This is a genomic window from Micromonospora lacuserhaii, assembly GCF_036902735.1.
GTDB lineage: Bacteria > Actinomycetota > Actinomycetes > Mycobacteriales > Micromonosporaceae > Micromonospora.
On record NZ_JBAKHO010000025.1, the window covers coordinates 1 to 57,212 of the forward strand.

Here is a 57,212-nt window from a genome sequence, read left to right on the forward strand (position 1 = left end):
CGGCGCGGTGGCCTCGCGGCCGGGCTGTCCAGGGGCCGGCGCGCCGGCGCGGGGCCGCTGCGCGGGCGGCGCGGGGTCGGCCGGTGGGGTCGGCCGGTCGTTCGCCTCCGGCAGCGGCACGAACTCCACCCGGAGCCGGGCGGCCGGGGGTCCGGACACCGGCGTGGCCTCGTCGGGCGCGGCGTGCCCGTCCTGGCGGGCGGCCATGCCGCCGGAGGTCGGTGGCACCGGCCCTCTCGTGGCCGGCGGGGCCGGCGGCCGGTCGGAATCCTGCTGCCGCGCGCCGCGCCGGAAGGCATCGGGCTCGCGACCGCCGGACGTCGGCGCACCGGAGGTCGGCACGCCCGACACCGGGGAGCCGGAGACGGGGGCCCCGGACACCGGTCGACCCGACACCGGGGCTCCGGAGATGGGCGCGCCGGAGACCGGGGAGCCGGAGATCGGGGAGCCGGAGACGGGCGCGCCGGGGAACGGGACCGGCGGCGTCGGCACGCCGGACACCGGAGGACCCGAGACCGGTCCACCGGAGACCGGACGACCCGACGCCGGACCGCCGGAGACGGGGGCGCCGGAGACCGGCTGGGAGGTCGCCGCCCGGGCGGCGGGTCGCTCCTCGTGCCAGGACGGCCGGGGATCCGGCCGATGCGGCGGTACCGGCTCGGCCTGGCGGTGCCGCTCCGCACGCCGGCCGTCGTGGCCGGGCTCCGGCCGTTCCGGGCCGGGCGCCGGCCAGCGGGACCCGTCGCGGTCCGCGTCGGGCCGGTCCCACGGTCCGCGGTACGCCTCGGCGGGCCGGACCTCCTCGCGCGAGCGGCGATCCGGGTACGCCTCCGCGCGGGCGGCCGCCTCGCGCGGTTCCGGCCGGCGCTCGTCGTGACCACGGCGCTCACCCTGACCAGGGCGCTCGTCGTGACCACGGCGCTCACCCTGACTCTGGCGCTCGTCGTGAAGACGGCGCTCGTCGCGGCCGGGACGGTCGTCGCGGTCCCGCCGCTCGTGCTCGCGACGGACATCGCCGCCGGTCCGCCCGTCGTGGGCCGGCCGCCCGTCCTGGGCCGGCCGCCCGTTGTGGGCCGGCCGCCCGTCGTGGGCCGACGATCCGCCGGGGACCTGCCACCGGTCGGGCGCGGGCCGCCCGTCCCCGTTGGGCCGCCCGTCCCCGTTGGGTCGCCCGTCCCCGTTGGGTCGCCCGTCACCATTGGGTCGCCCGTCCACGGCGGCGCGCCCGTCCACGGCGGCGCGCCCGTTGACGGCGGGTCGTGCGTCGTAGCGGCCGTCCTGGTCGCGGCGCTCGTCGTACCCGGGGCGTTCGTCGTGGCGGCGCTCGTCGTAGCCGCGCTGGAGCGTCCCGCGGTCCTCGGGGCGATGGGGGGCGGAACGTCGGCCGTCGTCGAGGTCGTACCCGTGGGCGGCCGGGCGCTCGTCGTGGTCGCGGCGGGGCTGCCAGCGCGGCTCGTCGTCGCGGTAGCGCCCCGGGGCGTCCCGCTCGGCCCGGTATCGGGCGGCCGGCTGCTGCTCGTACGGATCGGCGCGGCCCCGGCCGTCGTCGGCGGGTCGGCGGCCGTACCCGGAGTGCTCGGGCGCGGCGGATCGGCGGTGCGGAACGGCCTCGTCGGGCTCGGGCATCCAGCCGGGTTCGGCGGCCCGGCCGACGTCGGCGCGGGCCGGCTCGGGGCGGGGGCCCGGCGAGACCGGTGCGACACCCGGGGTGGCGGTGCGCTCGGGGCGGGACGGGCGGGTGTCGTACCGGTCGGCGCGGTCGCGCTGCCAGGCCGCCTCCCGGTACTCCTCGGCGGGCTTGGGTCGCGGTTCGGACCAGCCGGGTCGCTCGTCGTGCCGGTCGGGCTCGGGGCGGCGTCGCTCCCGCTGCCAGACGGGCCCGTCGGCCGGCCGGCGGTACGGCTCGTCGGCGGGGCGCCGCTCGTCGGCGGGGCGGCTGTCCCGGCGCGGCGGCGCCTCGTCCTCGTCGGCCCAGGACCGCCCGAGGTACGTGCCGTCAGGCCGGGTGGGGGCGAGCGGGGGCACCTCGGCGGGGGCGACCACGGCGGCCCGTCCGCGCGGGACGGGCGGGGCCGGGTGCCGGGCGCCGATGTCGCCGGGGTAGCGCTGGCCGGGGAACTGGGGGTGCCACTCGCTGGTCGGTTCGACCACCCAGGAGGGTTCCCCCGGGTCGCGCCAGCGATCGCGGTAACCGCCCGTCATCGGGGGACTCCGTCGCCGCTCGTGCGGCGCGCCCCGATGGCCGGCTCGCGTCGCTCGCTCACGGCGGTGTCACCTCGTTGCAAATTGTCGTGCCGGGCGCCCCCGGTGCCGGTAGAGTCCCCCGCTCCGACACGGCTTGGCTGCGGATGGAGGGTAACGGCGTGGGCTCGTTCACCGCCACTGTGGCACCGCCCACGGACTCAAACGTTATCCGATGGTTCCGGACATTCGGGGCGATATCCGGTTCCGGCTTCAGACGATACGCCACCTACCGGCAGGCGGCCCTGGCTGGTGTCGTCACCAACTCCGTCTTCGGGTTCCTGCGCTGCTCCGTCCTGCTCGCCGTGGTCGGCAGCGCGGGCGGCGTGGCCGGCTACGACCGGGCGCAGCTCGCCACGTTCGTCTGGGCGGGGCAGGGCATGATCGCGGTCATCCTGCTCTGGGGCTGGACCGAGCTGGCCGACCGGATCCGTACCGGCGACATCGCCAGCGACCTGCTCCGGCCGGTCCACCCGGTGAACCGTGCCGCTGTTCCTGCTCTCCGCGGTCACCGCGGTGGTGCTCTGCTTCGGCTGCCGGTTCCTGGTCAACGCCAGCGCGTACTGGTTGCAGGACGTCCGCGGCCCGATGATCCTCTGGACGCTCGGCTCCGGGGTGCTGGCCGGGCTCTACTTCCCGTTGCGCTTCCTGCCCGAGTGGTTGCAGTGGGTGCTCTGGGTCGGCACCCCGTTCCCGAGCCTGCTGCAGACCCCGCTCGACGTGCTGGTCGAACGGGTCCCACCGGCCACCCAGCTCGGCCTGGTGGTCCTCCAGCTGGTCTGGACCGTCGCGATCCTGGCCCTGTGCCGGCTGGTGCAGCGCCGCGCCGAGCGGCGCCTGGTGGTGCAGGGTGGCTGAGACGCCCGGCACCCTGGCGGCCTACCGGGCCCTGTTGGGCGCACAGGCCCGGTCCCAGGCGGCCTACCGGACGTCCTTCGTGGTCGACCTGGTGGGCAACGTCGGGGCCACCGTCTTCGACGTGGTCGCCATCCTGGTGCTCTACCGGGTGACCCGCGCGCTGGGCGGCTTCAGCCTGCACGAGACGCTGGTCATGGTGGGCCTCTCCGCCGCCGCGTTCGCCACCGCCGACCTGCTGGTCGGCAACATCGAGCGGCTGCCCCGCTATGTGCGCACCGGGCTGTTCGACGCGGTGCTGGTCCGGCCGCTCGGCGCGCTGCCGCAGCTGCTGCTGATGGACCTGCCGGTGCGCAAGATCTCCCGGGCGCTGTTCGGCCTGGCCGTGCTGGTGGTGGCGCTGGCCACCGCCGGGATCGACTGGACGCCCGCCCGGCTGGCGCTCGCCGTCGTCGCCCCGCTGGCCGGGGTGGTCTTCTTCGGTTCGATCTTCGTGGCCACCGCCACGGTGTCGTTCCTCTGGGTGGAGTCGGGAGAGCTGGGCGCCTCCGTCACCTACGGCGGGAAGGAGTTCACCACGTACCCCGTCACCGTCTTCGAGGGCTGGTTCCGCGCGACCTTCGCGTACGGGCTGGGGTTCGCCTTCGTCAGCTACCAGCCGGCGCTGGCGCTGCTCGGCCGGCCCGATCCGCTGGGCCTGCCGGCCTGGGCGGGGTGGGCCGCGCCGGGGGTCGCGCTGGTCGCCGCCACCGGCGCGGCCGCCGCCTGGCGCGCCGGGGTCCGCCACTACCGGAGTACGGGATCATGAGCGTCATCGAGCTGCACGGGCTGCGCAAGGAGTTCACGGTACGGGTGAAGGCCGGCCGGCTGCGCCGCGAGAAGCGGACGGTCACCGCGGTCGACGGCATCGACCTGCGGGTCGAGCGGGGCGAGATGCTCGGCTACATCGGCCCGAACGGCGCGGGCAAGTCCACCACCCTGAAGATGCTCACCGGCGTGCTGACCCCCTCGGCCGGTGAGGCGCGGGTGTGCGGGCTGCGCCCGGTGCCGGAGCGCACCCGGCTGGCGTTGCGGATCGGGGTGGTCTTCGGCCAGCGTTCCCAGCTCTGGTGGGACCTGCCGCTGCGGGACTCGTTCGACCTGCTGCGGCACGTCTACCGGGTGCCCGCCGGCGACCACGCCGTCCGGCTGCGCCGCTGCCGGGAGCTGCTCGACCTGGACGCGTTCCTGGACACCCCGGTCCGGCAGCTCTCGCTCGGGCAGCGGATGCGTGGCGAGCTGAGCGCCGCCCTGCTGCACGGCCCGGAGGTGCTCTTCCTCGACGAGCCGACCATCGGGCTGGACGTGGTCAGCAAGCATGCGGTCCGGGACTTCCTCGCCGAGCTGGGCCGGGCCGGCGACACCACCCTGGTGTTGACCACCCACGACCTGGCCGACATCGAGCGGCTCTGCCGGCGGCTGGTGGTGATCGACCACGGTCGGGTGATGCACGACGGGTCGATCGCCGACCTGCACGCCCGGTACGGCTCGCGCCGTCTGGTCGTCGCCGAGCTGGACGCCGCGCTGGCGGTGCCGCCGGAGCTGGTCGGCGCCCCGCTGCACCGGGTCGAGGCCGACGGCCGGCGGCTGGTCTACGCGCTGGAGTCGGCCGGGGTGGCCGAGGTGGTCGCGGGGCTGGCCGGGCTGGCCGCGCTGCGGGACATCTCGATCGTGGAGCCGGACATCGAGGCGGTGGTGGCCCGGCTCTACCGGGCCCCGGCGCCCGGCCCGCGCACCGGCGGCTGAGCCCGGAAACGGCGGAGCCCCGCCGTGGGCGGGGCTCCGGGGGACCTCAGATCGGGTCGCCGATGTTGACCTGCGGCGCCGGCGCGCGCATCCGGCGGAAGGTGATCGAGCGCATGATCGCGTAGAGGTAGAGCGAGCCCATCCGCTCGCCGCTGTTCGGGAACCGCTCCGCGACCAACTTCTTGATCTTGCGGGAGATCAGCACCGAGTCGACCACCACGCCGAGCGCGAGGGCGCCCCAGAGCAGGTTCGAGGCGAGCCGGATGGCCGGCGGCATCGCCGCGTTCGACCCGATCAGCACGATCAGCGCGCCACCGAAGAACCAGGTGCCGACCGTACGCCGGGAGTCGACCACGTTGCGGGCCAGCTGCCGCTCCGGGCCGCGGTCGCGGGGGCCGCCCTCGCGGCGGAACTCCGCCGCGGCCTCGGCGCGCGCCTTGCGGCGCTGCTCCCGGGCCTCTTCCTTGGTCAGCGGCTTGACCGGACCGGCCGGTCGGCGGCCGGCGACCGGGCGCTTCGGGGTCTCCCGGCCCAGTTCCTTCTTGCTCGGGGTGTAACCCCGGGCACGCGCGGCGGGCTGCTCCTCGGTCACCACGGTGGCGGAGGAGTCGGAGTCGGCGGACTTGCGGCGAAACAGCGAGGGCACGAGGTGAAGAGTAGCCAAACGACGGCGCCCGGTGCACATCACGGTGCACCGGGCGCTCGACGAGCTCAGGTGAGGTCTGTTACGGCCGCTCGACGTGCGCGCCGAGGCTGGCCAGCTTCGCCTCGAAGTCCTCGTAGCCGCGGTTGATCAGGTCGACGCCGTACACCCGGGAGGTGCCCTCGGCCGCGAGCGCCGCGATGAGGTGGCTGAACCCGGCGCGCAGGTCCGGGATGACCAGGTCGGCCGCGTGCAGCTTGCTCGGGCCGGCGATCACCGCGGAGTGCTTGAAGTTGCGCCGGCCGAAGCGGCACGGGGTGCCGCCGAGGCAGTCGCGGTAGACCTGGATGTTGGCGCCCATGGTGTTCAGCGCCTCGGTGTAGCCCAGCCGCTGCTCGTAGACCGTCTCGTGGACGATCGACAGGCCGCGGGCCTGGGTCAGCGCGACGACGAGGGGCTGCTGCCAGTCGGTCATGAAGCCGGGGTGCACGTCGGTCTCCAGCGCCACGGCGTTCAGCTCGCCGCCCGGGTGCCAGAACCGGATGCCGCCCTCCTGGCCCGGGTCGCCCAGCTTCGGCGGGCGGGCGTCGGTGACCTCGTACTCGCCGCCGACGGAGCGGAAGATGTTCAGGAAGGTCATCATGTCGGCCTGCTGCGCGCCGAGCACCTCGACGTGGCCGCGGGTGGCCAGCGCGGCCGCCGCCCAGCTCGCCGCCTCGATCCGGTCCGGGATCGGCCGGTGGGTGTAGCCGTGCAGCTTCTTCACACCCTGGATCTCGATCACCCGGTCGGTGTGGACCTTGATGATCGCGCCCATCTTCTGCAGGATGCAGATCAGGTCGATGATCTCCGGCTCGACGGCGGCGTTGCGCAGCTCGGTGACGCCCTCGGCCATCACCGCGGTGAGCAGCACCTGCTCGGTCGCGCCCACGCTCGGGTACGGCAGGGCGAACTTGGTGCCGTGCAGCCCGTTGGGCGCCGACAGGTGCAGCCCCTCCGGGGTCTTCTCCACGGTCGCGCCGAACTCGCGCAGCGCCTGGAGGTGGAAGTCGATCGGACGCGGCCCGATGTGGCAGCCGCCCAGGTCCGGGATGAACGCGTGGCCCAGCCGGTGCAGCAGCGGGCCGCAGAACAGGATCGGGATCCGGCTGGAGCCGGCGTGCACGTTGATCTGGTCGGTGCTGGCGCTCTCGACGTTCGACGGGTCGAAGACGAGCTCGCCGTCCTCCGCGCCGTCGGTCACCTTCACCCCGTGCAGGCCGAGCAGCCCACGGACCACCTCGACGTCACGGATCTTCGGCACGTCGAACAGCCGGCTGGGGGAGTCGCCCAGCAGGGCGGCGACCATCGCCTTCGAGACCAGGTTCTTCGCGCCGCGCACGCGGATCCGCCCTTCCAGCGGAGTACCTCCGTGTACGACCAGGACGTCGTCCGTCAACGCAACCTCCAGCGCGCGTCGGGTGGTGCATGTGAAAGTCGATGGTCGGGCAGGCAGTCGAGCTACCCGAGGGGGACCGGACCGAAACGGGATCCCCGTGTGTCGTCGCCCCGGCAGCATAGCCCTCGGTGACGAGAAGGGAATCGGTCACATCGCCAGCCACGGCACGAACCGGGGTTTCCGGCGCGTATCCGTACCAGCGATGTGACCGTCGGTGATCAGGCCGCCGCGGGTGGCGGGGTGTCGAGGCCCGGCAGGGCGAGCATCTGGTCCAGCGCCACCCGGGCGTGGTGCGCGGTGTCCGGGTCGACGGTGATCTGGTTGACCACCCGACCGGCGACCAGCTCCTCCAGCGCCCAGACCAGGTGCGGCAGGTCGATCCGGTTCATCGTCGAGCAGTAGCAGACCGCCTTGTCGAGGAACATGATCTGCTTGTCCGGGTGGGCCAGCGCCAGCCGGCGCACCAGGTTGAGCTCGGTGCCGACAGCCCAGGCCGAACCGGCCGGGGCCGCCTCGATGGTCTTGATGATGTATTCCGTGGACCCCACCTGGTCGGCGGCGGTGACCACCTCGTGCCGGCACTCCGGGTGCACCAGCACGTTGACCCCCGGCACCCGCTCCCGGACGTCGTTGACGCTGTCGAGGGTGAACCGGCCGTGCACCGAGCAGTGCCCGCGCCAGAGGATCATCTTCGCGTCGCGCAGCTGCTCCGCGGTGAGCCCGCCGTTCGGCTTGTGCGGGTCGTAGAGCACGCAGTCGTCCAGGGAGAGGCCCATCTCCAGCACCGCCGTGTTGCGGCCCAGGTGCTGGTCGGGGAAGAAGAAGACCTTCGACCCCTGGTCGTACGCCCACTCCAGGGCGCGTCGCGCGTTGGACGAGGTGCAGACCACGCCGCCGTTGCGCCCGACGAAGCCCTTGATGTCCGCCGAGGAGTTCATGTACGTCACCGGGACCGTGTCGCCGGCGATGCCCAGCTCGGTCAGCACGTCCCAGGCCGTCTCGACCTGCGACAGCACCGCCATGTCGGCCATCGAGCAACCGGCCGCCAGGTCGGGCAGGATCACCTTCTGCGCGTCCGAGGTGAGGATGTCGGCACTCTCGGCCATGAAGTGCACGCCGCAGAAGACGATGTACTCCGCGTCGGGGCGGGCCGCCGCCTCACGGGCCAGCTTGAACGAGTCGCCGGTCACGTCGGCGAACTGGATCACCTCGTCGCGCTGGTAGTGGTGGCCCAGCACGAACACCTTCGTGCCGAGCGCCGCCTTGGCCGCCGCGGCGCGGGCCACCAGGTCGGGGTCGCTCGGCGCCGGCAGGTCGCCCGGACACTCCACGCCACGCTCGGTGGCGGGGTCGCTGCCGCGGCCGAGGAGCAGCAGCGCAGTCGCGGTGTTGGAGGGTTCCACCCAGGTCGAAGTCACGCCGTCCATGGTCCCACAGCGCGCCGGCCGTACCGGCTCCGCCGGTGTGTGCTGCCACACTGCCCCCCGCCGATGTGGCCTGCCACACTGCGGGCATGCGCGTGCTGCTCTGTCCGGACAAGTTCGCGGGCACCCTCGGGGCCGGGGAGGTGGCCGCCGCGGTCGCCGCGGGCTGGCGGGAGGTGGCCGCCGCCGACGACCTGCTCATCCGCCCGCTGGCGGACGGCGGCCCCGGCTTCGTCGCGGTGCTCGCCGACGCGCTCGGCGGTCGGCGGATCGGGGTGCCGACGGTCGACCCGCTGGGCCGGCCGGCCGACGGTGAGATCCTGCTCACCGGCGACGGGACCGCCTACCTGGAGAGCGCCCAGGCGTGCGGGCTGCACCTGCTCAGCGCCGCCGAGCGGGATCCGAAGGCCACCACCTCGTACGGGCTGGGGGTGCTGGTCACCGCCGCCCTGGAGTACGGGGCCCGCACCGTGGTGATCGGGCTGGGCGGCTCCGGCACCAACGACGGGGGCGCCGGACTGCTCACCGCGCTCGGCGTCACCGGGCTCGACGCCGCCGGCCGGGCCCTGCCGTACGGCGGGGCGGCGCTGGCCGCCGTCGCGTCGCTCGACGGCGTTCCCCGGCTGCGCGGCGCCACCCTGGTGGCCGCCACCGACGTGGACAACCCGCTGCTCGGGCTGCACGGCGCCAGCAACGTCTTCGGCCCGCAGAAGGGCGCCGACCGGGCCGACGTGCTGCTGCTCGACGCCGCGTTGGAACGCTGGGCGGCGGTGCTCGAACGCGACCTGCCCGGCTGCCCACCAGGGCTCGGCGCGTTGCCCGGCGGCGGCGCGGCCGGCGGCCTCGGCGCGGCGATCCTCGCCCTCGGCGGTCGCTGCGAGTCCGGCATCGGCCTGGTCACCCGGGCGATCGGGCTGGACGCCGCTCTCGACACCGCCGATCTGGTGATCACCGGGGAGGGGTCGTTCGACCACCAGTCGCTGCGCGGCAAGGTCGTCGCCGGGGTGGCCGGCGCCGCCCGGGACCGCGGGGTGCCCTGCGTGGTGCTGGCGGGACGGGTGAGCACCGGTCGGCGGGAGGCCGCCTCCGCCGGGGTGACCGAGGCGTACAGCCTGGTGGAGCACTTCGGCGGCGAGGAGCGCGGCGGAATCGAGGCCGCCATGGGCCGCCCCGCCGAGGGGCTGCGGGCGCTGGGCGCCCGGCTGGCCCGCCAGTGGAGCCGGTGACCCCGCCCGTCGCGCGCCTGACCTTCCGGCCGTGGTCACGCCACCCGGGTGACCCCGGCCGCAGCGGCGTACGATCGGTTCTGGACCACACCGGGAATCACTGACCGACGGGCGACGTTGGCCAGTGCGTCCGGACCCATACCGCGCAGGGAGATTTCCACGTGACCACGCCAGCGCAGACCGAGTCGACCGAGGCCCAGGCCCCTACTTCCGTCGTCCTCACCGACGTCGCGGCGCAGAAGGTCAAGGCCCTGATCGAGCAGGAGGGCCGCGAAGACCTGCGGCTCCGGGTCGCGGTGCAGCCGGGTGGCTGCTCCGGCCTGCGGTACCAGCTCTTCTTTGACGAGCGCTCGCTCGACGGTGACGTCGTCAGCGACTTCGACGGTGTCGAGGTCGTCGTCGACCGGATGAGCGCTCCGTACCTGTCCGGCGCGACCATCGACTTCGCCGACCGGATCGACGCCCAGGGCTTCACCATCGACAACCCGAACGCGGGCAACTCCTGCGCCTGCGGCGACTCCTTCAGCTGAGTCGCAGCTCTTCGTACGACCGGGGCCGCCCCTGCCGGGGCGGCCCCGTCGTCGTTTCCGGCCCTGACCAGCGGGTGGCCGAGGGGCGGCCGGCGGGTGAGCGGGCCATGGCCGGACCGCGACCCGCGATCATGCCGGTACCGGTAGGCTGACCCGCGCCGTGCCCCCGACCCAGAGGGTTGACATGAAGATCGCCGTGACCGGTTCGATCGCGACCGACCACCTGATGAGTTTCCCCGGCCGTTTCGCCGACCAGCTCATCGCCGACCAGCTCGACAAGGTGTCGCTCTCCTTCCTGGTGGACGAGCTGGTCCTCCGTCGGGGCGGCACCGCCGCCAACATCGCCTTCGGCATGGCCCAGCTGGGGCTCAGCCCGGTCCTGCTCGGCGCGGTCGGCGCCGACTTCGCCGACTACCGCTCCTGGCTGGAGCGGCACGGGGTGGACTGCGACTCGGTGCACGTCAGCGAGGTGGCGCACACCGCCCGCTTCGTCTGCACCACCGACACCGACATGTGCCAGATCGCCTCCTTCTACGCCGGGGCGATGAGCGAGGCCCGCAACATCGAGCTGGCCCCGGTGGCGCAGCGCCTCGGCGGCCTGGACCTGGTGCTGGTCAGCGCCAACGACCCGGCGGCGATGATCCGGCACTCCGCCGAGTGCCGGGAGCGCGGCTACCCGTTCGTCGCCGACCCGTCCCAGCAGCTCGCCCGGATGGACGGCGAGGACGTGCTCGGCCTGATCGACGGCGCCGACTACCTGATGACCAACGAGTACGAGAAGTCCCTGCTGCAGAGCAAGGCCGGGCTCAGCGACGAGCAGCTGCTGGAGCGGGTCAAGGTCCGGGTCACCACGCTGGGCAAGCAGGGTGTGCAGATCGCCGGCCGCGAGATCGGCACCATCCACGTGCCGATCGCCCGGGAGATGCAGGCCATCGACCCGACCGGTGTCGGGGACGGCTTCCGGGCCGGCTTCTTCGCCGCGCTGAACTGGGGCGTCGGGGTGGAGCGGGCCGCGCAGGTCGGCTGCCTGCTGGCCACCTTGGTGCTGGAGAACTTCGGCGGCCAGGAGTACGAGGTGCGCCGCGACCTGTTCGTGAAGCGTCTCGCCGAGTCGTACGGCGACGCCGCCGCCGAGGATGTCCGCCCCCACCTGCTGCCCTGAGTCCGGTCCTCGTCGCGTTCACTCCCGCCGATCTTGCACTTTCCGCCCGGGCATACCGGATACAACGCCCGTCTCTGGGGCCGAAAGTGCAAGATCGCGGGTGGCGGCGGGGTCAGCGGGTACGGCGCACGTCGTAGCCGGGGCCGTCCGGGCTGGCGGCGACGAACTCCTGCCCCCGCATCCGGCACCAGGCGGGGATGTCCACCGCCGCGGCGGGGTCGTCGGCGAGGACCCGCAGCACCGCCCCGACCGGCAGCTCGGGCAGCCGGCGGGCCAGCCCGATCACCGGCAGCGGGCAGCGCTGCCCCCGGCAGTCCAGGACCTCGGTGGGCTCGCTCACAGCCCCACCACCCCGGCCTCGGCGCGCAGGTCGGCGACGATCCCGGGCAGCTCGGTGAGGAACCGCTCGACGTCCGCCTCCGACGTCTCCCGGTGCAGCGACACCCGCACGTTGCCGTGCGATAGCACCCCCATCGCCTCCAGCACGTGCGACGGGCGCAGCGTGGAGGAGGTGCAGGAGGAGCCGGAGGAGACCGCGAAGCCCCGCCGGTCCAGCGCGTGCAGCAGCGCCTCGCCGTCGACGTAGAGGCACGAGAAGGTCACCAGGTGGGGGAGCCGGTCGACCGGGTCGCCGACCACCTCGACGTCGGGCACCTCGGCCGCCACCCGGGTCCGGATCCGGTCCACCAGCGGCGCCAGCCGGGCCGCCTCGGCCGCCGCGTCGGCCGCCGCCGCGCGCAGGCTCGCCGCCGCCGCCACCACCGCGGGCAGGTTCAACACCCCGGGGGTACGCCCCGACTCCCGCTCGTCGGCCGGCCAGGGCGACTCCCAGCGGGTGCCCTTGCGGACCACCAGCAGCCCCACCCCGGGCGGGCCGCCCCACTTGTGCGCGCTGGCGGTCAGGATCGACCAGCCGGCCGGCAGCGGGACCCGGCCCACCACCTGAGCCGCGTCGACATAGAGCGGCACCCCGGCGTCGGCGCAGGTGGCGGCCGCCTCGGCCACCGGCTGGACGGTGCCCACCTCGTGGCTGGCGGCGATCAGTGCGGCGAGCGCCACACCCGGCGCCCGGACCGCGTCGGACCAGGCGGCCCGGTCCAGCCGGCCGAGCCGGTCCACCGGCACCGCGGTGGCGGCGCCGCCCGCCGCGACGTGCCGTTCGGCGGCGTGCAGCACCGCCGAGTGCTCGATCGTGGAGTGCACCAGGGTCGCGCCGACCCGGCGCCGCCCGATCAGCGCACCGAGCACGGCGGAGTGGGCCGCGGTCGTACCGCTGGGGGTGAAGGAGAGCTCGTCGGCGCGGACGCCGAGCGCCTGCGCGGTGGCCTCGCGGGCCGCGTCGAGGAGCTGGCGGGCCCGGCGAGCCTGGCTGTACAGCCGGGCGGGGTCGGCCCAGCCGTCGTCGAGGGCGGCCAGCAGCGCCTGCCGGGCGACCGGGTGAAGCGGTGCGGCCGTGGCCGCGTCCAGGTAGACCGGGGATGCGCTCACGACCGCCCACGCTATCCCGTCGGTATGCCCCGGATCTCCCCGATGGGGGCGGACAGTGACCCCAACCGGGTCGAGCCCGTCATGGTCGAGTAATCTGCGACCGTCGGTGACGCCTTTGCCGTGGGTGTCGAAGGAAACCACCGCGGCGCGCTAGGGAGGCAGGACCAGGTGGTCGCAAGGAGTTCGGAGGTACGGCCGTCGGCCGTACGGCACAGCGCTTTTCCAGGAGCCGGTGGACGCCGGCGGCGTGGTGCTGGTCGGCTCGCCGGGCTCGGTCTCGGCGGAGCTGCGCTGCTGGTTCTGCTCACCGGGTGTGACGTCGGCAAGTCCGTCGACGGGTTCGGCTGGCCGCAGGGCGGCATCACGCCGGAGGCACACCGGATGTACGACCTGTGGATCGCGTCCTGCATCGCGGCCCTCGCGGTCGGCGTCTTCGTCTGGGGCCTGATCTTCTGGTGCGTGGTGCGCTACCGCAAGCGCGGCAATGAGCTGCCCGTGCAGACCCGCTACAACCTGCCGATGGAGTTCCTCTACACCATCGCGCCGATCCTGATCGTCTCGGTGCTCTTCTACTACACGGCCGTCGTGCAGACGAACGTGGTGACGACGACGAAGAACCCCGACGTCACCGTCGAGGTCGTCGCGTTCAAGTGGAACTGGCAGTTCAACTACCGCGACGGCCAGGGCAAGGACGCCAACACGGTGGCCTCGGTCCTCGGCACCAGCGAGGTCATCCCGGTGCTGGTGCTGCCGAGCGACCGGTCGATCCGGTTCGAGGAGACCAGCAAGGACGTCATCCACTCCTTCTGGGTGCCGGAGCTGCTGTTCAAGCGGGACGTCTTCCCCGGCAACGTCCGCAACGTGTTCGAGGTCTCCAAGCTCGAGACCGAGGGCGCGTACGTCGGCCGCTGCGCCGAGCTCTGCGGCAGCTACCACGCCTTCATGAACTTCGAGCTGCGTGTGGTCTCCCCGGAGAAGTACGACCAGTTCCTGGCGGCGAAGAAGGACGGCAAGTCGACGCAGGAGGCGCTCACCGCCATCGGCGAGGAGCCCTACGCGCAGACCACCGAGCCGTTCAAGACCCGGCGCAACGTGGCCACCTTCAACCCGGACAAGTCGAACTCCGACGAGCGGAACTGAGGTATCGGGAATGAAGACCGAGTGGCGTATCTTCCTGACCATCGCCGGTTTCCTCTTCGGCGTGACCGTCCTCTACGGCGTCTGGACGTTCGGCGAGTCGGGTGCGGTCGAGTGGGTCGGCACGGTGGCCCTGCTGCTGTCGTTCCTGCTCTGCGCGATGTGCGGTGGCTTCTTCTGGTTCGTCTCCCGCCGCATCGACCTGCGGCCGGAGGACCGGGCGGACGGCGAGATCGCCGACGGCGCGGGCGAGATCGGCTTCTTCAGCCCGGGCAGCTACTGGCCGCTCGGCCTGGCCATGGCCGCCGCCCTGGCCGGCCTCGGCCTGGCGTTCTGGCAGTTCTGGCTGGTGGGCCTCGGCCTGGTGGCGGTCATCTTCGCCGCCTGCGGCCTGCTGTTCGAGTACTACACCGGCACCCGCCGTACGGCCGAGCACTGATCTGAAGCTCCACGAGGCCCGCGTCCCGTCAGGGGCGCGGGCCTCGTCGTGTCCGGGTGCCGCCCTGCTCCGCAGCGGCAACCCGCTGGCGACCAGACCCGGTATCCGGGGGCCGGCGCATGGCCGGTCGGGGTCGCGGGTCGCCGGGGCCGCCGTCTCCGGTCCGGAGAGGGTCGACCTTTGGACGCTACGAACTTGATGTCGTTGACGAATCGGATGTCCGTTCGGGGCGGTCGAGGCGTGATTACCACCTGACCGATCCACGATTCGTTCGCGTCATCAAGTCTGTAGCGGCGCGGGGGACCACTCGGTCGGGCCCCACCGTCTCGCCCAACCGCGTGTCCGACCGTCACACCACATCGGCGCCCGGAGCAGGCGGGTCTGCGGCGTCCCGGCGCCGCTGGGCGGGAAGGGGCGCCCAGCACCGGTCGACCTGGGAGCTGACCGCGCGGGCGAGCCGGGTCCGGGGCGTCCCGGCGCTGCTGGGCGGGGAGGCCGGATCCTGCGCGGGCCGCGTCCGGCGCTGACCGCCGGACCGGTCGGTGCCGTACCGGCCGGGACGCGGGTGGCGATGTGCGTCGGGCCGCCCCTGGTCGAGGCCCGGGATGGCGGGATGGCGGGACGACGGCGGCCGGTGGCGGGTCGCAAGCGGGTGTAGCGCGACCGCTCGGGCGACGGGCCGCCGGTGCGGTCAGGCCGCGCGGCGGTGGGGGGCCGGGCCGCGCCGGCGGTGCTCCAGCCGGGTCGCCGGGAAGGCGAAGGTGGCGATCAGCACAGCGGTGCCGCAGCCGGTGCAGATGAGCTCGGGGCAGTCCGCGTCGTGGCCGTCCACGCAGGGCGGGGCCTCGAACGGCTGGACGCCCTCGCAGGCGTCGCAGTAGAGCTCGCGATCCGACACGGGCGTCTCCTCTCGCTCCGATCGGCGACGGTGATCGCCGCCAACGGCCGAAAACGGAAAATTACTCCCGTGTAGTTTGGCACGGCTCTCCGACACTTCCGGCCGCACCACCCCGCCCGGCCCGCCGGGCCCCCGGTCAGAGCGCCCGGGCGGTGGCGATCCAGCGGTCCAGCGCCGCGGCCGCCGCTCCCGAGTCGATCGCCTCGGCGGCCCGGCCCATCCCGGCCCGCAGCGCCTCGGTCAGGTCGCCGTCGAGCGGCCCCTGGGTGGCCAGCGCGGCGGCGGCGTTCACCAGCACGGCGTCGCGCACCGGACCGGTCTCGCCGGCCAGCAGCCGGCGGGCCACCTCGGCGTTGTACGGCGCGTCCCCGCCCCGCAGGTCGGCCAGGGTGGACCGGGGCACCCCGAGATCCGTTGCGTCCAGCAGCGCCGCTCTGACGGTGCCCTGCTGGGCCACCCAGACGCGGGTCGGGGCGGCGGTGGTGAACTCGTCCAGCCCGTCCTCGCCGCGCATCACGATGACCGAGTCGCCCCGGGCGGCGAAGACGCTCGCCATCACCGGCGCCATCCGGGCGTCGAAGCAGCCGACCGCGCCGGAGCGGGGGCGGGCCGGATTGGTCAGCGGGCCGAGGAAGTTGAAGGCCGTGGGCACGCCGATCTCGCGGCGGACCGGTCCGGCGTGCCGCATCCCCGGGTGGAACCGGGCGGCGAAGCAGAACCCGATGCCCGCCTCCTCGACGCAGCGGGCGACCTGCTCGGGTGCCAGGTCCAGCGGGATGCCGAGGAACTCCAGCAGGTCGGCGGTGCCGCAGAGCGACGAGGCCGCCCGGTTGCCGTGCTTGACCACCCGGACGCCGGCGCCGGCCACCACGAGGGCGGTCATCGTGGAGATGTTCACCGTGTGGGCGAGGTCACCGCCGGTGCCCACCACGTCGAGCGCGGTGCGGCGCAGCTCCTCGGAAAGCACCACCTCGACCGACCGGCCGAGCATCGCCTCGACCAGGCCGGCCAGCTCGGCCGGGGTCTCGCCCTTGGCGCGCAGCGCCACGGCGAAGGCGGCGATCTGGGACGGGGCGGCGGCGCCGGTCATGATCTCGTCCATCGCCCAGGCCGTGTCGGCGGTGGAGAGCTCGTCGGCGCGCAGCAGCGCGTTGAGCAGGTGCGGCCAGGTGCGTTCGCCCATCGTGGGCCTCCCGAGCGGCGTGGGGTGCGGGTGGGGCGGGAAACGGCGCCCGTCCACCCGGGCGCCGGGGCGCCGCCGAGTGCGGCGACTCAGGCGGCGGCGTGCGTACGCAGCAGCTCAGCGACCGTGGTGCCGGTGGTAACCGGGTCGAGCGGGTGCACCAGCGTGGCGTCGACCTGCGCGTACGCGGCGAGCCATCGGTCGGCGGCGCGGGCGATCACCACGCAGGTCGGCGGGGCGTCGTCCCGGTCGTCCTTGATCTGGCGGGCGATGCCGATGCCGCCGCCCGGGGTGGCCTCCCCGTCGAGCAGCATCAGGTCGATCTCGTAGTCGTCGACCAGCCGGACGCACTCGGCGTAGGTCGAGGCGTCGACGAACTCGATCTGCAGACCGGGCGCGGGACGGGTGCCGACGGCCAGCCGCATCCGGTCACGGACCTGCGGGTCGTCGCTGTAGAGCAGGACGGTGCAAAGACGATCACTCATGCCGGCACTCCGCATTGGCTGGACTGGCCCATCTCATTGCTGCCGGGTGATCGTACCGTTCGGTGTGGCGTACCCGACATCCCGCCCGGGGGGCTCACGGCCGGGACGGCCCGACGCAGCTCAGGCCGGTGCGCCCGGGGCCGGGGCGGCAGCGTCGGCGGCCTCGGCGGCGCGTTCCCGGGCCTCCTGCCGGTCCAGCTCCCGGTCCAGCCGGCGGGCCTCCCGCTCGGACTGCTTGACCCACTGCACCACCAGCACCGCGATCATCGTCACGCTGACGAACTCGCCGCCGGCCCAGAGGATGCCGCCGGCGACCACCTGGTCGTTCCAGGGGTCCGACCAGGCCAGGCCCAGCGACGGGTACCAGTCGCCGCCGAAGAGCGTGGTGCTCTGCATGATGGTGAGACCGAGCACGGTGTGGAACGGCACCGAGAGCATCATCAGCAGCGCCCGGGCCGGGTACGGCCAGCGCCCGGGCAGCGGGTCCAGGCCGAGCAGCGGCCAGAAGAACACGCAGCCGGTCATGATGAAGTGCGCGTGCACCAGCTCGTGCGCCCAGGCGTGCTCGAGGGTGTAGCGGTACAGGTCGGTGAAGTAGAGCGCGAACGGGTTCACCACGAAGATGCCGAACGCCACCAGCGGGAAGCTGTAGATCTTCGCGATCCGGCTGTGCACGATCGCCAGCAACCGCTTGCGCGGCCGGACCGACAGGGTGCGCAGCGCCAGGGTGACCGGCGCGCCCAGGGCCAGGAAGATCGGCGAGATCATCGACAGCACCATGTGCTGGACCATGTGCACCGACAGCAGCGACGTGTCGTACGCGTGCAGGCCGCTCACCGTGACCGCGGCGATGCCGCCGAGGCCGGGGCCGAGGAAGCAGACGGTCCGGACCACCGGCCAGCGGTCCCCGCGCAGCCGGAGCCGGTGCACGCCGTAGAGGTAGAGCCCGGCGGCCAGCACCAGGCCGAGGGCGAGCCAGCTGTCCAGTCGGGTCTCGGTGAAGACCCGACCGATGGTGAACGGCGGCGGGACCTCGGCTCCGGCCGCCAGGACACCGGACGGAACCGCCGAGGTGGCGGCGAAGATCGGATCGACATGCAGCACGCTTTTCAGGGTAGGTCAGGCGAACCGGACCACCCTGATCGGGCCACGGATGGCGCAGGTTTGCCACCCCGCTGATTCCCCTCACAGGTCGCGGGCAATAATGACCGCGTGACTGCGGCCCCAGCCATTGACAAGAGCCGGATCCACTCCCTGACCCGACCCAACATGGTCAGCGTCGGGACGATCGTGTGGCTCTCCAGCGAACTCATGTTCTTCGCGGCGCTGTTCGCGATGTACTTCTCCATCCGCGCGGCAGCGCCGGAGCAGTGGACGGAGCACACCGAGATCCTCAACGTGCCCTATGCGACCACCTTCACGGTGATCCTGGTGCTCTCCTCGGTGACCTGTCAGCTCGGTGTCTTCGCCGCCGAGAAGGGTGACGTCCACGCCCTGCGGCGCTGGTTCACGATCACCTTCGTGATGGGCCTGATCTTCGTGCTCGGCCAGGCGAACGAGTACCGGAACCTGGTGCACGAGGGCGTGAAGATCAACCAAGACGGTTACGGGTCGATGTTCTACCTGACCACCGGCTTCCACGGCCTGCACGTGACCGGCGGTCTCATCGCCTTCATCGTCTTCATGATCCGCACCACCATGGGCCGGTTCACCCCGGCGCAGGCCACGTCGGCGATCGTCGTGTCGTACTACTGGCACTTCGTCGACGTCGTGTGGATCGCCCTCTACGCCATGATCTACTGGCTTCAGTGATCTTGGCGCGTCACGAACCGCGCCGCTGCTCCGTCCCCTGAGACAAGGTCCAACCGGTTAAGGACACAGGTCATGACTTCTGACAACGACCGCCGACGCGGTCTGCTCGCGCGCCTGCGCGGGCGGCCCGTGGCGCGCAGCAGGGGCCGCCGCCGGCTGGGCGCCGCGGTCCGGCTGATCGCCGCGCTGACGCTCGCCGGCGGCGCCTACACCGTCTTCGCCCCCGGCGCGCAGGCGCAGGAAAACCCGCCGATCACCGGCGCCGCGGCCGAGGGCAAGGCGCTGTTCGACGTGAGCTGCGTGACCTGCCACGGTCGCAACGCGCAGGGTGTCGAGGGTCGTGGCCCGAGCCTGGTCGGCGTCGGCGCCGCCTCGGTGGAGTTCCAGGTCGGCAGCGGCCGTATGCCGATGGCCCGCCAGGAGGCGCAGGCCATGCGCAAGCCCCCGGTCTTCACCGACGAGCAGGTGCGCCAGCTCGGCCAGTACATCCAGGAGCTCGGCGGCGGCCCGCAGGTCCCGCAGGGCAACCTCCGCGAAGGCGCCAACGTGTCGACCGGCGGTGAGTTGTTCCGGATCAACTGCTCGCAGTGCCACGCCTTCGGCGGTGGCGGCGGCGCGCTCTCCTCGGGCAAGTACGCCCCGAGCCTGCGCCCCGCGACCGACCGGCAGATCTACGCCGCCATGCTGAGCGGCCCGCAGAACATGCCGGTCTTCGGCGACAACCAGATCACTCCGGAGCAGAAGGCGGACATCATCGCCTACATCCAGGGGACCCTGAAGGCCGACCAGGACCAGGGCGGCTTCAACCTCGGCCGGTACGGCCCCTCCACCGAGGGCCTGGCGATCTTCCTGATCGGCATCGTCGCGCTGGTCTTCGCCAGCCTGTGGATCGCGGGCAAGTCGTGACCGGCCGGATCGTCAGTACCATTGCCGTGGTGCCGTCCTGCGGCACCGCCCGTAGCGAGGTGACGGCATGAGCACCCACACCGAGCACCAGGCCCCGCAGGGTCGGGAGCAGCTCGACGTCCTCGACCCCCGGCTGTCGCGCTTCGACGTCGTACAGGAGGGCGCGCGCCGGGACGACATCGAGATCGTCCACTACGAGCAGCAGGTCGTCCCGGGCAGCAAGGCCGAGCGCCGGCTGACCCGTCTGGTGGCGGGCTTCTTCCTCCTCACCGGCCTCGCGGCCACCGCATTTCTGATCATTTACATCTGGTGGCCGTGGAAGTGGGAGACCGGCCGGGGTGGTGACAAGTACTACACCCCGCTGCTCGGCCTCACCCTGGGCATCGCCCTGCTGGCCATCGGCTTCGGCATCCTGACCTGGGGCAAGAAGTTGCTGCCCAAGGAGGTCTCGATCCAGGACCGGCACGACCAGCCGGGCTCCCCGGAGGATCGCAAGATCACCGGCGAGACGATGCTCTACATGGCCGACGAGCTGGGTGTCCGGCGACGTCCGCTGCTCGGCGTCTCGCTGGTCGCCGGCCTGCTGCCGGTGGGCGCGGTCGTCGCGGCCCCGCTGGTCGGTGGCCTGATCTCCGACCCGCACAAGAACAACCAGATGTTCACCACCGGCTTCGCGCCGGCGGAGGGCGGCAAGAAGATCCGGCTGGTCCGCGAGGACGGCCGGCCGATCCGCCCGGCCGACGTCAGCGTCGGTGGCCAGCTGACCGTCTTCCCCGGCATCGAGCACGGCGTGAGCAACAAGCACGCCGACTCGCCGACCCTGCTGATCCACCTGCGGGAGCCGGACGCCCAGGATTCGCGCGCGGCCAACGCGCGGGTCGGTCACGGTGACTTCATGTGGGGCAACTTCGCGGCGTTCTCCAAGATCTGCACGCACGCCGGCTGCCCCGCCAGCCTGTACGAGCAGCAGACCAACCGCCTGCTCTGCCCGTGCCACCAGAGCCAGTTCAAGATCACCGACAACGCCCGGCCGGTCTTCGGCCCGGCGAGCCGACGGCTGCCGCAGCTGCCGATCGAGGTGGACGAGGAAGGCTTCTTCGTGGCCAAGTCCGACTACACCGAAACCATCGGCCCCGACTTCTGGGAGCGGCCATGAAGCGCCGAAAGTTTGACGTAGCAGCGGTGCCGGCCAAGTCCGCCGGTGCGGTGGACGACCGGTTCCAGGTCGCCACCCCGCTGCGCAAGCTGCTCAACAAGGTCTTCCCGGACCACTGGTCGTTCCTGCTCGGCGAGATCGCGCTCTTCTCGTTCGTCGTGCTGCTGCTGACCGGCGTCTTCCTGACCTTCTTCTTCGAGCCGGCGATGACCGAGGTCGTCTACAACGGCAGCTACGCCCCGCTGCGGGGCACGCCGATGTCGGCCGCGTACGCCTCCAGCCTGGACCTGTCGTTCGACGTCCGGGGCGGCCTGATCATGCGGCAGATGCACCACTGGGCGGCGCTGCTGTTCATGGCCTCGATCGTCGTGCACATGCTGCGGGTCTTCTTCACCGGCGCGTTCCGCAAGCCGCGTGAGACGAACTGGATCATCGGCTCGCTGCTGTTCTGGGTCGGCTTCCTGGCCGGCTTCACCGGCTACTCGCTGCCGGACGACGGCCTCTCCGGCACCGGCCTGCGGATCGCCTCCGGCATCATGCTGTCGATCCCGGTGATCGGCTCCTGGGTCACCTCGTCGATCTTCGGCGGCGAGTTCCCGGGCGAGATCCTCATCAGCCGGGCCTTCATCGCCCACGTGCTGCTCATCCCCGGCCTGCTGGTGGCGCTGATCAGCGTCCACCTGGGCCTGGTCTTCAAGCAGAAGCACACCCAGTGGCCCGGCCCCGGCCGGACCAACGAGAACGTGGTCGGCGAGCGGATGTTCCCGCGCTACGCGCTCAAGCAGGGCGGCTTCTTCATGGTCGTCTTCGGCGTGATCGCGCTGATGGGTGGCCTCTTCCAGATCAACCCGATCTGGTACTTCGGCCCCTACGAGGCGTGGGTGGTCTCGGCCGCCAGCCAGCCCGACTGGTACGTCATGTTCCTCGACGGCTCCACCCGGCTGATGCCGGCCTGGGAGATCAACATCCCGATCGGCGACGGGTACGTCATCCCGCCGCTGTTCTGGCCGACGGTCGTGCTCCCCGGCATCCTGGTCGGGCTCTCCCTGTTCTACCCGTTCCTGGAGGCCCGGCACCTCAAGGACCGCAAGCACCACAACCTGCTGCAGCGGCCCCGGGACGTCCCGGCCCGTACCGCGGTGGGCGCGATGGCGGTCTCCTTCTTCATCGTGCTGACCCTCTCCGGCGGCAACGACGTGATCGCCGACAAGTTCCAGATCAGCCTCAACGCGATGACCTGGGCGGGCCGGGTCGGCCTGCTGGTGGTCCCGCCGTTGGCGTACTACGTGACGTACCGGCTCTGCCTCGGTCTTCAGCAGCACGACCGGGAGGTGCTGGCCCACGGCGTGGAGACCGGCATCATCCGGCGCCTGCCAGACGGCCGCTTCGTCGAGGTGCACCAGCCGCTCAGCGCGGCCAACGGGCACGCCGACGGGCACGGTGAGCTGGAGTACGTCGGCTGGGTGGTGCCGAAGAAGATGAACCGGCTCGGCGCCCTCGGCCCGGCCATCCGGGGCTTCTTCTACCCGATCGAGAAGCCGGCCGAGGCGCCGGTCTCGCCGGGGCACCCGCCGGTCGAGCCTCGACCGGAGCGCACGGAGGTCGGCAGCGGCGAGGGCCGTCGCTGACCGCACCGGACGACTGACCGTGGCGCCCGCCGGATCTTCCGGCGGGCGCCACGTCCGTTTCCGGCCCGCTCGTCCCCCCGCCCCGTGGTCCCCGCCCGGAGCCGCCCCCCATCGGGTGGAAACGCAGGAATAACCCTCGCCAGCCGGGTATCCGTGCGGTCCAACGGAAACGGGGAGGGAACATGTTGGGTATCAAACGCCTGGGACTCCTGGCGGCCCTGGTGCTGGTCGGCGTGGCGCCGGCCACGGCCGCGCAGGCCGCGGCACAGCCGTCGACGCAGGACACCCAGTACCTGCAAGCGGTGCACCAGGTGAACCTGTTCGAGATCACCGCGGGTGACCTGGCCCAGAAGAAGGCGCAGAACGCCGACGTCAAGCGGCTCGGCGAGATGTTCAAGACCGACCACACCCAGCTCGACCAGACGGTGCAGAGCACCGCGCAGCAGTTGAACGTGACGCTGCCGAGTGAGCCGACCGCTGACCAGCAGAAGGTGGCGGACAAGCTCAACAACCTCAGCGGCACCGAGTTCGACAAGGCGTGGGTGACGGCCCAGCTGGCCGGGCACGTCCAGGCCATCCAGGCCACCCAGACCGAGATCTCGCAGGGCTCCGAGCAGTCGGTGATCCAGCTGGCCCAGGACGCGCTGCCGGTCCTGCAGGCCCACTACGACGAGTTGGTCGCCCTGGCCCAGCAGCTGGGCATCCCGGTCCCGCAGGCCAGCGCCAGCGGCACCCCGAGCCCGGGTGGCTCCGGCACCCCGGCCCCGGGTGGCACCACCGAGACCCCGGCTCCGGGTGGCACCACCGAGTCGCCGGCCCCGGGTGGCACCACCGAGACGCCGGCTCCGAGCAACAGCTGACGTCACCGCATCACCGGCGATGGCCGGTCCGCCCCACCGGGCGGGCCGGCCACCGGCGCGTCCGGGGCCGGTCAGTCGGCGCTGGCCAACCCGATCGCGAACGCCTCCTCCAGGTCGTGCTGGGAGTACGCCCGGAACGCGATGTGCGACTCCGTGTTGATCACCCCGGGCACCTTGGAGATGCTGCCGGCGATGACCTCGGCGATCTGCTCGAACTCCCGTACCCGCACGATGGCGATCAGGTCGACGTGCCCGGCGACCGAGTAGACCTCGCTGACGCCGGGCAGGTTGGCCAGGTTCTCCGCCACCTCGGGGATCGAGTCGGTGGCGCAGTCGATCAGGACGATCGCGGTGATCACTGGACGATTCTCCGTTCGTCGTGCCCGGCGGTGACGCCGGCCTGGCGTCGCTGACCATGCTAGAGGCCCGTCGGATCGCCCGGAGCGGGACCGGGAGGGCGAAACCGGGCGGCCCGCGTCGGATCAGAGCAGCATGGTGTGCGGATCCGCCGCCATCGCCCGCAGCCAGCCCGCCGCCTCGGCGGCTCCCGGGCAGCGGGCCGTGTCGAGCGCGGCGGCGAGCGCCCGCATCTCGGGGGCCGGGATCAGCACTCCGTCCCGGCTGCGCAGCCGGGTGCTCACCGTGCCCTCGCCGGTGGTCACGGTGAGCACCGGCGTCCGGGTGCCGCCGCCGATCGCGACGACCGTGCCGTCGCTGGACACGCCGGTGTTCGAGCCGGCGGTGGCGTGCAGCGACACCATCCGGGCGGTCCGCAGGTCGACGCTGCGGGAGGTCAGCGTGGTCACGGTGAGCCGGCTGCCCTCCAGCCGGGCCCCCGACCGGACGAACACGACGGTCTGGATGCCGACGAGGATCGCGGTGAGGCCGGCCAGCAGGAGTGCGCAGAGACCCGGCAGTACCCGGTCCCCGCCGCCGGTCGCGGCGACCAGTCCGTGTCCCAGCAGCGCGCCGAGGCAGCCGCAGCCGACCGTGAGCATGGCGCCCACCAGCAGTACCGAGACGACCCGCCAGCCGCGGCTCGCGCCGTACCCGACCGACAGTTCCGTGCGTGCGACGTGGGGTTGCATGGTCGCGAGTGTGGCAGTGTCGATCAACTCGGCCGCCCGCGGTGGCCCACGCCCCGGTCAGCCCGCACCGGCGGGTACCGTGCGACCGTCGGTGGACCGTACGGCGTCGCGCAGCCGCTCGCCCGCGTCGACGGTGGCGCCGGGCCAGACCACCACCCGTTCGATGTCGCCCCGAACCACCGCCCCCGCGCCGACCACCGCCTGACGGACCCGGCCGGTCACCTCCGCCGTCGGGTCGACCAGCTCGCCGCCGGCCGCCGCGTGCAGGTTCGCCGCCAGGTAGTCGGCCGGGGTGCCGGTGTCGTAGAACGTGCCGGGGTAGCGGACCACCTCCAGCGCGCCGGCCGCCTCCGCCGGCCGCCACACCGCCCGGACCAGGTCCCCGAAGGTCGCCGGCAGCTCCCGGACCAGTCGCCACGGCAGCAGCGAGAAGCCGGTGAAGACGTGGCCGTGGAAGGTGCCGGGCGCCGCCGGATCGGCGGCCGGCCGGCCGAGCAGGCGTACGGTGCGGAAGTCCCAGCCGGCCAGCAGCGCGGCGACGTCCGGGCCCGGCGGGGCCAGCGGGTCGGCGAGGTACGCGTCGGCGTTGCCGACCAGCACCCCGCGGCCGGCGATCCAGTCCCGCAGGTTGCCCAGCCCGCCGGCGGTGCCGAGCGGATCGCCCGGCTCGACCGACAGGTGTGCCCGGTCACCGACGTGCGCGACCACCTGGTCGGCCAGGTAGCAGGCGTTCACCGCGACCCGTCCGGGACCGGTCAGCCCGAGTCCGGCCAGCCGGTCCAGCGCCCGGTCCAGCAGCGCGACGTTGCCGACCGGGCAGAGCGCCTTCGGCAGCCGCTCGGTGAGCGGGCGGAGCCGGGTGCCCTCGCCGGCGGCGAGGACCACCGCGCAGAGCCCCTCCGGCGCGGCGTTCACACCAGTGGCTGGCCGGCGCGCGGCCCGATGCCGTAGTAGCCGAGCAGGTTGGCGGTGGCCCGGCTCAGCCGCGGCAGGTCGTCCAGCGGATGCCAGACCGCCTCGAAGACCTCGGCGCCGTCCACCACCAGTTCGGTGGTGGAGGCCGGCACCTCCGTCTCGAAGACCATGTCGACCCAGCCCTTGGCGTGCACCACCGCGTTGGGCACGGCCGGGCGCAACCGGTCGGGGGAGAGCCGGATGCCGGACTCCTCGTGCAGCTCGCGGGCCGCGCCCACGATCGGCGCCTCGCCCCGCTGGAGCAGGCCGGCGGGGAGCGTCCAGCTGTGGCCCGGGGGCTGGCGCAGCAGCAGGATCCGGCCCACGCCGGTGGCCTCGCTGTCCCGGACCAGGGTGACCGCGCCGACGATGTACTTCGGCACCGCGAGCCGGACCAGCCGGCGGCGCATCCCCACCGGTAGCCGGTAGAAGACCTTGTAGGCCACGGCCCTACCGGTGGCGCGGGAGCGGGGGATCATGGCTTCAGGCTAGCCGTGCGGGGCGGGCGGTGCCGGGCGGGTCGCCCCGCCGGTCACTGCCGGTGGTCGACCAGGTCGATGAGCTGGCGGACGACGGTGTCCGGCTCGATCGCCCGGTCGAAGACCGCGACCAGCATGGTCTCCAGGTCGGGGTAGCCCAGCTCCTCCGACAGGCGCAGCAGCGGCAGGTCGCTGGCCAGCCCCCGGTCGTGCTTGCGCAGCGCCAGCCCGATGGTGGCCCGGCCCAGGCGCACCTTGTCGGCGATCGAGATGCCCGGCTCGGTGTGCTCGGCGAACCAGCGGTTGATCTGCATCTGCGCGTGCGGCGACTTGACGAAGCCGAGCCACTCCCGCCGGGGCCCGCGCGGGGCGATGTCCACCTCGAAGCCGCTCTCCGCGTCGCTCTCGGTGAAGATCTCCACCACGTCCCCCTCGTCCAGCTCGGACGAGAGCGGGGCCAGCCGGCCGTTGATCCGCGCGGCGAGGCAGTGGTCGCCCCGCTCGGTGCCCAGCTCGTACGCCAGGTCGACCGGGGTGGCCCCGGCCGGCAGCACCACCTGCCGGCCGTCGGCGACCACCTGGACCTGCGCCTCGGCGAGGTCGCAGCGCAGCGACTCCAGGAACTGGGCCGGGTCGGGCGCCTCCTGCTCCCAGTTGAGCACCCGGCGCAGCCAGGCCAGCTGGTCGGCCCGGACGGCGCCGGAGGAGCGCGGGAAACGGAAGTCGGCGGCGATGCCGTACTCGGCGGCGCGGTGCATCTCCTTCGTCCGGATCAGCACCTCGACGGTGCGCCCCTGCGGCCCGCAGACGCTGGTGTGCAGCGACCGGTAGAGGTTGTTCTTCGGCGAGGCGATGAAGTCCTTGAACCGGCCGGGCACCGGGCGCCAGCGCCCGTGCACCGCGCCGAGCGCGGCGTAGCAGTCGGTGGCCGGGCCGTCCACCACGATCGCGATCCGGGGCAGGTCGAACGGGGCGGTGTGCCCGCCGGCGACGGTGTCCTTCCAGATCGAGTAGAGGTGCCGGGGGCGCGGACCCACCTCGGCGTCCACCCGGCTGCGGCGCAGCGCCACCTTCACCTGGGCGACCACGTCGTCCAGGTAGGCGTCCCAGCCGGGCCGGTCGTGCACGTGCCGGGCGAGCCGGGCATGCTCCTCGGGGTGCAGGTGCAGCAGCACCACGTCGTCCAGCTCCCGCTTGAGGGTCTGGATGCCCAGCCGGTCGCAGAGCGGGACCAGCACCTCCTGGGTCTTGCGGGCGATCCGCTCCCGGGAGGAGGCGGAGCGGACCCCGAGGGTGCGCATGTTGTGCAGCCGGTCGGCGAGCTTGATGATCAGCACCCGGACGTCCTTGCCGGCCGCGATGATCATCTTGCGGATCGTCTCCGCCTCGGCCGCCTTGCCGTAGAACGCCTTGTCGAACTTGGTCACCCCGTCGACCAGGTGGGCCACCTCGTGGCCGAAGTCCTCGCTGAGCGCCTGCAGGGTGTAGCGGGTGTCCTCCACCGTGTCGTGCAGCAGCCCCGCCACCAGGGTGGTGGTGTCCATGCCGAGGTCGGCGCAGATCTCGGCGACCGCGAGCGGGTGGGTGATGTACGGCTCGCCGCTCTTGCGGAACTGGCCGCGGTGCATGTTCTCCGCGATGGTGTACGCCCGGCGCAGCACCGAGGCGTCTGCGCTGGCGTGGATGGCGCGGTGGCTGCGGACCAGCGGGCCGACCGGGTCGTTGTCGGTGCTCGGCCAGCTCAATAGGGAACGCAACCGGCGGGCCAGCGGCAGCTCCCCGGGCTGGGTCGGGAGCGCGCCCCCCAGGGCGGCGCCGTGTCCGGCGTCGACGTCCACGAGGGACACCTCCTCACCCCGGCTCCACGGTCGCCGTCACCGCCAACCGGAAGCAGGCCCACGAAACGGGCAGGACTGCACTCCCTTAACAGCCTAAGCGAGTCTCGGTCGTCCGATCGGTCACTTGCTCATGAGCGTTCGGTCGAGAGTTGGTGGGAGCCGGCGTTCTCGGCCTTGGCCAGCAGGTCGCGGAAGCGGCCCGCCCCGGCCACCGGGGACGACCATTCGGAGGTCATCTCGACCAGCCGCGTCTCCGGGCGCTCCAACCAGGACAGGATGCGCTCGGTCTCCTCGGCGGTGGCCCGGGGCACCGGACCGTGGCCCGGCTCCACCGTCTCCGCGGTGGCCCGGATCGCGGTGATGGTCGGTCGAGGGTGGACGCCCGGCGGGGAGACCCCCGCCCCGGCCAGCCGGCCGTGCCGGACCAGCGCCAGCTCCCAGCCGCCGCCGGCCGCGGGCCGGGCGGCGGTCAGCTCGGCGATCCGGGTCAGCCCGGCCAGCCGCTGCATCCGCACGGCCGCCCGCAGCACCGCGGCCAACCGGGAGCGCACCACCGCCGCCTCCTCGTAGCGCCGCGCGGCGGAGAGCGCCTCGATCCGGGCGAGCAGGGCGTCCACCACCACCTGGGGATCGTTCGTGGTGGCGGTGCGGAACGGGGTGGCGGCGCGGTGGTCGTACTCCTCGGGGGTGATCCGGTGCTCGCAGGGTGCCGGGCAGCGACCCAGCTCGGCCAGCGCGCAGGCCGGCGTCACGGTACGCAGCGAGAGCCGGTGGGTGCACTGGCGCAGCGGCACCGCGTCGTGGAACCCGGCGGCGGCCAGTTCGGCCGCCCGCCTGGACCGGAACGGGCCGAGGTAGGCGGTGTCGCCGGGGGAGATGCCGCGCACCACCGACAGCCGCGGGTAGGGGCCGTCGGTCAGCTTCAGCCAGACCATCCGCTCGGGGAACTTGGAGCGGCGGTTGTACGGCGGCGCGTGCGCGGCGATCAACCGCAGCTCGCGCACCTCGGCCTCCAGCGGGTGGGCGCACTCCACCGCCTCCACCCGCTCGGCGGCGGCCAGCATCTCCGACATCCGGGCCCGCTTCTCGGCGGCGGTGAAGTAGCTGCGCACCCGGGTGGCGATGTCGCCGGAGGTGCCGACGTAGAGCGGCCGGTCGTCGGCGGCCCGGAAGATGTAGACCCCGGGCGCCTTGGGCAGCCCCTCGGCGAGATGCCGCTTGCGGCGCTGGGTCGGGGTGACCGCCCGGGCGAACTCGATCGCGTCGCCGACCGTGTCGACCCGGTGCCCGCCGAGCCGGGCGATCAGCCCGTGCAGCACGTCCACGGTGGCCTTGGCGTCGTCCAGCGCCCGGTGGGTCGGCTGGGTGGCGGTGCGGAAGTAGGCGGCCAGGGTGCCGAGCTTGCGGTTGGGCACCTCGTCGCGGGTGAGCACCCGCCGGGCCAGCGCGGCGGTGTCCAGCACCCGGGGGTTGGGCCAGCGGTAGCCGTGCTTCGCGCAGGCCGCCTTGAGGAAGCCCACGTCGTAGGGGGCGTTGTGGGCCACCAGCACGGCGTCGGTGAGGAACTCCAGGAAGCTCGGCAGCACCTGCTCGATCGGCGGCGCCGGCACCAGCATGGCCTGGGTGATGCCGGTCAGCACGGTGATGAACGGCGGGATCGGCACACCGGGGTTGACCAGGGTGGCCAGCACCCCCAGCTCCTCGCCGCCGCGCACCTTGACGGCGCCGATCTCGGTGATGCCGCCGCCGTCCGGCGCGCCGCCGGTCGTCTCCAGGTCGACCACCACGAAGGTGGTCGCGTAGAGCGGGAGCGCAGGGTCCACCCCGGCGCCCGCTGTCGGATCCAGACCGGCCAGCGTCTGCTGGACGTACTCCCCAGGTGCCACGGGCGGCAGGCTAGCGGGCCGGTCCGACACTCCCGTCGCAGCGGCCCCACCGATCACCCGGGTCTAGGATGAGAGATCGGCTCACTCGCCCGGCAGTGGGCCCGGTCGCGGTGGGAGACTTGCCACATGCCCCTCACCGAGCCGTACGACGACCACCTCCCGGAGGAGGGGTCGTCCGCCGCCGCGCCCGAGGCCGGCGTGGGTGCGGGGGCGCCCGAGCCGGAACCCACCCTGCCGGAACCGGTCCGCCAGCGCATCGTCGCGCTCACCGCCACGGTGCTGCCCGGGCTGCCCGCCGACGAGGTGCCCGTCCCGCTGCGCCGGGTGGCCAAGTTCGCCCCGAACCGCCGGGCCCGGCTCGGCGCGCCGGTGATCGCCGCCCAGCTCACCGCCGATCCGCTCTTCCGGCAGCGGGTCACCGCGCGGGTGCTGGCCGACGCCGGCGACCTCGGCGCGGCCGTGGTCGAGGGCACCGCCCCGGCCGCCGCCGACCCGGTCGAGGTGGCCGCCCTGGCCTACCTGGCCCGGCCGCGGGGCTGGCGGGACCTGATCGAGGCGAGCGGCGCCGCGGTGCGCGCCGAGGCGGACAGCGCGGTCGTCGCCGAGCTGGTCCGCGAGGCCGAGCAGCGGGCCACCCGGGCCGAGCACGACCGGGCGGTGGCCCGGGTCGAGGCGGAGAAGCTCCGCGACGAGCTGGCCCGGGTCCGCGAGGAGCTGGGGCAGCTGCGGGAGGAGAGCCGCCAGCTCCAACGCACCCTGCGCGAGACCCAGGTCCGCGAGCGGAAGGCCGCCGAGCTGCTGGCCACCGAGCGGGGCCGGGCCACCCGGGCGGCCGCCGACAGCGACGCCGAGCTGCGCCGGGCGCGGGCCCGGCTGGCCGAGGCGGAGGCGGCGGCCGGGGTGGCGCGGGCCACCGCCAAGGAGTCCCGCTCGGTCGACGACGCCCGGCTCTGGCTGCTGCTGGAGACCATCGGGCAGGCCGCCGTCGGGCTCCGCCGGGAGCTGGCCCTCGATCCGGTCGACAAGCTGCCCGCGGACTTCGTCGCCGAGGCCTTCGCCGAGCCGGCCGCCGCGCCCGCGGGCGGGCCGGCGGCCCGGGCCCGGGACACCGACGACCCGGCCCGGCTGGACCAGCTGCTCGCGCTGCCCCGCGCGCACCTGGTGGTGGACGGCTACAACGTCACCAAGCGTGGCTTCGGCGAGATGTCGCTGGAGCAGCAGCGCAAACGCCTGATCACCGGGCTGGGCGGGATCGCCGCGCAGACCGGCGACGAGGTCACCGTGGTCTTCGACGGCGCCGAGCGGATGCACGGCCTGCCGCCCACCCCGCGTGGCGTGCGGGTGCTCTTCTCCCGCAAGGGCGAGACCGCCGACGAGCTGATCCGCCGCCTGGTGCGGGCCGAGCCGGCCGGCCGGCCGGTGGTGGTGGTCTCCTCGGACCGGGAGGTCGCCGACGGGGTACGCCGGCACGGGGCGTACCCGCTGGGGGCTGACTCGCTGCTGCGCCGGCTGTCCCGCTCCTGAGCATTGATCACCGGATGTCCTGTTCTGTCGTACCCGATGACTAGTGTCCGACCTGACCGACGGTGGTCGGGCGATGACCGTCGCCCGCCGCCACACTCCGTCAGGAGGCACGATGCTCATCGACTGCGACAGGTGCGGGATCCGGGGCGCCGGCTGCTCCGGTTGCCTGGTGACCGCCCTGCTCGACGTGGATTCGCCGACGGCCGGGCTGGACGCCGCCGAGCGCCGGGCGATCGAGGTGTTCGCCCGGGCCGGCTTCGACGTGGAGGTGCTGCCGCCGGAGTCGGCTCCCGCCGTCCGCCCCCGGTCCGGGCGTCGCGGCCGGGCGGCCTGACCACGTCGTCCCGGCACCCGGGCCCGCGTTCCTACCCTCCGTTCCGGCGCGCGGACACCCCGCGAGCGGTCGTCCGGACGGGCAATAGGATGGGCGGCTCACGGGTGGGAGGAGCGGCGGCATGACGCGGACGCGGCGTGGTGGCGGCAGGCCGGCGCGCGAGGTGCCGGCGTGACCCCCCGGGGCTGGGCGGTGCTGACCCTCGCCGCCCTGGTGGTGGCGCTGGTCGTGGCCGGTGCGGTCCTGGTGCCGTGGAGCCGGCCGCCCGCGCCCCGCGCCGACCAGCTCGCCGCGCTGCGCGACCTCCCCGTCGACCAGGTGGCCCGGGGCCGCGCGTTCCGCGAGACGCTGCGCCCCGGCGCGTACGGCGGGCTGGCCGTTGGGCTGCTGGTGGCGCTGCTGCTCGGGCTGACCCCGCTGGGAGCGCGCCTGGTCACGCTGGCCGGCCGCCCCTTCGGCGACCACTGGATGGCCCGCGCGGTGCTCGGCGGGCTCCTCGTCGTCCTCGTCGCCGACCTGCTCACCCTGCCCTTCGCCGCCTGGCGGCAGTCGGTGCTCACCCGCTACGGGCTGAGCACCCACGGCTGGAGCGGCTGGGCGGTCGACCTGCTCAAGTCGTACGCGGTCAGCGCGGTGATCGGCGCGCTCGCGCTGCTCGGCTTCTACACCGTCACCCGGCTCGCCCCGCGCTGGTGGTGGGCGTTCGGCGCCGCCGGGGCCGCCGGCCTGGTGGTGCTGCTCTCGTTCGTGCTGCCGGTGCTGGTGGAGCCGGTGTTCAACCGGTTCACCCCGATGGAGCAGGGCCCGCTGCGCACCGAGCTGACGGCGCTGGCCGCCCGCGACGGGGTGCCCGTACGCGACGTGCTGGTCGCCGACGCCTCCCGCCGGACCCGGGCCGTCAACGCGTACGTCTCCGGGCTCGGGCCCACCCGGCGGGTGGTCGTCTACGACACCCTGCTGCACGAGGCCACCCCGGCCGAGGTGACCAGCGTCGTCGCCCACGAGCTGGGCCACGCGAAGGACCGGGACGTCTGGACCGGCACCCTGACCGGGGCGCTCGGCGCCGCCGCGGCCGTCGTCGCGCTCTACCTGATCGGCTCCTGGGCGCCGCTGCTGCGCCTCGCCGGGGTCGACCAGATCGCCGAGCCGCGCGCCTTCCCCCTGCTGATCGCCCTGGTCACGGTGGCCGGGCTGGTCTTCGCGCCGGTCCAGGCGCTGGTCTCCCGCCGGGTGGAGGCGCGGGCCGACGCGCACGCGCTCGCGCTCACCGGTGACCCGGCCACCTTCGAGGCGATGCAACGCCGGCTGGCCGGAGTGAACCTGGCCGACCCCGACCCGCCGCGCTGGGAGTACCTCTGGTCGGCGTCGCACCCGTCCACCGTGGAGCGGATGGCCGCCGCCCGCGCCTACGCCAGGGAGGTCGGCAGATGAGCCGGACGCTGCTGATCACCAACGACTTCCCGCCCCGCCCCGGCGGCATCCAGTCCTTCGTGCACAACCTGGCGGTCCGCCAGCCCACCGGCTCGGTGGTGGTCTACGCCTCGAGCTGGAAGGGCGCCGCCAAGTTCGACGCCGACCAGCCGTTCGAGGTGGTCCGGGAACGGACCAGGGTGCTGCTGCCCACCCCGCTGATCGTCCGCCGGGCGGCCCGGCTGGCGCGCGAGCACGACTGCGACACCGTCTGGTTCGGCGCCGCCGCCCCGCTCGGCCTGCTCGCCGCCGGGCTGCGCCGCCGGGCCGGCGTCCGCCGGGTGGTCGCGCAGACCCACGGGCACGAGGTCGGCTGGGCCGCGCTGCCCGCCGCCCGGTCCGCGCTGCGCCGGATCGGCCGGGGTACGGACGTGGTGACCTACCTCGGCGACTACACCCGGGTACGCCTGGAACGCGCGCTGCACGGGGTGACCGAGCTGCACCGGCTCGCCCCGGGCGTGGACGTGGACACCTACCACCCGTCCGTCGACGGCGAACCGGTCCGGGTCCGGCTCGGGCTGGCCGACCGGCCGGTGGTGGTGTGCGTGTCCCGGCTGGTGCCCCGCAAGGGGCAGGACATGCTGATCCGGGCCATGCCGGAGATCCGCCGCCGGGTGCCCGACGCGGCGCTGCTGGTGGTCGGCGGCGGGCCGTACCGGGCGACGCTGGAGAAGCTGGCCCGCCAGGTCGGGGTGGAGCGGGACGTGGTCTTCACCGGCTCGGTTCCCTCGACCGAGCTGCCCGCCCACTACGCCGCCGGCGACGTCTACGCGATGCCCTGCCGGACCCGCAACCGGGGCCTGGACGTGGAGGGGCTCGGCATCGTCTATCTGGAGGCCTCGGCGACCGGCCTGCCGGTGGTGGCCGGCGACTCGGGCGGCGCGCCCGACGCGGTCCGCGAGGGCGAGACCGGGTACGTGGTGCCGGGCCGGGACGTGGCCGCCCTCGCCGACCGGGTGGCCACCCTGCTCGCCGACCGGGACCTGGCCCGCCAGCTCGGCGCGGCCGGCCGGGCCTGGGTGGAGCGGGAGTGGCGCTGGGAGACGCAGGCGCAGCGGATGGCCGCGCTGCTCGCCGGCTGACGCGGGTCAGCGGATCCGGGCGAGGATGTCGGCGGCCGGGGCCGGCCGGCCGAAGTGCCATCCCTGGCCGGCGTCGCAGCCGATCGTCCGCAGCCGCTCGGCCTGCCCGGCGGTCTCCACGCCTTCGGCGGTGACCGTCAGGTCCAGCGCGTGGGCCAGCGAGACCAGTGAGGCGAGGATCCGCTCGTCGGTCCGGCTGCCCGGGGCGACCGCCGGGGCCCGCAGCCCGGCCACGAACTCCCCGGCCACTTTCAGCTCGGTGACCGGCAGGTCCCGCAGGTACGCCAGGTTGCAGTACCCGGTGCCGAAGTCGTCGATGGCGATCCGCACGCCCAGGTCGGCCAGGACCCGCAGGGACCGGACCGGATCCTCGGCGGTGCTCATCATGGTGCTCTCGGTGATCTCCAGCTGGAGCCGCTCGGGCGGCAGGCCGGTCCGCCCCAGCAGCCCGCTCACCTCCTGCACCAGGCCGGGCCGGTGCACCTGGCGGACGGCCAGGTTGACGCTGACGAAGGGCGCCGGGCCGCCCCCGGTCGACCAGCTCTCCGCCTCGCGGCACGCCTCGGCGAGCACCCAGCCGCCGAGCCGCACGATCAGCCCGGTCTCCTCGGCCAGCCCGATGAACGCGTCCGGGCGGAGCACCCCCAGCTCGGGATGGCGCCAGCGGACCAGGGCCTCCACGCCGAGCAGCGTCCCGTCGCGCAGCGAGGTCAGCGGCTGGTAGTCCAGATAGAACTCGCCCCGGTCGATCGCGGTGGGGATCGCCGCGGCGAGGGCGTACCGGGCCAGTTCGGTGCGGTGCCGGTCCGGGTCGAACAGCGACCAGCGGGCGCCGCCGGCCGCCTTCGCCCAGTGCAGGGTGCTGTCCGCCGCGCGCATCAGCTCGCCGGGGGTGGTGCCGGCCACCGGCCGCTCGACGATGCCGATGCTGGCCGACACGGTCAGCTCGTGGCCGCCGACCAGCGCGGGCGCGCCGACCGCCGCGAGTGCGGCCTCGGCGACCTTGACCACGTCGTCGGTGTGCGAGGTGCGTTCGACCAGGATGACGAACTCGTCGCCGCCGAGCCGGGCGACCAGGTGCTCGCCGAGGGCCTGCCGCAGCCGCCCGGCCACCGCGATGAGCAGCGCGTCGCCGACCTGGTGCCCGAGCGAGTCGTTGACCACCTTGAACCGGTCCAGGTCCAGGAAGCACACCCCGACCCGGTCGGCGCCCGGGCCGGGTCGGGCGATGGCCGCGCTGAGCCGTTCGGTGAACAGGGTCCGGTTGGGCAGCTCGGTGAGCGGGTCGTGGGTGGCCTGGTGGCGGAAGCGGGACTCGCTGTCCCGCAGCGCGCGCTCGGCCTGGGCGCGGGCTACCAGCGCCGCCCGCCGGATCGACTCCTGCTCGTCGAGGGTCCGGTCGCGCAGGGCGCGGGCGTACCCGGTGGCCACGGTGGCCAGCAGCCGGGCCATCCGGTCCTCGACGTCGTCGGCGAGCAGCCCGAGATCCCGGACCAGCCGGAGCTGGATCACCTCCACCGTGCGGCCGAGCCCCTCGGCGGAGGCGATGTGCGCGGCGACCAGCTCCGCGCCCACCTGGTGGCCGGCCCGCGGGTCGAAGGGCTCCGCCCGCAGCGCCGCGGCCAGCCGTACGGTGAGTCGTTGCAGCAGCGCCTCCAGCTGCGCCTGGGTCATCGGCAGGTAGCTGGTGCCGGAGACCGCCTTGGCCCAGGCCCGGGCGAACGTCCCGGGGCAGGACGCGACCGCCGGCTCACCCACCGAGGCGTCCGACGCCACCCAGGAAGACCGCCTGCTCGGCCTCCTCGGCGCTCTCCGGCGTCTCCGGCCGCCACTGCGGCACCCAGACCACGCCGGGATCGAGCAGCTCGAAGCCGTCGAAGAAGGCGGTCAGCTCGGCCCGGCTGCGGATCCACAGCGGACTGTCGGTGCGCCGGTAGACCCGCTCGGCCTCGGCCCGCTCGCCGGTGCCGCTGCGGCTGTCGTCGCTGGCCTGGGAGAGCACCAGGTAGCTCCCCGGCGCGAGCGCCTCGCGCAGCGTCCGCAGGATCTCCTCCGGCTGGTCGGAGGAGGGCACGAAGTGCAGCACCGCCACGATCATCACGGCGACCGGCTGGGAGAAGTCCAGCAGCTTCGTCACCTCGGGATGGCTCAGGATCGCCGCCGGGCGACGCAGGTCCTCCTGCACCACCGTGGCGTTCGGATTGCCGCCGAGGATCTCCCGGCTGTGCGCCACCGCGACCGGGTCGACGTCGACGTAGACCACCCGGGAGTCGGGGGCGACCCGTTGGGCGATCTCGTGCACGTTGCCCACGGTCGGGATGCCGGAGCCGATGTCGAGGAACTGGCGCACGCCGGAGTCGACCAGGTGCTGCACCACCCGGCGCATGAAGGCCCGGTTGGCCTGGGCCATCAGCGGCGCGTCCGGGACGGCCTCCATCATGGCCCGGGCGGCGGCCCGGTCGGCGGCGAAGTTGTGCGAGCCGCCGAGGTAGTAGTCGTACATGCGGGCCACGCTGGGGCGTTCGATGTCGATGTCCTCGGGAGCCCAGTCCGGCCGCTGCATGCCCTACCCCTTTGTCGACAGACGCGAGAGACGTCGCCCGCGCGGGCCACCCGGGTATTCTGCCCGCCCGTTGTCGCGGTGCAAAGACCACGATCGCTGCGCGACGGTCCGCTCACGCAGCGGCGCGTGCGGACCGGCGGGCACGGCACGAGGTCCGCGTCCGACGGGCGGACGCGGACCTCGCGGCGACGGGTCGGGAGACCCTCAGAACTTCGGCGCGTCCGGTGCCTCGAGCAGGCCGAGCCGCAGCGCCGTCATCAGCGCCTGGGCCCGGTTGGCCGCGCCCAGCTTCTCGTAGAGCTTCGAGATGTGGGTCTTGGCGGTGGACTCGCTGACGAAGAGCTGCTTGGCGATGCCGGCCACGCTCATGCCGTCGGCGAGCAGCCGCAGCACCTGCCCCTCGCGGGGGGAGAGCTGCGGACCGGACGGAGCCAGCCGGCGCTTCATCGCCTCGGCCAGGTCGGCCGCGGTGAACGCGCTGGGGGAGGAGGCCGCGTGCCGGGCGGCGGCGACCACCTCGTCGGCCGGCGCGGTCTTCGGCACGAACGCGCTCGCCCCGGCCTCCAGGGCGCCGAAGAGCTGGTCGTCCCCGGCGTACATGGTGAGCACCACGATGCCCATCGACGCGCTGGACTTGCGCAGCGCCCGGGTGGCCTCGAGGCCACTGCCGTCGGGGAGCCGCAGATCCATGATCACGACGTCCGGCTGCAGCGCGCCGGCCTGGCGCACGCCCTCCGCCGCGGTGGCGGCCTCGCCGACGACCTCGAACTGCCGGTCACGCTCGAACGCGTGCCGGAGCCCCTTGCGAATCAGATCGTGATCGTCGACAAGGAGAACCTTGGTACGGGTGGCCGGTGTCGGACTTGTGGTCATCCTCGGGTTACTCCCCTTCTGCTGCTGCGCTGCCACGCACGTTATCGCGCCGGGACGGCGATCCCACCACCACCGCCACGGTCGTACCGCTGGGTTGCCGCGGCCTGATCTCCAACCGGCCCCGGATACGTTCCGCCCTCTCGGCCATGATCGCAAGACCGTAGTGCCCGTCCGCGTGCTGGTCACCGATGCCGTGACCGTCATCCGACACTTCGATCTGGGCGTACGGGGGGTCGACCTCACAGGTCACCCAGAGATTCGAGGCGCCGGCGTGCTTGCGGGCGTTGGTGACCGCCTCCTGCGCGATACGCAGCAACTCGGCCTCGGTGGCCGACGGCAGCCGGGCGGTGGACTCGTCCAGCGACAGGTGCACCCGCAGCCCGCCGGAGGCGCCGACGGTGCGGGCGTACTCGGCGATCGCGGCGGCCAGGCCGCCGTGCCGGTCCACCTCGCTGCGCAGCTCGAACAGGCTCAGCCGCAGCTCGGTGATCACCCGGGTGACCTCGTGCCGCAGCGCGCGCAGGCTCTCGGTGGTCTCCTCGGCGTCGTCGTGCACGGTGGCGAGGGCGTTGTCGATGCCGTAGCCGACCATCACCAGCTCCTGGGCGACCCCGTCGTGGATCTCCCTCGCCAGCCGCTGCCGCTCCTCGTTGGTGGCCAGCGAGCGCACCTCGTCGAAGAGCAGCGCCGCCTCCAGCCGCAGCGCGGCCGGCCCGGTCAGCGCGGTCACCCGGGACACCACCGGCGGCGGGTACGCGTGCGCGGCGTCCGCCTCGATCACCACCAGGCCGATGGTGCGGACGCCCGCGACCAGCGGGACGATCAGCGCGGAGACGTCCCCGCCGCGGTGCGAGCGGGCCTGCGAGCGGGCCGCGGTCTGCGGCTGCTGGCTGGCCCACGAGTCGGCGATCGCCGAGTCCGCGTCGAGCGTGGTCTCCCAGTCCACCCGGTCCACGCCCACCTGGGCGAGCACCACCAGCCGGCCGCCGCCGCTGGCCGAGAGGACCGCGGCGCGGGTGCTCGGGGCGACGGTGCGCAGCTCCTCCAGCAGGTGCTCGGCGATGCCGCCCGGGTCGAGGGTGGCGCCGGGGAGCTGCCGGGCGACCGTGCGCAGCTGGGTGAGCAGCCGGGTCGCCTCGGCGTACGGCTGGGGCTTGCCATCGCCACGGACCCGCATCACCTGGTGCAGCGTGCCGGCGGCGTAGAGACCCAGCGCGGCCAGGATCAGCCACTGCGCGCAGACCGCGAGGTAGCCCGGCTGGCCGAGCTGCCGGCCGCCGTCGACCTCGGTGAACGCGCCCGCGACCAGCAGGGTGGCCGCGGTGATGCCGAGCAGCGCGGCGCCCTCGGAGAACCGTCGGCGCAGCGCGGTGACCGTCACCGGCACCGCGAGGTACGGCAGCACGGCCGAGGCGCCCAGCCCGCCGACCGACCCGCCGAGGGCGGACTCGACGGCAACCTGGCTGGCGGCCAACCCGATCAGCACCGCCTCGGCGACCCGGCTGAGCGGGCCGAGCAACCGGTGCTCGGGGGCGAGCAGGGCGGGCAGCCCGGCTACCGCCAGCAGGGCGATCCACCAGAGCTGGACGGGATCCCGGGTGGTGATCAGCGTCAGGACGGCGACCAGCGCCAGCATCACCGCGCGCGCGGCGACGGCGAGGGGCTGGGTCTGGGGTCGGGCAGGTGTGGAGGCGGGCACGTGACGGATCGTAGTCAGCCTCGGTAGATATCCGCGATCTCGGACGCGTACGTCTTGTGTACGACCTGCCGCTTGACCTTGAGCGACGGGGTCAGCTCCCCGGTCGCCTCGGTGAAGTCGTGGGGAAGGATCCGGAACACCTTGATCGCCTCGGCCTTGCTGACCGCCTGGTTGGCCTGGTCGATCGCGCCCTGGATCTCGGCGCGCAGCGCCTCGTCGTCGCGGAGCTGGTCGGCCAGGGTGTCCTCGGGGCGGCCGTGCGCGGCCAGCCACTTGGGCAGGGCCTCCTCGTCGACGGTGACCAGGGCGGCGATGAACGGCTGCCGGTCGCCGACCACGACGCACTGGCTGACCAGCGGGTGCGCCCGGACCTGGTCCTCCAGCACGGCCGGGGCGACGTTCTTGCCGCCGGCCGTCACGATGATCTCCTTCTTCCGGCCGGTGATGGTCAGGAAGCCGTCGTCGTCGAGGTGGCCCAGGTCGCCGGTGCGGAACCAGCCGTCGGCGGTGAGCGCCTCGGCCGTCGCCGCCTCGTTGTTCCAGTAACCCTGGAAGACCAGGTCGCCGGAGATCAGGATCTCGCCGTCGTCGTCGAGCCGGATGGTCACCCCGGGCAGCGGCCGGCCGACCGTGCCGATCTTCGTGCCGGTGGGCAGGTTGGCCGCGGCTGCGGGGGAGGTCTCGGTCAGGCCGTACCCCTCGCAGATGGTCACGCCGATGCCGCGGAAGAAGTGCCCGAGCCGGGCGCCGAGCGGCGCGCCGCCGGAGATGGCGTCGCGGCAGCGGCCACCGAGCGCGGCGCGCAGCTTGCGGTAGACCAGCTTGTCGAAGAACGCGTGCTGGGTGCGCAGCGCCAGGCCCGGCCCGGCCGACGTCTCCAGGGCCTCGCTGTACGCGATGGCGACCTGCTCGGCCCGGTCGAAGATCTTGCCCTTGCCTTCCGCCTCGGCCTTCTGTCGGGCGCCGTTGTAGACCTTCTCGAAGACCCGGGGGACGGAGAGCACGAAGGTCGGCTTGAACTCCTGGAGCTCGCCGACCAGGTTCTTGGTGTCCGAGCAGTGCGCCATGGTGGCCCGGGCCTGCACCACGCCGATCTGGATGAGCCGGGCGAAGGCGTGCGCCAGCGGGAGGAAGAGCAGCGTCGACGCGCCGGGCCGGAACAGGTTGGGCAGCACCGGCACGGCGTTGGCGATGTCGGCGTACATGTTGCGGTGGGTCAGCACGCAGCCCTTGGGCCGGCCGGTGGTGCCGCTGGTGTAGATGATCGTGGCGATGTCGTTCGCGGTGACCGCCTTGCGGCGGCGCTGGATCTCCGTCGGGTCGACGGCGTCCCCGCCGGCGACGATCTCGTCCACCCCGCCCAGGTCGATCTGCCACACCTGGCGCAACTCGGGAAGCCGGTCGCGGACCCCGGCGACCAGGGTGGCGTGCGCGTTGGACTCGACCACCGCGGCGACCGCGCCGGAGTCGGCGAGGATCCAGGCGGCCTGCTCGGCGCTGGAGGTCTCGTAGATCGGCACGGTGACCGCGCCGGCCGCCCAGATGGCGTAGTCGAGCAGGGTCCACTCGTAGCGGGTGCAGCTCATCAGCGCGACCCGGTCGCCGGGGGCGATGCCGGCGGCGACCAGGCCCCGGGCCACCGCGACGACCTCGTCGCGGAACTGCCGGCAGGTCACGTCCGTCCAGACGCGGCCCTCGGCGGTCAGGGTGGGGCGGACGAACTGCACGGCGTCCGGCGCGACCTCGGCGTTGTCCCAGACCGGGTCGGTCAGGTTGGCCGCGTCGCCGACGGTGACGATCGGCGGAACGGAGAACTCGCGCACCTGCACTCCCTCGTGCTCGCACTGGCCGGGCCGGCCACGGGTCGGCTTTGTCGCAACCTACCCGCACACCCAGGTGGGTGCGGTAGGGAGGTTGCCGGGGGGTGAAATCCCGCCCCGCGGCGAAACGGGGCCGTGCGCGGCGCGGCGGGGGTGGAGCGGCGCGCGCGGGGGCGCCGGCGGGTAGCCTCCCCCCATGGCGGACTCCACCACCCAGTCGATCATCATCGACGCGTCACCTGAGCAGGTGGCGGCGGTCATCTGCGACTTCCCGAGCTACCCCGAGTGGACCGACGCGATGCAGCGGGTGGAGGTGGTCGAGGAGTACGAGGACGGCTACGCCAGTCAGGTCCGGTTCACCATCGACGCCGGGGTGATGGCCGACGAGTACGTCCTGGCCTACGAGTACGCCGAGGACCTGTCCCGGATCGAGTGGCACCTGGTGGCGCCGTCGAAGATGCAGCGGTCCCAGCGGGGCTCGTACGACATCGTCGGCAACCCGGACGGCACCTCGACGGTGACCTACACCCTCGAGGTGGAGCTCTCCGTGGGCATGCTCGGCATGTTTCGGCGCAAGGCCGAGAAGATGATCATGGACACCGCGTTGAAGCAGCTCAAGCGTCGGGTAGAAGCATCCGGTGCGGCGCAGTGACGCGACAGCCGGCGGCACGGTAGAGGAGTCGACCATGGGGGGAACGCAGCCGGGCTCCGCCCGGCGGGAGGCCGACCCGGGCTCCGCGCGCGAGGAGGCCGAGCGGCTGGTGGCCACGCTGCTGGCGACGGCCCGACTGGCCACGTCCGGCCCCGGCGCGAGCCCGTGGGGTCCGCTCGGTGGGATCCTCTCGGGTGTCCTCGGTCACAGTGCTGGCCCGTCCCGCCCTTCGGGAGCGGACGAGCGGTCCGGGGCGTTCGCCACCGGAACGCCCGAGTGCTGCGTCTGTCCGGTCTGCCGGGGTATCGCGGCATTGCGCGACCCGAGTCCGGAGTTCGCCGAGCGGCTCGCCTCCGGCGCGGGCGATCTGGCCGCCGGAATCGCCAGCCTGATGCGGGCGTTCGCCGCGCCCGAAGGTGGGGAAGCCTCCCACCGGACGCCGGGTGCCGCCACCGCAGCGACCGGCCGGCCCGCCCCGGCGGACCCGGACGCCGACCACGTGTGGCGCGAGGCCACCCGCACCGGGCATGATTCTGCGTCGGCGCCGGAGCGGGATGTCTGGTCCGCCGCCACCCGGGCGGAGGACGCGGTCGTACCGGCCACCGCCGCCCCGCCCGTCGACGACGCCGGGCCGGTCGCGCCGGCCCAACAGGTCCGGCCGACAGCCGACCGTCCCGTGCCCGCCTCGCGTGCGCCGGCCGGCGCGGGGGAAGCACCAGGCGACGGAGCCTGATCACCGGACATCCCGGCATCGCACGGCCGGTTCGGCCGATGTCGGGCAGCACAGCAGAGGGGAGTGGCAGCGGTGACGCTGACCATCGGAGTCGACGTCGGTGGCACGAAGGTGGCCGGCGGTGTCGTGGACGACACCGGCAAGGTTCTCGTGCAGGCCCGGCGGGACACCCCCGCGGACGACGTCGGCAAGACCCGTGACGTCATCATCGAGCTGGTGACCGAGCTGGCCAGCGGGCACGACGTGAACGCGGTCGGCATCGGTGCGGCCGGCTGGATCGACGCGTCCCGGTCCACCGTCCTGTTCGCCCCCAACCTGGCCTGGCGCGACGAGCCGCTGCGGGACTACGTCAGCACCGCGACCGGCCTGCCGGTGATCGTGGAGAACGACGGCAACGTGGCGGCCTGGGCCGAGTTCCGGCACGGCGCGGCCCGCGACGCCGACGACTCGATGGTCATGTTCACCATCGGCACCGGCGTGGGCGGCGGCATCGTCCTCGGCGGCGAGCTGGTCCGCGGCGCCCACGGCATCGCCGCCGAGCTGGGACACATGCTCACCGTGCCGGACGGCCACCAGTGCGGCTGCGGCCGGCTCGGCTGCATCGAGCAGTACGCCAGCGGCAGCGCCCTGGTCCGGTTCGCCCGGGCCGGCGCCCGGCAGGAGCCGCAGCGCGCCACCGCCCTGCTCGAACTGGCCGGCGGCGAGGCCGAGGCGATCACCGGCCCGATGGTCACCGCCGCCGCGCAGGGCGGGGACCCGATCTCCGCCGAGGCGTTCGCCCAGATCGGGCGTTGGCTCGGCACCAGCCTCGCCGACATGGCCCAGATCCTCGACCCGCAGGTGCTCGTGGTCGGCGGCGGCGTGGTGGAGGCCGGCGACCTGCTGCTCGGCCCGACCCGGCGGTCCTTCGCCGACGCGCTCGCCCAGCGCAGCCGGCTGCCCGTCGCCGAGGTGCGCCCCGCCGAGCTCGGCAACAGCGCCGGCGTCATCGGTGCCGCCGACCTCGCCCGCCGCCGGTGAGCGTGGGGAACGCCGCGGAGCTCGGCCCGGTGGTCGCGGACGGAAGATCGGCCCGGTGACCGCGCCGATCCCCGGCAGCGCCGCGTCCGACGGCACCCCGGCCTCCGCCGGGGTGCCGCTGCGGGTGGTGTCGTACAACATCCACAGCCAGCGCGACGACACCGCCGCGCTGGCCGCGGTGGTCCGCGAGGCCGCCCCCGACGTGGTGATCGTGCAGGAGGCGCCGCGCCGGTTCCGCTGGCGGCAGAAGTCCGCCGCGCTGGCCGAGTCGTTCGGCCTGGTGGTGGCCGCCGGCGGCCTGCCCTCGCTGGGCAACCTGCTGCTGACCAGCCTGCGGGTACGGGTGACCGCCACCCGCTGCCAACGCTTCCCGCTCACCCCCGGGCGGCACCTGCGCGGCGCCGCGTACGCGGAGTGCCGGGTCGGCGGCGCACGCTTCCTGCTGGCCGGCTCGCACCTGTCCACCGACCCCGCCGAGCGGCCGGGGCAGGCCGCCCTGGTGAAGCGGGAACTGGCCGCGGCCACCCTGCCGGTGGTCTTCGGCGCGGATCTCAACGAGGGCCCGGACGGCCCGGCCTGGCGAACCGTCGCCGAGGGACTGACCGACGCGGCGGTGGCCGCCGACGCCGCCGACCGGCACACCTTCTCCTGCGCGAACCCGCGCCGCCGGATCGACGCGCTGCTGGTCGACCCGCGGGTGCGGGTGGTCGGGTACGACGTGGTCGACACCCCGCAGACCCGCCGGGCCAGCGACCACTTCCCGGTCCTGGTCGACCTCCTGCTGCCCGGCGGCGACTGACCGACGGCGGCCGACCAGGGCATCCTCGGGCGGTCGGCCGCACGCCGCGGCGCCGGGCTGGACAACCACCACCGGCGGCGGGGAGGATGCGCGTCGAACCGGCGTACCTGGCCGCACATAAGGAGATTCCGGTGTCCCCCTCCACCGAGCACGGCCGGCCCGATCCGGAGACCAGCACGGTCGCCCTGACCCGGGACGGCAGCCCGGTCTCGGACCGGGGCGACACGGTCTGCGTGATCGGCGCCGGGGCCAGCGGTCTCACCGCCGTGAAGAACCTGGCCGAGCACGGCTTCGGTGTCGACTGCTACGAGCGGGAGACCGGCATCGGCGGCGCCTGGAACTGGCGGCACGACCGCAGCCCGGTGTACGCCAGCACCCACCTCATCTCGTCGCGGCCGTTCACCCAGTTCCCCGACTTCCCGATGTCGGACTCCTGGCCGGACTACCCGCACCACAGCCAGTTGCTGTCCTACTTCGAGCGCTACGCCGACCACTTCGACCTGCGGCGGCACATCTGGTTCGGCACCGAGGTCGTCCGGGTCGAGCCGGTGGCCGGCGACCGCTGGGACGTCACCACCCGCAGCACCGGCGGGTACGGCCCGGAGCGCACCTCCCGCTACGCCGCAGTGGTGGTCGCCAACGGGCACAACTGGTCGCCGAAGCTGCCCCGCTACGACGGGCTGGAGGAGTACCGGGGCGAGATCATGCACGCCTCGTCCTACAAGGACCCGGCGCAGCTGCGCGGCAAGCGGGTGCTGGTGGTGGGCGCCGGCAACACCGGCTGCGACATCGCCGTCGAGGCGGCCCAGCAGGCGTCCCGCGGCTGGCACTCCACCCGCCGCGGCTACTGGTACGCCCCGAAGTACGTCCTCGGCCGCCCGGCCGACCAGGTCAACGACAGCCTGCTGGCGTTGCGGGTGCCGCTGCGCATCCGGCAGTGGCTCTACCACTGGACGTTGCGGCTGACCGTCGGCGACCTGACCCGGTTCGGGCTGCCGAAGCCGGACCACCGGGTGTACGAGACCCACCCGATCGCCAACAGCCAGCTCGTCTACTACGTCGGGCACGGCGAGATCACCCCGGTGCCGGACGTGGCCCGGTTCCACGCCGGTGGGGTCACCCTCACCGACGGCCGGGAGATCGACCCGGAGCTGGTCGTCTTCGCCACCGGCTACCTGCCGCGCTTCGAGTTCCTCGACCCGCAGGTCCTCGGCGACTCCGACGCCTCCGGCCGGCCCCGGCTCTGGCTGAACGCCTTCGCCCCCGGCCACCCGACCCTCGCGGTCGCCGGCCTGGTCCAGCCGGACTCCGGCATCTTCACCCTGTCGCACTGGCAGACGGTGCTCTTCGCCCGGCTGCTCCTGCTCCGGCTGAGCCGCCCGGACCAGGCCGCCGCCTTCGCGGCGAAGGTCGAGGCCGGGGCGGGGGAGCGGTACTCGGGGAAGGTCAAGGACAGCAGCCGGCACTGGTTCGAGGTGGGCCACGCCGACTACCTGCGCGCGGTGCAACGCGCCCTCGACGAGCTGGAGCGGGCCCGGTGAGCGCGAGGAACGCAGCGCAGCGGAGTCCCGCAGTCGCGAACGAAAGGCTTGCCCGGTGAGCGCGAGGAACGCAGCGCAGCGGAGTCCCGCAGTCGCGAACGAAAGGCTTGCCCGGTGAGCGCGAGGAACGCAGCGCAGCGGAGTCCCGCAGTCGCGAACGAAAGGCGGGCACATGAGTGAGCGGCTGCGGATCATGCGAGGCCGGGAGTGGGCCCGCCCGGTCCGCCCGGTGCGGCGCGAGGTGCTGGGCGCGGCCCCGGAGCTGGAGGAGGGGCGACCGCCGCTGCTCTTCGTACCCGGCTTCGGGCACGGGGCGTGGGCGTTCGCCGAGCACTGGCTGGAGCACGCCGCGTCGCGCGGCTTCCCGGCGTACGCGCTGAGCCTGCGCGGGCACGGCGACAGCGACCCGGCGCCGGACGCGACGCTGCGGGCGTACACCCATGACGTGGTCCAGGTGGCGGCGGGCCTGCCGCGCCAGGCGGTGCTGGTGGGGCACGGCGCCGGGGCGCTGGTGGTGACCCACGCGCTGGCCCGCTACCCGGCGCGGGCCGCGGTGCTGGCCTCCCCGGTGCTGGGCGGCTGGTCGACGGTGGGCGCGGCGTTGCGGCACAATCCGGCCGGGACGCTGCCGGCGCTGTTCGGCGGAGCGCTGCGGCTGAACCGCCGGCAGCTGTTCAGCGGGGAGCTCCCGGAGGCCGACGCCCGACGGCACGTGGCCCGGCTCGGCCGGGCCAGCCGGCGCGCCCAGTGGCAGCTGCTGGCCGGCCGGGAGGCCGAGCCGGCGGTGGGCCGGCCGCCGGTGCTGGTGCTGGGCAGCCCGGACGACCGGGTGGTGCCGGCGTCGGCGCTGAGCAAGGCCGCCCGCCGGTACGACGCGGCGCCGCTGCTCTTCCCCGGCATGGGGCACGACCTGATGCTCGACGCCCGCTGGCGGGAGCCGATCGACGCGATCCTCGACTGGTTGCTCAAGGAGCCGCAGCGGGGCTGACCCGGCCGGTCAGCCGGTGCTGCCCAGCCGGGTCACGAGCTGACCGGACTCGTCCAGGGCGCTGAGGTAGGAGCGGGCCCAGGCCCGGATGTCGTGCCGGTGCAGGTGCGCGCGCATCGTCCGCATCCGGGTGCCGACGTCCTCCGGGGCGGCCCACAGCGCGGAGAGCAGCCCCTGCTTGAGTCCCTCCAGGTCGTGCGGGTTGACCAGGTACGCCTGTTCCAGCTCGGCGGCCGCGCCGGCGAACTCGCTGAGCAGCAGGGCGCCGGTGTCGTCGACCCGGGCGGCCACGTACTCCTTGGCGACCAGGTTCATCCCGTCCCGCAGCGGGGTGACCGCCATGACGTCGGCGACCCGGTAGAGCGCGGCCAGCTCGAGCCGGTCGAACGGCTGGGTGAGGTAGTGGATCGCCGGTTCGCCGACCCGGCCGAACTCGCCGTTGATCCGGCCGACCTCGCGTTCGATCCGGTCCCGCAGGATCTGGTACTGGCCGACGCGTTCCCGGCTCGGCATGGCGACCTGCACGAGCACCGTGTCCCGGACCTTGACGTCGCCGCTGGCGAGCAGCTCGCTGTACGCCTTGAGCCGCTGCTCGATGCCCTTGGTGTAGTCCATCCGGTCGACGCTGAGGATCACCTGCGCCGGGTCGCCGAGGTCCTGGCGCAACCGGGCGGCCCGGGCGGTCACGTCCGGCCGCCCGGCGAGCGCGGCCATCTCCGCGGTGTCGATCGAGACCGGGTACGCCCCGATCCGCACCTCCCGGTCGTCCACGCCGATCCGCCGATCCGTGGCGGGCAGGCCGAGAACCTTGGTCACGAGCTGGGCGAAGTTGTGCGCGGCCTGGGCCCGCTGGAAGCCGATCAGGTCGGCGCCGAGCATGCCGCGCAGCAGTTCGGCCCGGCGGGGGAGCTGCATGAACAGTTCCGGCGGCGGGAACGGCACGTGCAGGAAGAAGCCGATCCGCAGGTCGGGGCGGAGTTCGCGGAGCAGGCCGGGGACCAGTTGCAGGTGATAGTCCTGGATCCAGACCACCCCGCCCTGCTCGGCCACCGCCGCGGTCGCCTCGGCGAACCGCTGGTTGACCCGCTGGTACGCCTCCCACCAGCGACGGTGGTACTCGGGCTGCTCGACGGCGTCGTGGTAGAGCGGCCAGAGGGTCGCGTTGGCGAACCCCTCGTAGTGGTCGCGCAGGTCCTCGGCGGTGAGCGGAACGGTGTGCATGTGCACGCCGTCGACGTCCGGGAGGGTGGGGGCGGGACCGGTGCCGCCGGCCCAGCCGACCCAGGTGGCCGGGGTGTGTCGCAGCAGCGGGTGCAGGGCGCTGACCAGCCCGCCGGGGGTGCGGCGCCATTCGCAGGCGCCGTCGGGGGCCACGCTGCCGTCGATGGGCAGTCGGTTGGCCACCAACACAAGGGAACTCTGTCGCATCTCGGGCATTCCGATCTGCAGCGACCGACCGCCGCGAGAGGGAAACAACCGGGCAGCCGGTGGAGGAAGTGACGTACGGCGATATTCCTACTGACCGTAAGTTACACCATTGTTACGCCATCGACCGGGGTGTCGAGTGTCCCGCGATGCGGGCGAGGTCGCGGCCGGCGCCCGGGTCAGACGATCGCGCCGTCGTCGGGGTCGTGGTCGTCCTCGTCGCCGGGGCGCAGCCGCCAGATCAGCGTGACGAAGCCGGCCAGGATGCCGGTGAAGCCGAGCAGCGTCACCACCGAGGCGTCCGCCGGCAGCAGCGCCGGGTTGAGGAAGAGCACGAAGCCGAGGACTATGCCCAGCACGCCGACCACGGCGTACTTCGAGACCCGGGGCAGTGGCGGGGGCGGCGGCGGGGTGTAGCCCTCCTCCTGGTCGCCGGGGAGGTCGGCGCCGAAGGTGTCCAGCCCGTCGAGCAGGGAGGGCTCCTCGGGCCGGCTCCGGCCCACCGAGATGCCGGAGATGTCGGCCGCGTACGGCAGCCGCCGCACGTCGGTGGCGGTCGGGCCGGCCGGTTCGTCGGGGCGGGGAGCGGCGCCCGCCGTCCGACCGGCCGGGTCGCTCGGATCCACCGGCTCGTCGACGTCCTCGGCCGCGGGCCAGGGATGGCTGCCGGCCGCCGAGGGGGCGTGGAAGGCGGCGACGATCCGCTCCCACTCGGTGTCCACGTCCGGTTCGGCGCGGGCCGGCTCGGGGGTCGACTCGTCGGCGAGCTGAGTGAGGTAGTCCCGGGCGGTGGTCAGGTGCGAGCGGTCCACGTAGAGCCGGTCGACCGGGCGGGCCGGAACGGTGGTGGTGCGGGTCACCGGGTTCAGGTCGGCGGAGGGCTGCAGGTAGGCGGCGATCCCGCCGGCGGCGAGCACGTCGAGCAGATGTTCGCCGACGCGCGGGTCGACGTCGCCCGCGACGGCGTACTCGCTCGCGTCGAGCCCGTTGTCCCGCCGTCCCCGGCGGGCCCCACCCGCTGACACCGGACATCCTCCTCCGCGCACCTCCCGGTGCGGTCGTGTCGGCGCCCCGCACGCCGTGCCCTGAATCGTGACACGTCGGGACCCGGTTCCGGGAGTGCGTTGTGTCGCGTCTTCCAAAGTCAGCGGCCCTGCCGCAGGTCACGGTCGGGCCTCTTTGTCCGTTCTTGCTAGGGGCGCGCCAGGGGACCGGCGCTCCTCCGGCAGCGCATCCGCAAACTGCGCCCCGGGTGCTCTTCGCTCAGCGGGCCGGTCCTGGGCTCGTCCGTGAGGACGCCGGCAGCACCGCGCGGGGGCCGGGTGGCTCGACGTCGAGCCACCCGGCCCCGGCCGAGTGCGGACAGGTGGGCACGTTCGGGGCAGGGTCGGCTATCGAAGCGACCGGAAGGCGGTGCGCAGCTCCTCGGAGAGCAGCTGCGGCTGTTCCCAGGCCGCGAAGTGCCCGCCCTTGTCGAGCTTGTTGTAGTGGATGAGGTTCGGATACGCCTGCTCCGCCCAGCTCCTCGGGGCCGCGTAGAGCTCGTCGGGGAAGACGCTCACGGCGGCCGGGACGGAGACGCCCTTGGCGGCGAAGAAGGAGAGCTTGTTCTCCGCGTAGAGGCGGGCCGCGGAAACTCCCGTGTTCGTCAGCCAGAAGAGCGTGATGTTGTCGAGGATGTCGTCGCGGGTGATGCCGCCGGGGTTTCCGGCGAAGGCCCGGCAGAACAGCTCCAGGCTGGCCGCGTCGTGGTCCAGCATGTAGCTCGCCAGGGCGATGGGCGAATCCGCCAGTCCGGTCAGCGTCTCCGGGCGCCCCATCTCGAGGGCGTAGCCGGCATGCTTCCAGAAGAAGTCCAACTGCTCGCACGCCCGCTTCTCCTCGGCGGAGAGGCCGGACGGCAGCGAGGCGAGCGCGTTGTTCACTCCGGTGATGTCGGACTGGAACAGCGCATCGATGTCGGGCGGTACCGCGCTGGGCATGTTGGTGTGGATGCCGGCCAGTTCCGGGGGCGCCTGCACGCCCATGACGTTGGTGATGAGCGCACCCCAGTCGCCGCCCTGTGCGACGAATCGTGAGTAGCCGAGGCGCTTCATCAGCTCGGTCCAGGCGCTCGCGATGTGCTCGGGACCCCAGCCGGGCTTGTCCGGCTTGCCGGAGAAGCCGTAGCCGGGCATCGACGGGATCACCAGATGGAAGGCGTCCGACGCGTCCGCGCCGTGCGCCGTCGGGTCGGTGAGCGGGCCGATGATCTTCAGCTGCTCGATGATCGAGCCCGGCCACCCGTGCGTGACGATGAGCGGCAGCGCGTCGTCATGCTTCGAGCGGATGTGCAGGAAGTGGATGTCGAGCCCGTCGATCTCGGTGATGAAGTTCGGCACCGAGTTCAGCCGCGCCTCGACCGCGCGCCAGTCGTACTCCTTCTCCCAGTAGCGGGCGAGCGCCTGGCTCGTCTCGAGCGGCACGCCCTGCGACTGGTCGTCGACGGTCTGCTTCTCGGGCCAGCGAGTGGCCGCGATGCGCTCCCGCAGCGCCTGGAGGTCCGCCTCGGGGATCTCCACCCGGAACGGCCGGACGTCTGTGGGAGTACGGGTCAGGGTCTGCGTCTTGGCCGCCACGTAGGTCTCCTCCTCGTTCGAGTTCCTCGGACATCCAGCGGAGGCGCTCCGCGCCGGGCTGGAAACTAGGTGCCGCCCTCTCCCCGGCGGGGGAGCTTCCAGTCCGGGCGGGGGAAGTGGCAGGTGTAGCCACCGGGATTGCGCTCCAGGTAGTCCTGGTGCTCCGGCTCGGCCTCCCAGAACGGGCCGGCCGGGCTGACCTCGGTGACGACCTTGCCGGGCCAGAGGCCGGAGGCGTCGACGTCGGCGATGGTGTCCTCGGCGATCTGCCGCTGCCGGTCGTCCGTGAAGAAGATGGCCGACCGGTAGCTGACTCCCACGTCGCCTCCCTGGCGATTCTTCGTGGTCGGGTCGTGGACCTGGAAGAAGAACTCCAGCAGTTCCCGGTAGGAGAGCTTGTCGGGGTCGAAGACGATCTCGATCGCCTCGGCGTGGGTTCCGTGGTGGTGGTACGTCGCGTTCGGCACGTCCCCGCCGGTGTATCCGACCCGGGTGGCGAGCACGCCGGGGCGCTTCCGGATCAGATCCTGCATCCCCCAGAAGCAGCCGCCGGCCAGGATCGCCTTCTCGGTCGTGTCGGTCATCGCTGCGCTCCCGTTCGGTGCAGAGGGTCATGGGAGGGGTCCCAGTGGTCGACGTGGGAGCCGAGGGCACCTTCCACAGTCCTGCTGGCGGCACTGGCCTTCCCGTTACGGCCGCCACCATGCCCGCCGCTTCGGGCAGCGCCGGAGCCGCGGTCGGACGGGTGGCGCGGCGGGTCGAGCCGTACGGCCGTGAATCGTGACGCGTCGGCTCCCGGTGCCGGGAGTCCGTTGTGGCGTGCCGCTCCCGGTTCGTAGGCTCTGTGCCGACGATCCCGCCCGCCGGCGACCCGGCCGGGACGGGGTCGGCGCCACCTCCTCGGGAAGGACGCCGTTGCTGTACTGGCTGATGAAGTACATCATCCTCGGCCCGCTGCTCAAGCTGATCTTCCGGCCGCAGGTGGAGGGGCTGCACCACCTGCCCGCCTCCGGTCCGGTGATCCTCGCCAGCAACCACCTCTCCTTCTCCGACTCGATCTTCACTCCGCTGGTCGTCCCGCGAAAAGTCACTTTCATCGCCAAAGCGGAGTACTTCACCGGCAGGGGCATCAAAGGCCGGCTCACCAAGGCGTTCTTCGCCGGCACCGGCTGCATCCCGGTGGACCGCTCCGGTGGCCGGGCCGCGCAGGCGGCGCTGGACACCCAGCTCAGGGTGCTGCGGGCCGGCGGCGTGGCCGGCATCTATCCGGAGGGGACCCGTTCGCCGGACGGGCGGCTCTTCCGGGGCAAGACCGGGGTGGCCCGGCTCGCCCTGGAGAGCGGCGCCCCGGTGGTGCCGATGGCGATGCTCAACTCCGACGAGATCCAGCCCACCGGCCAGATCGTCCCCAACCTCGGCCGGGTCCGGATCCGGTTCGGCGCCCCGCTGGACTTCTCCCGGTACGCGGGGCTGGCCGGCGACCGGTTCGTCGAGCGCGCCGTCACCGACGAGATCATGTACGAGCTGATGGAGCTCTCCGGCCGCGAGTACGTCGACACGTACGCCGCCAAGCTGAAGAACGCGCCGCCGCCGCCGGCCGCCCCGGCGCCGCGCGAACCCGTCGCCGCCTGAGCCGGCCGCCGCCCGCCCCGCGGTCCTTGAGCGCCCGGACCACCGGGAGTCGCCGCGGAGCCGGGGCGGGTCGTCAGGCCCGGTGCGTGGCGGCCGGGTCGGCCAGGCGCAGCAGGCCGGGCACCGCGTTGCGGTCGGCGAACTCGCGCACCCGCTCCCGGGCGGCGGCCGCGGCCACCGGGTCGGCGGCGGCCAGCGCGCCCACCGAGAGCGCGGTGGTGAGCACGTGGTCGGTGGCGTCGGTCATCCGCGCGTAGCTGCCCGCCGCCGTGCCGAACAGCCGCGCCGCGGTGGCCGGGTCGCCGTCGGCCAGGGCCAGCGTGGCGTCGGCGACCTGCCCGGCCGCCACCGCCCACGGCGTCATCCGGGGCGCCCGGCCGAGCATGTCGTGGACCAGCCGGGCCGCCTCCGGGCCGAGCACCGCCGCCACGTGCCCGACCGCGGGCACCCACTCGGCGAACGGGATCATCCGGGTCCGCCGCCAGTCCTCGTCCAGCTCGGTCAGCAGCCGCATCGCCTCGTCCCGCCGGCCCCGCACCGCCCGGCAGAGCGCGGCGTGCGCCAGCGTCGAGCGCAGTACCCGGTGGAAGCCGCTGCGCCGGGCGGCCACCAGCGCCCGCGCCACGTGGTCCGGCTCGCCGACGCCGCCCTGCGCCGGGACGACCGGCCCGGTGGGCGCCGCCCGCAACGCGCGCATCCAGCCGGAGACGGCCACGATGTGCAGGTCCCACTCGGCGGTGGTCGGCCGGCGGGTCGACTCGGCCGCCATCTCCAGCGCCGCCACCCAGTCACCGGCGTAGTAGGCCCGGGCCCACTGGTCGGCGAAGCTGGTCGCCAGGCTGTGCCCGCCGCCGAGGTCCAGCGAGCGCTGCTCGTCCACCAGCCGGGCCGAGCCGGCCAGGTCGCCCTCCTCCTGCGCCGCCCAGGCCAGGTTCTGCACCGCCCGGCGGCGGCTGGTCAACCGTTCCACCCGGCAGTGCTCGGTCACCTCGGCCAGCTCCGCGTAGCCGTCCCCCTCGCCGGCCATGAACCGGGCCACCGCCAGGGTGATCCGGGCGTTCGCCCGAACCTCCCGCAGCTGGAGCCGCTCGGCCAGCTCGGCCGCCGACCGGGCCGCCGCGCACGCCGGGTCGGTCTCGGCGTTGAGCATCCGGACCCGGGCCAGCTCCAGCAGCGCCTCCGCCTTCTCCTCGGTGTCCGGCAGTTCGCCGTAGATGCCGATCGCCCGGTCCAGGCAGCGCAGCGTCTCCGACCGGTCCGCCCGGCTCCAGGCGGCCGTGGCCAGCAGCGTCCAGGCCCGGGCCGCCGCCGTCCGATCCCCGGCGTCGGCCAGCCGGCCGGCCAGCTCGGTCAGCGTCGCGGTCCCACCGTCGACCAGGAACGCGTCGCCGTCGCGGTAGAGCGCCAGCTCGGCGGCGAAGAGCTCCAGCGCCGGATCGGGGTCGGGGCTGACCGCCAGCGCCCGGTCGACCAGGGTGGCGGCGTTGTCCAGGGCGTGCAGCGCGTACGCCCGGCGGGCCGCCCGGCGCAGGGCGGTTCGGGCGGCCACCGCGTACGGGGCGGGGTCGAGGCCCACCGTGCGGGCGATCTCGTGCGCGGTCCAGCGGTGGTTGGCGAGTATCTCGGCCAGATCCTGCTGCCGCCCGTCGGTCAGCTGTTCCAGCCAGTCGGCGGTGCGCTGGTGCCGCAGCACCCGCTCGGCGCGGGGAAGTCGCTGGTAGCAGACGTCGCGTACCAGGATGTGCCGGAATCGGTACTCCGGGTGGCCGGACATGGTGGAGGTGGGCAGCTCGAAGACCATGTCGCGGCGTTGCAGCCGGTCCAGCGCCCGCTCCACCCACTCCACCGGCCGGCCCAGCGCGGTCGCCACCGGCGCCGGCCAGAACTGCACGCCGACCACCGCGGCGGCCTGGAGCACCGCCCGGTCGGCCGGGTCGAGCAGGTCCAGCCGGTTGGCGATGACCGCCTGCACGGTGCGCGGCATGCCCGGCGCGTTGACCGGGTCCAGCCGGGCGGCCGGCTCCAGCAGCCCACCGTCCATCAGCATCCGCGCGTACTCCTGGGCGTAGAGCGGGTTGCCGTCGGCGAACTCGATCAGCGGCGCCCGGGCCGCGGCCGGCAGCGCCGCCTGGCCGAGCAGCAGCGAGTAGAGGGTGTCGATGTCGCCGTCGTGCATCGGCGGTACCGAGATGGACATCGCCCCGCTGATCGTGCCGGTCCAGGCGGGGTGGCGCTCCCGCAGCTCCGGCCGGGCGGTCGCCACCACCAGCAGGGGTACACCCCGGGCCGCCGCGCCGAGCTGCTCGACGAAGGTGAGCATCGCCTGGTCGGCCCAGTGCATGTCCTCGAAGATCAGCACCGTCGGGCCCTGCGCGGCCAGCGCGAGCAGGAACCGCCGCCAGGCGGCCTCCGTCTCGCCGGGGTGCAGCCGCTCCCCGGTTACGCCCAGCAGCGGGGCGAGCGGCCCGGCCAGCCGGGCGGCGTGCGGGTCGGTGAGCTGGCCCAGCCGTTGCCGCAGCCGGTCGGCCAGCGCCTCCGGGTCGTCGCTGTCCGGTACGCCCACCCAGCCCTTGACGATGTCCGCCAGGGCCGCGTACGTGACGTTCTCGCCGAACGGCGGGCACTGCCCCACCAGCCAGGTCACCCGGTGTCCGGGCAGGTTCGCGGCGTGCCGGGACAGCTCGCGCAGCAGCCGGCTCTTGCCCACCCCGGCCGGCCCGAACACGGTGACCAGTTGCGAGGTGCGTTCGGTGACCGTGCGGTGCAGCGCGCTGACCAGCAGGCCGCGCTCGTGGTCCCGGTCCACCATCGGGGTCAGCTCGACGGTGCGCGGGTCGGTCCGCGGCCGGGCCCGGACGGCGAGCCAGATCCGGCTCACCGCGCTGCGCCCGCGCAGGGTGACCGGCGGGCGGTCGACGTACTCCATCTCGTGCCGGGTGGCCGACCAGGTGCTCTCGTCGACGACCACCCCGCCGGGCGGCGCGAGGGCCTGCAACCGGCTGGCGGTGTTGACCACGTCCCCGGTGACGAAGGCCTGCCCGCCGTCGCGGGTGGCGGAGAGGTCGACCAGCGCCTCGCCGGTGGCCACGCCGACCCGGAAGCCGAGCGGCGGCTGCGGCCCGGCGGTCTGGCGGGCCAGGTTGCGTTGCAGCTCCAGGCCGGCCCGCACGCAGCGCAGCGCGTCGTTGTCGGTGGCCACCGGGGCGCCGAAGAGCGCCATCACCGCGTCGCCGATGTACTTCTCGACCACCCCGCCGTACTGGTGGACCAGCTTGCGCACGGTGGCGAAGTACGCCTGCTGGAGGCTGCGCGCCTGTTCCGGGTCGGCCCGCTCGGCGTAGGTGGTGAAGTCGACGATGTCGATGAAGAGCACGCTGACCTGGCGGCGGTCCTCCTGCACCACGGTCAGGTGGTCGCGCAGCGGCTGACCGCAGTTGGTGCAGAAGTTGGCCTCGGGGGTGTTGGCGTGCCCGCAGCCGGAGCAGCCGAGCGCCAGCGCCTGTCCGCAGCCGCCGCAGAAGCGGTCGTCCGGCCCTGCCACCCGGGAGCAGTGTCCACACTTGAGGTCGATGACGAACTCCGTACGTGAGGAGGTCCCAGTATCCCGCGGGCCTGGTCAGTCGGGTACCCGACGTGCGGGCGGACCCTGCGGCTGATCGGCCGGGACTAGTGTTCCTCACGAGGAAAGTTCGCCGTCAGGAGAGTGCTGTGCAGGTTCGACTGTCCGCCTTCTGGACCGACCCGGACGGGACGGTCCGGTCCCCGGGGGAAACGGTGGACATCGACGCGGTCACTCTCGCCAGACTGGAGGAGCAGGGCATGGTAGAGAACCCCGACGGCCAGAGCGCGCCGGACACCAGCACCACGACCACCACCAGCACGTCGTCGACGAGCACGAAGTCGACCGACCCACAGAAGATCGGCCCCGGCCCGGGCGTGCCGCCCGCGGACGAGACCACCAAGTGACCCACCGGCGCGGCCGGCGGACCGAGGGTCCGCCGGCCGTGCTGTGTCTGCGGTGCCGGTTCTCCGCCGGCCGTGGCCGCCGGCGCGGCCCCGCCGAGGTACGCCGGCATCCCGGCGGACGGCCGGTCGCTCGGGTCAGCGGTCGTTCATGCCGGCGCGCCGGCGCAGCGCCGACACGTCGGTGACCACGATCCGCCGCCCCTCGGTGCGCAGCCAGCCCCGGCTGGCGAAGGAACCGATCGCCTGGTTGACGCTCTGTCGGGAGCCGCCGGCCATCTCGGCCAGCTGGCTCTGGTTGAGCTCGATGGTGATCATCGGGGCCTGGCTCTCGCCGGCCAGCCGAACCAGCGTCTTGGCCACCCGACCGGGCAGGTCGAGGAAGACGTGGTCGGCGTTCTGCTCGGTGAGCCGGCGGATCAGGCCGCCCAGCGAACGCATCACCGCGTCCAGGATGCGCGGATTGGAGTGCACCAGCTCCATGAAGGCCGGACGGGACAGGGCCAGCGCGGCGCAGTCCTCGATCGCCTCGGCCGAGGCGGACCGGGTCGAGGCGTCCAGCAGGGACACCTCGCCGAGCACGTCCGGCGGTCGGATCACCGACAGCACGGCCCGCTCACCGGTCGGCGCGGTGCGGAAGACCGCCACCGCTCCTCGGCGCAGCACGATGAGTGACTCGCCCGGGTCGTTCTCCACGAAGAGCAGCTGGCCCTTGCGGTAGGTGCGCGGCACGGCCGCGGCGATGACCCGCTGGCGCACCTCCGGTTCGAGCCCGGCGAACATCTCCACGCCCGTGAGGGCGTCACCCGGCTCCGGCAGGCGCATCTCCAAGGCCCAACCCCTCCCCGGTCACGGACCACAACTCGCTCACCGGGTGAACCTGATGGCCCTGGACGAGGTGAACTGACACCGGTTCGGCGTCCGGTAGCGGTACA

50 protein-coding genes and 2 pseudogenes are annotated in these 57,212 nt (G+C 73.6%); 25 read left to right on the forward strand and 27 right to left on the reverse strand.

Going from position 1 to position 57,212, the window contains the following annotated elements; genetic code table 11:
• Positions 1-2,202 (reverse strand): annotated as a pseudogene (locus V6U81_RS16900) (hypothetical protein); the annotation flags it as partial.
• A 161-nt stretch (positions 2,203-2,363) separates the two neighbouring features.
• On the opposite strand from V6U81_RS16900, the pseudogene V6U81_RS29195 reads away from it, so the two are divergent.
• From V6U81_RS29195 to V6U81_RS16915, 3 genes and pseudogenes are all read left to right on the forward strand, one after another.
• A pseudogene (locus tag V6U81_RS29195) lies at positions 2,364-3,099 on the forward strand (ABC transporter permease).
• Positions 3,092-3,904 carry an ABC transporter permease gene (locus V6U81_RS16910; protein ID WP_334490466.1) on the forward strand — a complete coding sequence of 271 codons (813 nt, stop codon included), beginning with the start codon at positions 3,092-3,094 and terminating at the stop codon, positions 3,902-3,904. Before V6U81_RS29195 ends, V6U81_RS16910 begins: the two are co-directional and overlap by 8 nt.
• Positions 3,901-4,881 (forward strand): ABC transporter ATP-binding protein, encoded by a 981-nt coding sequence (locus tag V6U81_RS16915; RefSeq protein WP_334490468.1) that lies wholly within the window; start codon positions 3,901-3,903, stop codon positions 4,879-4,881. The genes V6U81_RS16910 and V6U81_RS16915 overlap by 4 nt, the downstream gene beginning before the upstream one ends.
• 46 nt (positions 4,882-4,927) lie before the next feature.
• On the opposite strand, the gene V6U81_RS16920 is transcribed toward V6U81_RS16915, so the two are convergent.
• From V6U81_RS16920 to nadA, 3 genes are all read right to left on the reverse strand, one after another.
• The gene (locus V6U81_RS16920; protein WP_334490470.1) at positions 4,928-5,527 is read right to left on the reverse strand and encodes a DUF3043 domain-containing protein; all 600 of its coding nucleotides are present in this window, start codon (positions 5,525-5,527) and stop codon (positions 4,928-4,930) included.
• Between the two features lie 79 nt (positions 5,528-5,606).
• Positions 5,607-6,962 (reverse strand): UDP-N-acetylglucosamine 1-carboxyvinyltransferase, encoded by a 1,356-nt coding sequence (gene murA / locus V6U81_RS16925; protein WP_334490472.1) that lies wholly within the window; start codon positions 6,960-6,962, stop codon positions 5,607-5,609.
• Between the two features lie 218 nt (positions 6,963-7,180).
• Complete coding sequence (gene nadA, locus V6U81_RS16930; protein WP_334490474.1) at positions 7,181-8,380, reverse strand: quinolinate synthase NadA; 1,200 nt, start codon at positions 8,378-8,380, stop codon at positions 7,181-7,183.
• A gap of 95 nt (positions 8,381-8,475) precedes the next feature.
• On the opposite strand from nadA, the gene V6U81_RS16935 reads away from it, so the two are divergent.
• From V6U81_RS16935 to V6U81_RS16945, 3 genes are all read left to right on the forward strand, one after another.
• Positions 8,476-9,612: a glycerate kinase family protein gene (locus V6U81_RS16935; protein ID WP_334490476.1), complete on the forward strand. Its 1,137-nt coding sequence runs from the start codon at positions 8,476-8,478 to the stop codon at positions 9,610-9,612.
• A 161-nt stretch (positions 9,613-9,773) separates the two neighbouring features.
• Positions 9,774-10,142, forward strand: coding sequence for an iron-sulfur cluster insertion protein ErpA (gene erpA / locus V6U81_RS16940; protein WP_334490478.1), 369 nt, complete (start codon positions 9,774-9,776; stop codon positions 10,140-10,142).
• 184 nt (positions 10,143-10,326) lie between these two features.
• Positions 10,327-11,304 carry a carbohydrate kinase family protein gene (locus V6U81_RS16945; protein WP_334490480.1) on the forward strand — a complete coding sequence of 326 codons (978 nt, stop codon included), beginning with the start codon at positions 10,327-10,329 and terminating at the stop codon, positions 11,302-11,304.
• Between the two features lie 112 nt (positions 11,305-11,416).
• Here the strand turns inward: V6U81_RS16945 and V6U81_RS16950 are convergent, their stop codons facing one another.
• Together V6U81_RS16950 and V6U81_RS16955 are read right to left on the reverse strand one after the other, a co-directional pair.
• A complete protein-coding gene (locus V6U81_RS16950) occupies positions 11,417-11,644 on the reverse strand; it encodes a sulfurtransferase TusA family protein (RefSeq protein WP_334490481.1) in 228 nt (75 codons plus the stop codon).
• Positions 11,641-12,792 (reverse strand): cysteine desulfurase family protein, encoded by a 1,152-nt coding sequence (locus V6U81_RS16955; protein ID WP_334490483.1) that lies wholly within the window; start codon positions 12,790-12,792, stop codon positions 11,641-11,643. The genes V6U81_RS16950 and V6U81_RS16955 overlap by 4 nt, the downstream gene beginning before the upstream one ends.
• A gap of 168 nt (positions 12,793-12,960) precedes the next feature.
• On the opposite strand from V6U81_RS16955, the gene ctaC reads away from it, so the two are divergent.
• Positions 12,961-13,932: an aa3-type cytochrome oxidase subunit II gene (gene ctaC / locus V6U81_RS16960; RefSeq protein WP_334490484.1), complete on the forward strand. Its 972-nt coding sequence runs from the start codon at positions 12,961-12,963 to the stop codon at positions 13,930-13,932.
• A gap of 10 nt (positions 13,933-13,942) precedes the next feature.
• Positions 13,943-14,368: a cytochrome c oxidase subunit 4 gene (locus V6U81_RS16965; RefSeq protein WP_334490485.1), complete on the forward strand. Its 426-nt coding sequence runs from the start codon at positions 13,943-13,945 to the stop codon at positions 14,366-14,368.
• 691 nt (positions 14,369-15,059) lie between these two features.
• Here V6U81_RS16965 and V6U81_RS16970 read toward each other — a convergent pair.
• The 4 genes from V6U81_RS16970 to V6U81_RS16985 all read right to left on the reverse strand — a co-directional run bounded on the left by V6U81_RS16970 (position 15,060) and on the right by V6U81_RS16985 (position 18,038).
• Entirely contained in the window at positions 15,060-15,266 is a 207-nt protein-coding gene (locus V6U81_RS16970; protein ID WP_334490486.1) for a hypothetical protein, read from the reverse strand.
• A 136-nt stretch (positions 15,267-15,402) separates the two neighbouring features.
• Positions 15,403-16,449: an anthranilate phosphoribosyltransferase gene (gene trpD / locus V6U81_RS16975; RefSeq protein WP_334490489.1), complete on the reverse strand. Its 1,047-nt coding sequence runs from the start codon at positions 16,447-16,449 to the stop codon at positions 15,403-15,405.
• 89 nt (positions 16,450-16,538) lie between these two features.
• Positions 16,539-16,934 (reverse strand): response regulator, encoded by a 396-nt coding sequence (locus tag V6U81_RS16980; protein WP_334490492.1) that lies wholly within the window; start codon positions 16,932-16,934, stop codon positions 16,539-16,541.
• 120 nt (positions 16,935-17,054) lie between these two features.
• On the reverse strand, positions 17,055-18,038 hold the full coding sequence (locus V6U81_RS16985; RefSeq protein ID WP_334490494.1) for a cytochrome c oxidase assembly protein: 984 nt from the start codon (positions 18,036-18,038) through the stop codon (positions 17,055-17,057).
• Between the two features lie 108 nt (positions 18,039-18,146).
• Here V6U81_RS16985 and ctaE point away from each other — a divergent pair, with 108 nt between their 5' ends.
• The 5 genes from ctaE (at position 18,147) to V6U81_RS17010 (ending at position 23,296) form a co-directional block, all read left to right on the forward strand.
• On the forward strand, positions 18,147-18,746 hold the full coding sequence (gene ctaE, locus V6U81_RS16990; RefSeq protein WP_334490496.1) for an aa3-type cytochrome oxidase subunit III: 600 nt from the start codon (positions 18,147-18,149) through the stop codon (positions 18,744-18,746).
• A 72-nt stretch (positions 18,747-18,818) separates the two neighbouring features.
• On the forward strand, positions 18,819-19,652 hold the full coding sequence (gene qcrC / locus V6U81_RS16995) for a cytochrome bc1 complex diheme cytochrome c subunit (protein WP_334490498.1): 834 nt from the start codon (positions 18,819-18,821) through the stop codon (positions 19,650-19,652).
• A 67-nt stretch (positions 19,653-19,719) separates the two neighbouring features.
• Entirely contained in the window at positions 19,720-20,808 is a 1,089-nt protein-coding gene (gene qcrA / locus V6U81_RS17000; RefSeq protein ID WP_334490500.1) for a cytochrome bc1 complex Rieske iron-sulfur subunit, read from the forward strand.
• Positions 20,805-22,436 (forward strand): cytochrome bc1 complex cytochrome b subunit, encoded by a 1,632-nt coding sequence (qcrB, locus tag V6U81_RS17005; protein ID WP_334490502.1) that lies wholly within the window; start codon positions 20,805-20,807, stop codon positions 22,434-22,436. Before qcrA ends, qcrB begins: the two co-directional genes overlap by 4 nt.
• A gap of 182 nt (positions 22,437-22,618) precedes the next feature.
• Positions 22,619-23,296, forward strand: a complete 678-nt coding sequence (locus V6U81_RS17010; protein WP_334490505.1) for a DUF4142 domain-containing protein — start codon at positions 22,619-22,621, stop codon at positions 23,294-23,296.
• Positions 23,297-23,367: 71 nt separating this feature from the next.
• Here V6U81_RS17010 and V6U81_RS17015 read toward each other — a convergent pair whose 3' ends face one another.
• The 6 genes from V6U81_RS17015 to V6U81_RS17040 form a co-directional block, all read right to left on the reverse strand.
• A complete protein-coding gene (locus V6U81_RS17015) occupies positions 23,368-23,655 on the reverse strand; it encodes an Lrp/AsnC family transcriptional regulator (RefSeq protein WP_334490508.1) in 288 nt (95 codons plus the stop codon).
• Between the two features lie 123 nt (positions 23,656-23,778).
• Complete coding sequence (locus V6U81_RS17020; RefSeq protein WP_334490510.1) at positions 23,779-24,384, reverse strand: hypothetical protein; 606 nt, start codon at positions 24,382-24,384, stop codon at positions 23,779-23,781.
• Between the two features lie 57 nt (positions 24,385-24,441).
• Positions 24,442-25,299, reverse strand: coding sequence for a nucleotidyltransferase family protein (locus V6U81_RS17025; protein WP_334490513.1), 858 nt, complete (start codon positions 25,297-25,299; stop codon positions 24,442-24,444).
• A complete protein-coding gene (locus tag V6U81_RS17030) occupies positions 25,296-25,817 on the reverse strand; it encodes an NUDIX hydrolase (protein WP_334490515.1) in 522 nt (173 codons plus the stop codon). The genes V6U81_RS17025 and V6U81_RS17030 overlap by 4 nt, the downstream gene beginning before the upstream one ends.
• A gap of 53 nt (positions 25,818-25,870) precedes the next feature.
• Positions 25,871-27,655, reverse strand: coding sequence for a RelA/SpoT family protein (locus V6U81_RS17035; RefSeq protein ID WP_334490594.1), 1,785 nt, complete (start codon positions 27,653-27,655; stop codon positions 25,871-25,873).
• Positions 27,656-27,783: 128 nt separating this feature from the next.
• Complete coding sequence (locus tag V6U81_RS17040; RefSeq protein ID WP_334490517.1) at positions 27,784-29,541, reverse strand: DEDD exonuclease domain-containing protein; 1,758 nt, start codon at positions 29,539-29,541, stop codon at positions 27,784-27,786.
• Between the two features lie 126 nt (positions 29,542-29,667).
• Between V6U81_RS17040 and V6U81_RS17045 the strand changes: the two genes are divergently transcribed.
• The 4 genes from V6U81_RS17045 to V6U81_RS17060 all read left to right on the forward strand — a co-directional run bounded on the left by V6U81_RS17045 (position 29,668) and on the right by V6U81_RS17060 (position 33,951).
• Positions 29,668-31,065: an NYN domain-containing protein gene (locus V6U81_RS17045; RefSeq protein ID WP_334490518.1), complete on the forward strand. Its 1,398-nt coding sequence runs from the start codon at positions 29,668-29,670 to the stop codon at positions 31,063-31,065.
• Between the two features lie 112 nt (positions 31,066-31,177).
• Positions 31,178-31,399, forward strand: a complete 222-nt coding sequence (locus V6U81_RS17050; protein WP_334490519.1) for a hypothetical protein — start codon at positions 31,178-31,180, stop codon at positions 31,397-31,399.
• A gap of 171 nt (positions 31,400-31,570) precedes the next feature.
• Positions 31,571-32,830, forward strand: coding sequence for a M48 family metallopeptidase (locus V6U81_RS17055; RefSeq protein WP_334490520.1), 1,260 nt, complete (start codon positions 31,571-31,573; stop codon positions 32,828-32,830).
• Entirely contained in the window at positions 32,827-33,951 is a 1,125-nt protein-coding gene (locus V6U81_RS17060; RefSeq protein WP_334490521.1) for a glycosyltransferase family 4 protein, read from the forward strand. Before V6U81_RS17055 ends, V6U81_RS17060 begins: the two co-directional genes overlap by 4 nt.
• A gap of 6 nt (positions 33,952-33,957) precedes the next feature.
• Here V6U81_RS17060 and V6U81_RS17065 read toward each other — a convergent pair whose 3' ends face one another.
• From V6U81_RS17065 to V6U81_RS17085, 5 genes are all read right to left on the reverse strand, one after another.
• The gene (locus V6U81_RS17065; RefSeq protein ID WP_334490596.1) at positions 33,958-35,625 is read right to left on the reverse strand and encodes a putative bifunctional diguanylate cyclase/phosphodiesterase; all 1,668 of its coding nucleotides are present in this window, start codon (positions 35,623-35,625) and stop codon (positions 33,958-33,960) included.
• A gap of 76 nt (positions 35,626-35,701) precedes the next feature.
• The gene (locus tag V6U81_RS17070) at positions 35,702-36,514 is read right to left on the reverse strand and encodes an SAM-dependent methyltransferase (RefSeq protein ID WP_334490522.1); all 813 of its coding nucleotides are present in this window, start codon (positions 36,512-36,514) and stop codon (positions 35,702-35,704) included.
• 204 nt (positions 36,515-36,718) lie between these two features.
• On the reverse strand, positions 36,719-37,387 hold the full coding sequence (locus V6U81_RS17075; RefSeq protein ID WP_007072219.1) for a response regulator transcription factor: 669 nt from the start codon (positions 37,385-37,387) through the stop codon (positions 36,719-36,721).
• A gap of 7 nt (positions 37,388-37,394) precedes the next feature.
• Complete coding sequence (locus V6U81_RS17080) at positions 37,395-39,086, reverse strand: histidine kinase (RefSeq protein WP_334490524.1); 1,692 nt, start codon at positions 39,084-39,086, stop codon at positions 37,395-37,397.
• A 14-nt stretch (positions 39,087-39,100) separates the two neighbouring features.
• The gene (locus V6U81_RS17085; RefSeq protein ID WP_334490526.1) at positions 39,101-40,909 is read right to left on the reverse strand and encodes an AMP-dependent synthetase/ligase; all 1,809 of its coding nucleotides are present in this window, start codon (positions 40,907-40,909) and stop codon (positions 39,101-39,103) included.
• Positions 40,910-41,102: 193 nt separating this feature from the next.
• On the opposite strand from V6U81_RS17085, the gene V6U81_RS17090 reads away from it, so the two are divergent.
• From V6U81_RS17090 to V6U81_RS17115, 6 genes are all read left to right on the forward strand, one after another.
• On the forward strand, positions 41,103-41,558 hold the full coding sequence (locus tag V6U81_RS17090) for an SRPBCC family protein (RefSeq protein ID WP_334490528.1): 456 nt from the start codon (positions 41,103-41,105) through the stop codon (positions 41,556-41,558).
• 34 nt (positions 41,559-41,592) lie between these two features.
• Positions 41,593-42,291: a hypothetical protein gene (locus V6U81_RS17095; RefSeq protein WP_334490530.1), complete on the forward strand. Its 699-nt coding sequence runs from the start codon at positions 41,593-41,595 to the stop codon at positions 42,289-42,291.
• A gap of 72 nt (positions 42,292-42,363) precedes the next feature.
• Entirely contained in the window at positions 42,364-43,311 is a 948-nt protein-coding gene (locus tag V6U81_RS17100; protein WP_334490531.1) for an ROK family glucokinase, read from the forward strand.
• 55 nt (positions 43,312-43,366) lie between these two features.
• Positions 43,367-44,110 (forward strand): endonuclease/exonuclease/phosphatase family protein, encoded by a 744-nt coding sequence (locus tag V6U81_RS17105; protein WP_334490534.1) that lies wholly within the window; start codon positions 43,367-43,369, stop codon positions 44,108-44,110.
• Positions 44,111-44,241: 131 nt separating this feature from the next.
• The gene (locus tag V6U81_RS17110; RefSeq protein ID WP_334490536.1) at positions 44,242-45,651 is read left to right on the forward strand and encodes a flavin-containing monooxygenase; all 1,410 of its coding nucleotides are present in this window, start codon (positions 44,242-44,244) and stop codon (positions 45,649-45,651) included.
• Positions 45,652-45,823: 172 nt separating this feature from the next.
• Positions 45,824-46,639 (forward strand): alpha/beta hydrolase, encoded by an 816-nt coding sequence (locus V6U81_RS17115; RefSeq protein ID WP_334490538.1) that lies wholly within the window; start codon positions 45,824-45,826, stop codon positions 46,637-46,639.
• Positions 46,640-46,648: 9 nt separating this feature from the next.
• Here the strand turns inward: V6U81_RS17115 and V6U81_RS17120 are convergent, their stop codons facing one another.
• The 4 genes from V6U81_RS17120 to msrA all read right to left on the reverse strand — a co-directional run bounded on the left by V6U81_RS17120 (position 46,649) and on the right by msrA (position 51,266).
• Positions 46,649-48,067, reverse strand: coding sequence for an alpha,alpha-trehalose-phosphate synthase (UDP-forming) (locus V6U81_RS17120; protein WP_334490540.1), 1,419 nt, complete (start codon positions 48,065-48,067; stop codon positions 46,649-46,651).
• Between the two features lie 176 nt (positions 48,068-48,243).
• Positions 48,244-49,089, reverse strand: coding sequence for a DUF308 domain-containing protein (locus V6U81_RS17125; protein ID WP_334490542.1), 846 nt, complete (start codon positions 49,087-49,089; stop codon positions 48,244-48,246).
• A 366-nt stretch (positions 49,090-49,455) separates the two neighbouring features.
• Positions 49,456-50,682, reverse strand: coding sequence for an epoxide hydrolase family protein (locus V6U81_RS17130; protein ID WP_334490544.1), 1,227 nt, complete (start codon positions 50,680-50,682; stop codon positions 49,456-49,458).
• A gap of 65 nt (positions 50,683-50,747) precedes the next feature.
• Positions 50,748-51,266 carry a peptide-methionine (S)-S-oxide reductase MsrA gene (gene msrA / locus V6U81_RS17135; protein ID WP_334490546.1) on the reverse strand — a complete coding sequence of 173 codons (519 nt, stop codon included), beginning with the start codon at positions 51,264-51,266 and terminating at the stop codon, positions 50,748-50,750.
• 331 nt (positions 51,267-51,597) lie between these two features.
• On the opposite strand from msrA, the gene V6U81_RS17140 reads away from it, so the two are divergent.
• Positions 51,598-52,314: a lysophospholipid acyltransferase family protein gene (locus tag V6U81_RS17140; RefSeq protein WP_334490549.1), complete on the forward strand. Its 717-nt coding sequence runs from the start codon at positions 51,598-51,600 to the stop codon at positions 52,312-52,314.
• 73 nt (positions 52,315-52,387) lie between these two features.
• Here the strand turns inward: V6U81_RS17140 and V6U81_RS17145 are convergent, their stop codons facing one another.
• The gene (locus V6U81_RS17145; RefSeq protein ID WP_334490598.1) at positions 52,388-55,885 is read right to left on the reverse strand and encodes an ATP-binding protein; all 3,498 of its coding nucleotides are present in this window, start codon (positions 55,883-55,885) and stop codon (positions 52,388-52,390) included.
• Between the two features lie 137 nt (positions 55,886-56,022).
• Here V6U81_RS17145 and V6U81_RS17150 point away from each other — a divergent pair, with 137 nt between their 5' ends.
• Positions 56,023-56,280, forward strand: a complete 258-nt coding sequence (locus tag V6U81_RS17150) for a hypothetical protein (protein ID WP_334490551.1) — start codon at positions 56,023-56,025, stop codon at positions 56,278-56,280.
• Positions 56,281-56,415: 135 nt separating this feature from the next.
• On the opposite strand, the gene V6U81_RS17155 is transcribed toward V6U81_RS17150, so the two are convergent.
• Positions 56,416-57,108 (reverse strand): Crp/Fnr family transcriptional regulator, encoded by a 693-nt coding sequence (locus V6U81_RS17155; protein WP_334490553.1) that lies wholly within the window; start codon positions 57,106-57,108, stop codon positions 56,416-56,418.
• Between the last annotated feature and the right edge of the window lie 104 nt (positions 57,109-57,212).

Excerpts from the sequence above, each read along its gene's own strand:
- V6U81_RS16915 (WP_334490468.1), top strand. The coding sequence starts at position 3,901 with ATGAGCGTCATCGAGCTGCACGGGCTGCGCAAGGAGTTCACGGTACGG.
- V6U81_RS16935 (WP_334490476.1), top strand. The coding sequence starts at position 8,476 with ATGCGCGTGCTGCTCTGTCCGGACAAGTTCGCGGGCACCCTCGGGGCC.
- V6U81_RS16945 (WP_334490480.1), top strand. The coding sequence starts at position 10,327 with ATGAAGATCGCCGTGACCGGTTCGATCGCGACCGACCACCTGATGAGT.
- V6U81_RS16965 (WP_334490485.1), top strand. The coding sequence starts at position 13,943 with ATGAAGACCGAGTGGCGTATCTTCCTGACCATCGCCGGTTTCCTCTTC.
- trpD (WP_334490489.1), bottom strand. The coding sequence starts at position 16,449 with ATGGGCGAACGCACCTGGCCGCACCTGCTCAACGCGCTGCTGCGCGCC.
- V6U81_RS16980 (WP_334490492.1), bottom strand. The coding sequence starts at position 16,934 with ATGAGTGATCGTCTTTGCACCGTCCTGCTCTACAGCGACGACCCGCAG.
- qcrC (WP_334490498.1), top strand. The coding sequence starts at position 18,819 with ATGACTTCTGACAACGACCGCCGACGCGGTCTGCTCGCGCGCCTGCGC.
- qcrA (WP_334490500.1), top strand. The coding sequence starts at position 19,720 with ATGAGCACCCACACCGAGCACCAGGCCCCGCAGGGTCGGGAGCAGCTC.
- qcrB (WP_334490502.1), top strand. The coding sequence starts at position 20,805 with ATGAAGCGCCGAAAGTTTGACGTAGCAGCGGTGCCGGCCAAGTCCGCC.
- V6U81_RS17010 (WP_334490505.1), top strand. The coding sequence starts at position 22,619 with ATGTTGGGTATCAAACGCCTGGGACTCCTGGCGGCCCTGGTGCTGGTC.
- V6U81_RS17020 (WP_334490510.1), bottom strand. The coding sequence starts at position 24,384 with ATGCAACCCCACGTCGCACGCACGGAACTGTCGGTCGGGTACGGCGCG.
- V6U81_RS17030 (WP_334490515.1), bottom strand. The coding sequence starts at position 25,817 with ATGATCCCCCGCTCCCGCGCCACCGGTAGGGCCGTGGCCTACAAGGTC.
- V6U81_RS17045 (WP_334490518.1), top strand. The coding sequence starts at position 29,668 with ATGCCCCTCACCGAGCCGTACGACGACCACCTCCCGGAGGAGGGGTCG.
- V6U81_RS17050 (WP_334490519.1), top strand. The coding sequence starts at position 31,178 with ATGCTCATCGACTGCGACAGGTGCGGGATCCGGGGCGCCGGCTGCTCC.
- V6U81_RS17060 (WP_334490521.1), top strand. The coding sequence starts at position 32,827 with ATGAGCCGGACGCTGCTGATCACCAACGACTTCCCGCCCCGCCCCGGC.
- V6U81_RS17065 (WP_334490596.1), bottom strand. The coding sequence starts at position 35,625 with ATGACCCAGGCGCAGCTGGAGGCGCTGCTGCAACGACTCACCGTACGG.
- V6U81_RS17070 (WP_334490522.1), bottom strand. The coding sequence starts at position 36,514 with ATGCAGCGGCCGGACTGGGCTCCCGAGGACATCGACATCGAACGCCCC.
- V6U81_RS17075 (WP_007072219.1), bottom strand. The coding sequence starts at position 37,387 with ATGACCACAAGTCCGACACCGGCCACCCGTACCAAGGTTCTCCTTGTC.
- V6U81_RS17090 (WP_334490528.1), top strand. The coding sequence starts at position 41,103 with ATGGCGGACTCCACCACCCAGTCGATCATCATCGACGCGTCACCTGAG.
- V6U81_RS17095 (WP_334490530.1), top strand. The coding sequence starts at position 41,593 with ATGGGGGGAACGCAGCCGGGCTCCGCCCGGCGGGAGGCCGACCCGGGC.
- V6U81_RS17115 (WP_334490538.1), top strand. The coding sequence starts at position 45,824 with ATGAGTGAGCGGCTGCGGATCATGCGAGGCCGGGAGTGGGCCCGCCCG.
- V6U81_RS17120 (WP_334490540.1), bottom strand. The coding sequence starts at position 48,067 with ATGCGACAGAGTTCCCTTGTGTTGGTGGCCAACCGACTGCCCATCGAC.
- msrA (WP_334490546.1), bottom strand. The coding sequence starts at position 51,266 with ATGACCGACACGACCGAGAAGGCGATCCTGGCCGGCGGCTGCTTCTGG.